General features: G+C 63.9%; 44 protein-coding genes (2 of these 44 cut by a window edge). 11 read left to right on the forward strand and 33 right to left on the reverse strand.

Annotation, left to right across the window (positions count from 1 at the left end; genetic code table 11):
• Positions 1-555, reverse strand: partial view of a nucleoside hydrolase gene (locus HGK27_RS18925; RefSeq protein WP_241127620.1) — the 5' portion only. 477 nt of this gene lie to the left of the window's left edge; 555 of the gene's 1,032 nt are visible here — the first part of the coding sequence; its start codon is at positions 553-555; its stop codon lies off the left edge, out of view.
• A 260-nt stretch (positions 556-815) separates the two neighbouring features.
• Between HGK27_RS18925 and HGK27_RS18930 the strand changes: the two genes are divergently transcribed.
• Both HGK27_RS18930 and HGK27_RS18935 read left to right on the forward strand, forming a co-directional pair.
• Positions 816-2,261, forward strand: a complete 1,446-nt coding sequence (locus HGK27_RS18930; RefSeq protein ID WP_206244410.1) for an O-antigen ligase family protein — start codon at positions 816-818, stop codon at positions 2,259-2,261.
• Positions 2,262-2,264: 3 nt separating this feature from the next.
• Entirely contained in the window at positions 2,265-3,278 is a 1,014-nt protein-coding gene (locus HGK27_RS18935; protein WP_206244411.1) for a glycosyltransferase family 2 protein, read from the forward strand.
• Here the strand turns inward: HGK27_RS18935 and HGK27_RS18940 are convergent.
• The 4 genes from HGK27_RS18940 to HGK27_RS18955 are packed head-to-tail and all read right to left on the reverse strand — an operon-like array spanning position 3,275 to position 16,502.
• Positions 3,275-4,282 carry an alpha/beta hydrolase gene (locus HGK27_RS18940; protein WP_206244412.1) on the reverse strand — a complete coding sequence of 336 codons (1,008 nt, stop codon included), beginning with the start codon at positions 4,280-4,282 and terminating at the stop codon, positions 3,275-3,277. The two genes, HGK27_RS18935 and HGK27_RS18940, sit on opposite strands and share 4 nt — an antisense overlap.
• Before the next feature lies 1 nt (position 4,283).
• Positions 4,284-6,593, reverse strand: coding sequence for a condensation domain-containing protein (locus HGK27_RS18945; protein ID WP_206244413.1), 2,310 nt, complete (start codon positions 6,591-6,593; stop codon positions 4,284-4,286).
• Positions 6,593-14,569, reverse strand: coding sequence for a non-ribosomal peptide synthetase/type I polyketide synthase (locus HGK27_RS18950; RefSeq protein WP_206244414.1), 7,977 nt, complete (start codon positions 14,567-14,569; stop codon positions 6,593-6,595). The genes HGK27_RS18945 and HGK27_RS18950 overlap by 1 nt, the downstream gene beginning before the upstream one ends.
• A 31-nt stretch (positions 14,570-14,600) precedes the next feature.
• The gene (locus HGK27_RS18955) at positions 14,601-16,502 is read right to left on the reverse strand and encodes a non-ribosomal peptide synthetase (protein ID WP_206244415.1); all 1,902 of its coding nucleotides are present in this window, start codon (positions 16,500-16,502) and stop codon (positions 14,601-14,603) included.
• 427 nt (positions 16,503-16,929) lie between these two features.
• Here HGK27_RS18955 and HGK27_RS18960 point away from each other — a divergent pair, with 427 nt between their 5' ends.
• On the forward strand, positions 16,930-17,718 hold the full coding sequence (locus HGK27_RS18960) for a 4'-phosphopantetheinyl transferase family protein (RefSeq protein ID WP_206244416.1): 789 nt from the start codon (positions 16,930-16,932) through the stop codon (positions 17,716-17,718).
• Positions 17,678-19,237, forward strand: a complete 1,560-nt coding sequence (locus HGK27_RS18965) for an oligosaccharide flippase family protein (protein ID WP_206244417.1) — start codon at positions 17,678-17,680, stop codon at positions 19,235-19,237. Before HGK27_RS18960 ends, HGK27_RS18965 begins: the two co-directional genes overlap by 41 nt.
• Here HGK27_RS18965 and HGK27_RS18970 read toward each other — a convergent pair.
• Together HGK27_RS18970 and HGK27_RS18975 are read right to left on the reverse strand one after the other, a co-directional pair.
• Positions 19,234-20,037 (reverse strand): glycoside hydrolase family 16 protein, encoded by an 804-nt coding sequence (locus tag HGK27_RS18970; RefSeq protein WP_407674717.1) that lies wholly within the window; start codon positions 20,035-20,037, stop codon positions 19,234-19,236. The genes HGK27_RS18965 and HGK27_RS18970 overlap by 4 nt on opposite strands.
• 11 nt (positions 20,038-20,048) lie before the next feature.
• Positions 20,049-21,203 carry a glycosyltransferase family 4 protein gene (locus HGK27_RS18975; RefSeq protein WP_206244419.1) on the reverse strand — a complete coding sequence of 385 codons (1,155 nt, stop codon included), beginning with the start codon at positions 21,201-21,203 and terminating at the stop codon, positions 20,049-20,051.
• Between the two features lie 549 nt (positions 21,204-21,752).
• Between HGK27_RS18975 and HGK27_RS18980 the strand changes: the two genes are divergently transcribed.
• From HGK27_RS18980 to HGK27_RS18990, 3 genes are all read left to right on the forward strand, one after another.
• A complete protein-coding gene (locus HGK27_RS18980; RefSeq protein WP_206244420.1) occupies positions 21,753-21,986 on the forward strand; it encodes a hypothetical protein in 234 nt (77 codons plus the stop codon).
• Between the two features lie 137 nt (positions 21,987-22,123).
• Positions 22,124-22,990, forward strand: a complete 867-nt coding sequence (locus tag HGK27_RS18985; RefSeq protein WP_206244421.1) for a glycosyltransferase family 2 protein — start codon at positions 22,124-22,126, stop codon at positions 22,988-22,990.
• Positions 22,991-23,021: 31 nt separating this feature from the next.
• On the forward strand, positions 23,022-24,128 hold the full coding sequence (locus HGK27_RS18990) for a glycosyltransferase family 4 protein (protein ID WP_206244422.1): 1,107 nt from the start codon (positions 23,022-23,024) through the stop codon (positions 24,126-24,128).
• A gap of 279 nt (positions 24,129-24,407) precedes the next feature.
• Here the strand turns inward: HGK27_RS18990 and HGK27_RS18995 are convergent, their stop codons facing one another.
• Genes HGK27_RS18995 through HGK27_RS19010 form a run of 4 tightly spaced genes read right to left on the reverse strand, consistent with a single transcriptional unit; the run spans position 24,408 to position 30,022 of the window.
• Complete coding sequence (locus HGK27_RS18995) at positions 24,408-25,559, reverse strand: glycosyltransferase (RefSeq protein WP_206244423.1); 1,152 nt, start codon at positions 25,557-25,559, stop codon at positions 24,408-24,410.
• Positions 25,556-27,682 carry a GumC family protein gene (locus HGK27_RS19000; RefSeq protein WP_206244424.1) on the reverse strand — a complete coding sequence of 709 codons (2,127 nt, stop codon included), beginning with the start codon at positions 27,680-27,682 and terminating at the stop codon, positions 25,556-25,558. The genes HGK27_RS18995 and HGK27_RS19000 overlap by 4 nt, the downstream gene beginning before the upstream one ends.
• 52 nt (positions 27,683-27,734) lie before the next feature.
• Positions 27,735-29,216 carry an outer membrane beta-barrel protein gene (locus HGK27_RS19005; RefSeq protein WP_241127622.1) on the reverse strand — a complete coding sequence of 494 codons (1,482 nt, stop codon included), beginning with the start codon at positions 29,214-29,216 and terminating at the stop codon, positions 27,735-27,737.
• Positions 29,216-30,022 carry a sugar transferase gene (locus tag HGK27_RS19010; protein ID WP_241127624.1) on the reverse strand — a complete coding sequence of 269 codons (807 nt, stop codon included), beginning with the start codon at positions 30,020-30,022 and terminating at the stop codon, positions 29,216-29,218. Before HGK27_RS19010 ends, HGK27_RS19005 begins: the two co-directional genes overlap by 1 nt.
• 310 nt (positions 30,023-30,332) lie before the next feature.
• Here HGK27_RS19010 and HGK27_RS19015 point away from each other — a divergent pair, with 310 nt between their 5' ends.
• Together HGK27_RS19015 and HGK27_RS19020 are read left to right on the forward strand one after the other, a co-directional pair.
• On the forward strand, positions 30,333-30,944 hold the full coding sequence (locus HGK27_RS19015) for a polysaccharide biosynthesis/export family protein (protein ID WP_206244426.1): 612 nt from the start codon (positions 30,333-30,335) through the stop codon (positions 30,942-30,944).
• 508 nt (positions 30,945-31,452) lie between these two features.
• The gene (locus HGK27_RS19020; protein WP_206244427.1) at positions 31,453-32,166 is read left to right on the forward strand and encodes a LuxR C-terminal-related transcriptional regulator; all 714 of its coding nucleotides are present in this window, start codon (positions 31,453-31,455) and stop codon (positions 32,164-32,166) included.
• A gap of 111 nt (positions 32,167-32,277) precedes the next feature.
• On the opposite strand, the gene HGK27_RS19025 is transcribed toward HGK27_RS19020, so the two are convergent.
• The 3 genes from HGK27_RS19025 to HGK27_RS19035 are packed head-to-tail and all read right to left on the reverse strand — an operon-like array spanning position 32,278 to position 34,900.
• The gene (locus HGK27_RS19025) at positions 32,278-32,508 is read right to left on the reverse strand and encodes a hypothetical protein (RefSeq protein WP_241127626.1); all 231 of its coding nucleotides are present in this window, start codon (positions 32,506-32,508) and stop codon (positions 32,278-32,280) included.
• Positions 32,508-34,091 (reverse strand): phytoene desaturase family protein, encoded by a 1,584-nt coding sequence (locus HGK27_RS19030; RefSeq protein ID WP_206244428.1) that lies wholly within the window; start codon positions 34,089-34,091, stop codon positions 32,508-32,510. The genes HGK27_RS19025 and HGK27_RS19030 overlap by 1 nt, the downstream gene beginning before the upstream one ends.
• Positions 34,088-34,900 (reverse strand): SDR family NAD(P)-dependent oxidoreductase, encoded by an 813-nt coding sequence (locus HGK27_RS19035; protein WP_206244429.1) that lies wholly within the window; start codon positions 34,898-34,900, stop codon positions 34,088-34,090. Before HGK27_RS19035 ends, HGK27_RS19030 begins: the two co-directional genes overlap by 4 nt.
• 122 nt (positions 34,901-35,022) lie before the next feature.
• Here HGK27_RS19035 and HGK27_RS19040 point away from each other — a divergent pair, with 122 nt between their 5' ends.
• Positions 35,023-35,478, forward strand: a complete 456-nt coding sequence (locus HGK27_RS19040; protein WP_206244430.1) for a winged helix-turn-helix transcriptional regulator — start codon at positions 35,023-35,025, stop codon at positions 35,476-35,478.
• Here the strand turns inward: HGK27_RS19040 and HGK27_RS19045 are convergent, their stop codons facing one another.
• From HGK27_RS19045 to HGK27_RS19055, 3 genes are all read right to left on the reverse strand, one after another.
• Positions 35,479-36,483: a LysR family transcriptional regulator gene (locus tag HGK27_RS19045; RefSeq protein ID WP_206244431.1), complete on the reverse strand. Its 1,005-nt coding sequence runs from the start codon at positions 36,481-36,483 to the stop codon at positions 35,479-35,481.
• 13 nt (positions 36,484-36,496) lie between these two features.
• Positions 36,497-37,417: an NAD-dependent epimerase/dehydratase family protein gene (locus tag HGK27_RS19050; RefSeq protein WP_206244432.1), complete on the reverse strand. Its 921-nt coding sequence runs from the start codon at positions 37,415-37,417 to the stop codon at positions 36,497-36,499.
• 74 nt (positions 37,418-37,491) lie between these two features.
• On the reverse strand, positions 37,492-39,882 hold the full coding sequence (locus HGK27_RS19055; RefSeq protein ID WP_206244433.1) for a TonB-dependent receptor: 2,391 nt from the start codon (positions 39,880-39,882) through the stop codon (positions 37,492-37,494).
• Between the two features lie 171 nt (positions 39,883-40,053).
• On the opposite strand from HGK27_RS19055, the gene HGK27_RS19060 reads away from it, so the two are divergent.
• Positions 40,054-41,193, forward strand: a complete 1,140-nt coding sequence (locus tag HGK27_RS19060; RefSeq protein WP_206244434.1) for an FAD-dependent monooxygenase — start codon at positions 40,054-40,056, stop codon at positions 41,191-41,193.
• A 65-nt stretch (positions 41,194-41,258) separates the two neighbouring features.
• Here the strand turns inward: HGK27_RS19060 and HGK27_RS19065 are convergent, their stop codons facing one another.
• The 16 genes from HGK27_RS19065 to tssC all read right to left on the reverse strand — a co-directional run.
• Positions 41,259-41,603, reverse strand: coding sequence for a hypothetical protein (locus HGK27_RS19065; protein WP_206244435.1), 345 nt, complete (start codon positions 41,601-41,603; stop codon positions 41,259-41,261).
• 1 nt (position 41,604) lies between these two features.
• Complete coding sequence (locus HGK27_RS19070; protein ID WP_206244436.1) at positions 41,605-42,030, reverse strand: phage tail tip lysozyme; 426 nt, start codon at positions 42,028-42,030, stop codon at positions 41,605-41,607.
• A gap of 268 nt (positions 42,031-42,298) precedes the next feature.
• Positions 42,299-43,060 (reverse strand): COG3904 family protein, encoded by a 762-nt coding sequence (locus HGK27_RS19075; protein WP_206244437.1) that lies wholly within the window; start codon positions 43,058-43,060, stop codon positions 42,299-42,301.
• Positions 43,057-43,545, reverse strand: a complete 489-nt coding sequence (locus tag HGK27_RS19080; RefSeq protein ID WP_206244438.1) for a glycine zipper 2TM domain-containing protein — start codon at positions 43,543-43,545, stop codon at positions 43,057-43,059. Before HGK27_RS19080 ends, HGK27_RS19075 begins: the two co-directional genes overlap by 4 nt.
• A gap of 178 nt (positions 43,546-43,723) precedes the next feature.
• A complete protein-coding gene (gene tri1 / locus HGK27_RS19085) occupies positions 43,724-44,818 on the reverse strand; it encodes an ADP-ribosylarginine hydrolase Tri1 (RefSeq protein WP_206244439.1) in 1,095 nt (364 codons plus the stop codon).
• Complete coding sequence (locus HGK27_RS19090) at positions 44,815-48,420, reverse strand: RHS repeat-associated core domain-containing protein (protein ID WP_206244440.1); 3,606 nt, start codon at positions 48,418-48,420, stop codon at positions 44,815-44,817. Before HGK27_RS19090 ends, tri1 begins: the two co-directional genes overlap by 4 nt.
• A gap of 8 nt (positions 48,421-48,428) precedes the next feature.
• Positions 48,429-48,761, reverse strand: coding sequence for a PAAR domain-containing protein (locus HGK27_RS19095; protein WP_206244441.1), 333 nt, complete (start codon positions 48,759-48,761; stop codon positions 48,429-48,431).
• 12 nt (positions 48,762-48,773) lie between these two features.
• Positions 48,774-49,622: a hypothetical protein gene (locus HGK27_RS19100; RefSeq protein ID WP_206244442.1), complete on the reverse strand. Its 849-nt coding sequence runs from the start codon at positions 49,620-49,622 to the stop codon at positions 48,774-48,776.
• A complete protein-coding gene (locus HGK27_RS19105) occupies positions 49,622-49,768 on the reverse strand; it encodes a hypothetical protein (RefSeq protein ID WP_206244443.1) in 147 nt (48 codons plus the stop codon). The genes HGK27_RS19100 and HGK27_RS19105 overlap by 1 nt, the downstream gene beginning before the upstream one ends.
• Positions 49,769-49,831: 63 nt before the next feature.
• Positions 49,832-52,528: a type VI secretion system ATPase TssH gene (gene tssH, locus HGK27_RS19110; protein ID WP_206244444.1), complete on the reverse strand. Its 2,697-nt coding sequence runs from the start codon at positions 52,526-52,528 to the stop codon at positions 49,832-49,834.
• Entirely contained in the window at positions 52,529-53,560 is a 1,032-nt protein-coding gene (gene tssG, locus HGK27_RS19115) for a type VI secretion system baseplate subunit TssG (protein ID WP_241127628.1), read from the reverse strand.
• Complete coding sequence (tssF, locus tag HGK27_RS19120) at positions 53,524-55,380, reverse strand: type VI secretion system baseplate subunit TssF (RefSeq protein WP_206244445.1); 1,857 nt, start codon at positions 55,378-55,380, stop codon at positions 53,524-53,526. Before tssF ends, tssG begins: the two co-directional genes overlap by 37 nt.
• A 5-nt stretch (positions 55,381-55,385) precedes the next feature.
• Positions 55,386-55,919: a type VI secretion system baseplate subunit TssE gene (gene tssE / locus HGK27_RS19125; RefSeq protein WP_206244446.1), complete on the reverse strand. Its 534-nt coding sequence runs from the start codon at positions 55,917-55,919 to the stop codon at positions 55,386-55,388.
• Positions 55,920-55,921: 2 nt separating this feature from the next.
• Complete coding sequence (locus HGK27_RS19130) at positions 55,922-56,707, reverse strand: type VI secretion system accessory protein TagJ (protein WP_206244447.1); 786 nt, start codon at positions 56,705-56,707, stop codon at positions 55,922-55,924.
• Between the two features lie 8 nt (positions 56,708-56,715).
• Positions 56,716-57,210 (reverse strand): Hcp family type VI secretion system effector, encoded by a 495-nt coding sequence (locus HGK27_RS19135; RefSeq protein WP_206244448.1) that lies wholly within the window; start codon positions 57,208-57,210, stop codon positions 56,716-56,718.
• Between the two features lie 101 nt (positions 57,211-57,311).
• Positions 57,312-57,671: the 3' portion of a type VI secretion system contractile sheath large subunit gene (tssC, locus tag HGK27_RS19140; protein WP_206244449.1), read on the reverse strand. 1,131 nt of this gene lie beyond the right edge of the window; the window shows 360 of its 1,491 coding nt (coding positions 1,132-1,491); the start codon falls outside the window, past its right edge — the gene reads right to left on this strand; its stop codon occupies positions 57,312-57,314.

Raw genomic sequence — 57,671 nt, forward strand, 5'->3', positions numbered from 1 at the left:
CGCCTTCACGCCGGGATTGCCGAAACCGGGATGCGTGTTGCCCCCGATCCAGATCAGCTTGATCCGTCGCCCGATCCGGGGTTCGCTGAGCCAGGCGAGGGCCAGATCGGTCAGACCCGCGCCCGAGGCATAGATCAGCGGTTCCTTGGCATCATCGCGCATCGCCTCCCGCACGATGGCGGCCGAAGCGGCGCTCGACTTCCATGATGAGCGGGACGGGATCGGTGCCTCCGCCCCCGCGATGGGCTTATGTGTGCGATCAAGCTGCATGATCGCCAGCAGCTCTCGCGCCCGATCAGCGGAATCCCTTGCATCATGGCCGCTGCTGAAGGCTGCGGGCAGATGCGAGCCAATGATCAGCGGAATGCTCACCGAGCGGCAGAGAACATGGTGCGCCAGCTGGAACAGCCCGTCAGGATCGCCCGCGAAATCATTGTCCAGAATGACCCGCGCCAACAGCGGCTGGCTGGCCAGAGCAGCGGTGGCATGCGGCAGGCCGGTCAGGCAGGCGATGGTCGATCCGACAAACAGTCTGCGGTCCAGCGTCAGGGGCACGATGCTCTCTCCTCGTCTTATGCTTTGGAGCGCCTTTTTCGTGAATTGCAGGATCAAGTAAAATATGCGTTTTTGTCCGATCCATAGGCAGTCCCTATGCAAGGGCTTGCGCAACCTCCCTACCCCTTTTGGCCAAGGGCCCAGCTACTTCCAATGCCCGGTTGAGCCGAAAGGCAAACTGCGGAACCTTCGCACCCGGTTGAAGCCCGTCCGAGCGGCAAGAGTCGTCCAGGGCCTGTCAGCCTGCGTGAGGTGCTGCGATGCAATTGACCTTCATCGGTCTCATTCAGCTGGTGTTCGGAGGGGTGATCTTCTTTGGCGGGTCGCTGCGCCATGCCGTCACCTTCATGATCATCTCGGGCCTGTTCGCGGGCAGTGCGGCCATCGTGCTGCCGGGGCTGGGAGGCTCCTCGATCCCGCCGATCCAGTTTGCCTGCCTGATCGTCTACATGCGCATTCTGGCACCGCGCGGCGGCTTTCTGGCCCTGCTGCCCGAGGCGATCCGCGCCAACCGCTGGCTGGCGCTCTACACCTTCTATGGGGTGGCGACCGCCATGATCGCCCCGCGCCTCTTCGCCAATCAGATCGATGTGACGCCGCTGCGCTTCGACGATGCCCGCACCCTGTTCGACACCGTGCCGCTGGCGCCATCCACCCAGAACATCACCACCAGCGTCTATATGCTGGGCACTTTCGCTGTCGCCGTGGCGGCCTATCTGGTGACGCGGCTGCGCGGCGGGGTGGCCACGGTGATCACGGCGGCCATTCTGGTCAGCTGGCTGCATATCGTGCTGGGGCTGCTGACGGCGATGGCGGCGGGCACACCGCTCAACGCCGTGTTCGAGGTGATGCGCAACGGCAGCTATGCCCAGCTCGACCAGTCGGTCGGTGGCTTCGTGCGGATCAGGGGCTTCTTTCCCGAAAGCTCCTCCTACGCCGATTTCGCCTTCGCCTATTTCACGCTCAATGCCGAGCTGTGGTATCGCTCGATCTGGCCTCGCGAGACAGGCATCACCGCGCTGGCGCTGGCCATCCTGCTGGTGATCAGCACCTCCTCCACGGCCTATCTGGCGCTGGCGGCCTATCTGGCCTTCTTTATCCTGCGCATCATCATGATGCCGCATCTGGCGCAACTGGGGCGGATGAAGCAATTGCTGGTGGCCACGCTGGCGGGGCTGCTGGTGATGTCGGTCGCCTTTCTGGCCGCACCGCAACTCCTCTCCAGCGTCTCGGACATGATCCTGCATATGACGGTGGACAAGTCGGATTCCGACTCCGCTCAGCAGCGCCTGTTCTGGGCGATGCAGGGGCTGGAGGCTTTCAAGGCCTCCTATGGGCTGGGCGTCGGGCCGGGCAGCTTCCGTTCCTCAAGTCTGGTGACATCGATGATCGGTTCCACGGGCGTTGCCGGATGCGGCGCCTTCCTGGCCTATGCCTATTCGGTGTTTCAGCCCACGCGGCATTCCAGCTTCGGCGTCAGCGCCGATCTGGCTCTGACCATCGGAGGCGCCTTTGCCACCGCCGCGCTGCTGGCGCTGATCCCCGCCTGCCTGATTGCGCCTAGTGCCGATCTGGGTTCCAATGTCGCGCTGTTCGCGGGGGTTGCCGTGGCGCTGCGGCCTCTGGCCCCGCCCCGTCAGGCGCCTCCTGTGGCAGCGGCGACTGATCCGGGGCCTGCCCTTTTGCCGTCCGCGATGGAGGGTTAAGCCATGGACCCGGTCACCCCTGCCCCGCGTTTCAGCGTGATCATCGCCAATTTCAACTATGTCCGCTTTGTCGCGCGGGCCATCGAGAGCGCGCTCAACCTTGACTGGCCCCATATCGAGGTGATCGTCGTCGATGATGGATCGAGCGACGGATCGCGCGCGGTGATCGAAGGCTTTGGTGAGCGGGTGAAGGCCATCTTCCAGCCCAATGGCGGGCAGAGATCCGCCAACAACACCGGCTTTGCCGCCTCGCAGGGCGACATTGTCGTTTTCCTCGATGCCGATGACATTCTCGATCCCCATTTCGCGCGTGCGGTCGCCGCGGTGTGGAGACCGGGGGTCAGCAAGGTGCAGGTGCAGATGCAGCGCGTCGATGTCGAGGAGCGCTCGCTGGGCTCGGTTCTGCCCGCCATCGCTCAGGCCCCGCGCCCGGAAGACGTGCGGCGCTGGACCGTCGAGATGACCGAATATCCCACGCCGCCCGGTTCGGGCAACGCCTATGCGCGGGATTTTCTGGCGCGTTTCTTCCCCATCGGCCCCGAGCATGACAGCTTCACCGATTCCACCTGTCTGGCGCTGGCGCCGCTGCTGGGGGATGTGATCACCGTGCTGCAACCGCTGGTGCTGTACCGGCAGCATGGGGGGAACGACAGCAACCTCTTCGCCTCCCCCGGGCGCTTCGGGCGCGAGGTGGCGCGGGCCATGTCACGCCAGCGCAGCGCCGAAAGCATCTGCAACGAGCTTGGCGCGCCGCCGCCGAACAAGGCGCGCTTGCGCTCAAGCCGGCATCTGCTGCAACTGCGCGTCGCCTCGCTGCGGATGGACCCTTCGGGCCATCCCCTGCCCGAGGACAGCCGCAGGGTCGCCCTGATCGATGCCATCCATTCGGTGGCCCGTCGCGGTTTCGATCCGCTGTCCAAGCGGCTGGCGGTCGCCCTCTGGTCGATCGCGACTCTGACCGCGCCGCGCCCGCTGGCCGACCGACTGGTGCGGTGGCGTTTCCGGGCGGCTCATTAGCGCATCGGCGTGATATCGCCGGTATAGGTCTGCCCGATGGGCGGAAACGCCGTGGCTTGCCTCTGCAGATAGCGGTCAAAGAAGGCGCGGATGACCTGCGCATGCGCCGATTGTCGCCCGGCCAGCGCCTGCCGATCGTCACGCAGACCCGCAAAAGGATGCCGCCATGACCACCCCGGCCACGCCCCGGAGAGCTCCTCATGCGAGACATGACCGGCACGCAGCCAGACAAAATCCGCGCGTCCCCGATAAGGCTGGTGGATGGCCCGGTCGGCAGCGCAACCCTGCGCCAAAGCCCTTTGCGCCGGGTCAGACGAACGCAACCAGCCGTCAGGCGGGAAATCATCATCGATGTAGAAAAGCAGATAGGGCCGCGCGAGAACCTTATGCGACGCCTCGCCAAACAGCCAACCGTCGAGATTGACCACCGCCTTGATGCGCGGATCGGCGATGGCCTGCTCTACGCCCGTCGCCCCGCCCCAGGAAAAGCCCAGAAAGCCGATCCGCGCCGGATCGATCTGTGCGCCAAACTCGGGCGAGGCCAGCACAGCATCCAGAATGGCACTGCCCTTCTCCGCCGCCTTTTGCACCCTGCGGCCAGCCAGCGCGAAAGAGGCGGCATAGGCCTGCGGTGTCGCCTCATCGAACCGGGCGTGGCGCAGAGCAGCGTCGGTTGGGCTTTCGCCTGAACGGGGCGGATCATGCGACAGATCGTCGAAGGCCACGGCCACATAGCCATGGCTGGCCAGATCGCTTAACTGGCGCGATCCGATCTCGGCACGGTCCCCCCAACCCGGCGCATAAAGGATCAGAGGCCGGGGGCCCGTCACCCCCTCGGGCCGCCAGATCAGGATTCGGTGGGGGCCATCGCGCGTGGCGATAACAGAGCGCGACATTTGCACCCGCCAGGGCCCCGGCGGCATATCCGGCGCGCGGCGCAAGCCGAAGGCCAGCGCCACCGCGCAAACGATCAGCAGCGCCGCGCCTGTCACGATCAGGCGCATCTCAAAAACCCAGCGCCTCCAGCCTCTGGCGGATCGCCGGGCCCATCACGGCAGCGCCTTCGGGGCGGAAGATCGTATCATGGCTGCCGGGCACCTCGATCCTGTCGAACCGTCCTTCGATATGGCCCGTCCAGCCAAAATCGGGAGGGAACAACCGCCCCGGCCGCATCTCCATATTGCGGAAGAACAGCACGTCACCGGGATAGGGTTCCAGATCGAAACGCGCCTGACTGGGCCGCAGTACCTCCTCGGGGAACCAGCGGTTGTTGTCCTGCAGGGGATCATGCACCTCGCCCAGCGAGGTGATGCCCAGCTGCCGCAGCATGGCGCTGATGTGCAGGCGCCGCGCCAGCCGGTAATTGTCGATCCATTGCGCCATCGTCAGCTCGCCCGAGGCCACGCGCTGGCGCAAAGCGTTAAAGCTGCGCCCCCGCACCTGCCATGCCCTGATGTGGCGATCCAGAAAGGACATGTTTTCGCGAAAACCGGGGCGATACGTGTCAACCAGCACCACCAGCGGCACGTCCTCGCCTTCCGAGCGCAGGATGCGCGCCGCCTCCAACGCGATGGCCCCAAAGATGCACAGGCCGAACAGCACATAGGGCCCATGGGGCCGCGCCAGCCGGATCATCTCCACCGCATCGCGGGCATGGTCCGAGAAATGGCGGAGCGGCAGAGCCATCCGCACCGGCGAGGGGCAGAACTGGATGTCATAGAAGGGATGCCCGCCCTCGATGGCCCGCGCCACCGGATAGAGCAGCGAGGCATTGTTGATCGCCATGATCGGCACCCCGTCCCCCTCCGCCCGCAGAGGGATGATACGCTGGCGCAAAGCCTCCAGCCGGGGATTGACCCGCGCGCGCGGGGGCACAGGCTTTGACTTCTGCGGCGCTGTTTCCGGCGCGGGGCTGGCAGGGCGCCGTTCATGGGGCTCAAGCACCGCCAGCTCGGCAAGGAGCGCTTGCGGATGCGCCACCGCCCCTTCCATCACCTTGCGCCAGACGGCCAGCAGCGCGTCAATCGTGGCGCTGTCGTAAAGCGCGCTGGCGCCCTCGCAGGAAATCCGCCAGCCCTCCTCGCGCCCGACCATGAACAGGCTGAGATCCCACAGCGCGCCTGCCGAATGGCCGGGAGCAGAGGCGACGCGGAAAGCACCGAACTGGCGATCGGCGTCGCGCCCTGTCGAGATATAGGTGTGCTGCACCACCAGATTGACCTTGTAGAGGGGCCTACCCTCTGCGGCCCCCGCCAGCCGCGCCACCTCGGCAAAGGGTAGCAGCTGGTTCTGTGTTGCCTCAAGCGTCACGCCGCGCACACGCTCGGCGAAGGTGAGGAAATTATCGGCAGGCATCACCGGCAGACGCAGCACCACCGTGTTGAGCAACTGGCCGACGATATGCTCGGCATCGGGGTCTTCACGCCCGGCGGTCTGCGTGCCCAGCACCACCTCGCCTGCGCCGGACACCAGATGCAGCGCTGCCGCCGCCGCTGCCGTGGTGAGCGAAAAGAGCGTATGGCGGTTGGCATGGGCCAGATGTTCAAAAGCCGTGGTCAGCGATTTGGGCAGCAGCACCGAGCGGATCTGCCCCTCGCAATCGGTACGCGGCCCGGGACGGTCAGGGGTGATCCCGAAATGCGGCAGACCCGCCAGCTGGCCCCGCCAGTAATCGCGCTGCGCGTCCAGCGCGCCACTGGCCAGCACATCATTTTGCCACAGCGCATAATCGCCGAACTGCATCTCGACCGGCGCGAGATCGGCCGGAGCACCGCCATCCGCCGCGGCCGCCAGCCTGCCGAATTCCTGACTCAGCAGATCGACCGACCAGCCGTCGATCACCAGCTGATGGAAGGTGAAATGAACATAGGCCAGATCCGCCGCCAGCCTGACGAGCAGGACCCGAAACAGCGGCGCGATGCCATCGGCCACGGCGAAATGTTTGCGCGCCTCCGTCACGCCCAGCCGGTCCAGCTCCGCGTCACGCTGCGGCGAAGGCAGATGCCGCAGATCGACCACATCGGGCTTGAAGGCCAGCTTGCGCAGCACCTCCTGCTCCAGCCGGCCATCATCCTGCATGCGGAAGCGGGTGCGCAGGATTTCGTGGCGGTCGACCAGCCCTTGCAAGGCTTTCGTCACGGCGCCGTCGGAGATGCTCCCTTCGAGGCGACGGCGGAAACTGGCATTGAGAGCGTCGCGCGCAATCGGATTGTCCATCTGCTGCCAGATGTGGCGCTGATTGGCGGTGGTGGGAAACCGCGCGAGAACCTCAGGCTCGGGCGCGGCACCGTTCAGCGACAGGTCGATGGCGTTCATCAGCGGATCTCCCTGACCATGTTGCGGCGATAGGCCGAAAGCGGAGCGATGGTGGAGGCCTTGCGGGATGGCCCCGCCGTGCCGCTGGCCAGCATGGCCGCCACCTCGCCCAGCGTCGGATTGGCCAGCAGCTGGCGGCTTTCCAGCGGCAGGCCGATGTCTGTCATGCGCGCCACGATGCGGAAGATCTGCAAGGATTCAGCCCCCAGATCGAACAGCGCATCATGGGTCGCCACCGAGTCGAGCCCCAGCACATCGGCCCAGATGGCACCGATCTTCCCCTCGATCTCCAGCAGTTCCACCGCGCGATGCGGGGTGTGCCGGGAGGCAAGTTCGACAGCGTCGGCAGGAGCGTTCTTCACCAGTGACGCCAGCAGGGCACGATCCACCTTGCCATTCGTGGTCTGCGGCAGGTGGTCGATCTGGCGGATGGTCCGGGGATGCATCACTTTGGGCAGCAGGCGTGCCGCCTGCGCTTTCGCCTCCTCGATCAGCCCGGCCCGCGCCGCGCCCGCCTCGGGCACCACAAAGGCGTGGATCTGGCGCGAGCCAAGATCATTCTCCACCACGGTCACCGCCGCATCGGCGATTCCGGCGATCTCACGCAGCACACTTTCGATTTCGCCCTGTTCGACGCGCTGGCCATTGATCTTGACCTGCCCATCGGCACGGCCCAGAAATTCGAGCACGCCATCGCTGCGCCAGCGCGCCAGATCGCCGGTTCGGTAGAGCCTTTCCCCGGCCACGAAAGGATGGGGTACGAAGCGTTGCAATGTCAGCTCCGGCTGGCCCAGATAGCCCAGGGCCAGCCCTTCGCCGCCCACCAGCAACTCACCCACGGCGCCGCGCGGAGCCAGTCGCAGATCGGCATCCATGATGTAGACGCTGCTATGGGCGATTGCGGTGCCGATCGGCACCGACCCTGCGCCCCAGCCTTCAGGAGGCAGGCGATAGCAGGCCGAGAAATTGGCGTTTTCCGTGGGCCCGTAGACATTCACAAGCTGCGCATGAGGCACGGCAGCCTGCAGCTTGCGCAGATGGGCGGGTGACAGCACATCACCTCCCGCCAGGATCTGTCGCAAGGGCGCCAGCACCTGCACACCTTCATCGATCAGCGCATGGAACAGCGCTGCGGTGAACAAGCCCGTGGTCACGCCATGCCCGGCAATCGCCTGCCCGATCCGCGCGAGCGAGGGCTTCACCTCCGGCACCACAGCAAGCGTGCCGCCATGGAGCAGCGCCCCCCAGATCTCCAGCGTGCTGGCATCAAAGACCAGTGGGGCAAGATGGAGAAACACCTGATCGGGGCCGAAAGCGATATAATCCTGATCGCTCACCAAGCGCACCACCGCGCGATGCGGAACAACCACCCCCTTGGGCTTGCCGGTCGATCCGGACGTGTAGAGAACATAGGCAGGGTCATCCGCCATCACCGTCACCTCGGGCGGGGTGGCCGGGTGACTGTCTGCCAGAGTGGCAAGGGCAGCAAAGGACAGGGCCGCAACCTCACTGCCAAGCGCTGGCGCAGCCGCCTCGCCGCCGGGGCCGATCAGCACCAGCGCCGCCTTCGCGTCGCGCAGCATATGCAGCAGGCGCGCCGTCGGAAGTGCAGGATCGAGCGGGACATAGGCTGCACCCGCCTTCAGCACGCCCAGGATCGCCGCGATCGTATCCAGCGAACGATCCGTCAACAATGCGACATGGTCTCCCCTGCCGATCCCGCGTGCGGCCAGCGCCCGCGCCAGCCGGTTGGTGCGTGAATCCAGCTCGGCATAGGTCAGCGCATCCTGCTCACAGACCACGGCCTGACGCGTGCCATGACGCGCCGCTGCGGCTGAAAAGTGCTTCGGCAGGGTGGTGTCATCGGGCAGGCGCGGCATGGTCTCGCCCTGCGCCATCAGGAAGCGACGCTCATCCTCGCCCAGCAGGTCCACTGCGCCAATCGGCGTGGCCGGATCGGCGATCACTGCGCGCAGCACCTGACGCAGATTGTCCACCCAGCGCGCGATGGTCGCCTCATCGAAGAGATCGGTGGCGTAATCGACATCGATCCGCAGACCCTGGCTCGATTCCACCATGTTGAAGAACAGGTCGAAATTGCTGGCGGCTTTGGGGTTTGGCAGCAGGCAGGCCTTGGTGCCCGCGAAATCGATGTCCTCGCCCAGCCGCTCCAGATTGAACTGCACATCACAGAGCGGTGTGCGGTTGGGATCGCGCGGCAGACCCAGCGCGCGCACCAGCGCACCATAGGTATAGTCCTGATGATCTAAGGCCTCCATCAGGATCGCGCTGACCGAGCGCAGATGCTCGCCCAGCGGGGCGGCCACGGAAAAGGGCGCGCGCAGCGGCAGGAAATTGACGCAGTGCCCCGCCAGCACCTTGCCCTCGACCAGCGTCTGACCGGCCACCGGGCAACCGATCACCACATCCTCACGCTCCGCCAACCGGCCCAGCGTAACCTGCAATGCCCCGAGCAGCGTTGCGAAAAGCGTGCAGCCCAGTTTCGCCCCGGCCTTGCGTGCATCGCGCATCAATGCGGCATCGATCGCGGCCGTCATGGTGGCGCCGTTGAAGCTCTTGATCGCCGGGCGAGGCCGGTCGCCGCGCAGGTCGAGCGGCGGGGGAAGCGTGGCATAGGCCTCCTTCCACCAGCGCTCATTCTCGGCATTGGCCCCGCTGTCCCGCGCCTTGGCCAGGGCGTAATCCGCGAAAGGCTGCACCGGATCGAGCACCGCAGCAGCGCCCGTCACGCGGGCACGATAGAAGGCGGCCACCTCTTGCGCGAAGAGATTGGCCGTCCAGCCGTCAAAGACGATATGATGTGCTGTAACGATCAGCGCAGAGCCGCCATCGACCTTCAGAAACAGGCAAGCCCGGATCAGCGGCCCTTCGGCCAGATCGAAGGGCGTTGCGGCTTCTTCAGCCTTGCATGCGGCGATCATCTCTTCGTCAGCGCCCTCGATCACGGGCAGGGTGATGTGCAGGCCCGGCGCGATGGCCAGCAGGGTCTGCCCCGTCGGCACCGTGGCGCGCAGGGCATCATGCCGCGCGATGAAATCATCGATGGCGCCCTTCAGCGTCTCCGGATCGACTGCCCCATCGAAGGCCAGCGTGATCGATTCATTGTAGGCGCAAGAGGCCTGCTCCCCCATCTGCGCCGAGAGCAGGATTTCCAGCTGCGGCTCGGTCAGCGGCACCTCGCGCGGTTCGCCCAGCGGCGGCGGAAGAGGCGTGTAGCCCTCCGACACCAGAATGCCTGCAGCCTGAAGCAGGTCGATGGTCTGGCGTGTGGCCTCGAAAATCTGCTCGATGTCCGCATCGCTGTGTGCGGTGGTGAGGAAGCAGGGATAGCCGTCCAGCACATGCACGCCCAGCAGGCGCATGTTGTAATGGAACAACGCCCCCAGCCTGTCCGCCGCCGACAGATTGAGCATGAACCAGCTGGAATAGGTCTCGACGCGCGAGGGCACGCCCTTGCTTTCAAACAGCGCGTTCATCCGTGCGACCAGAGCGGCGGTGCGGGCGGTCAACCGTTCCTGCAACTGCGGCCCCTCGGCCTCCAGATGATCGAGCACTGCGCGGCAGGCCGCCATCACCAGCGGATGGCGCACGAAGGTGCCCGCAAAGAAGGTGGGCGCCACTTCGGGTGCGCTGTCATCGCCAAAGTTCCAGCCGCCGCCGTCGAGCGCATCCATAAACCGCGACGAACCGGCCAGAATGCCCACCGGCATGCCGCCGCCCACCACCTTGCCATAGGTGGCCATATCAGCGCTGATGCCCAGCACCGCCTGCATGCCGCCGGGATGGGTGCGGAAGCCGGTCACCACCTCGTCGAAGACCAGCGCCGCGCCGCTGTCTGCGGTGACCGCGCGCAGATCGCGCAGGAAATCGAAGGGCAGCAGTTCGGGATGGCGGCTCTGCACCGGCTCGACGATCACCGCCGCCACATCATCGGCATGGGCGCGAATCCAGTCCAGCGCCTCGGGCGTGCCATAGGGCAGCACCACCATATTGCTCAGCGAGCCTTGCGGAATGCCCGGTGCGATGGGGAAGGCCCGCGCCTGCTCGGGCTTGCCGCCCGCCTTCACCAGCACCTCGTCGAACTGGCCGTGATAATCGTTGTTGAAGACCACCACCGTCTCGCGCCCGGTAACGCAGCGAGCAAGGCGCATCGCCGCCATCACCGCCTCGGAGCCGGTGTTGCAGAAGGTCACGCGTTCCATGGCGACCATGCGGGCGAATTGCGCCGCCACCATGCCCGCCAGCGGGGTCTGGGGGCCGATGGCGAAACCTTCCTCCAGCTGACGCGCGACGGCGGCCTGAACGAAATCAGGCGCATGGCCAAAAGCCGTTTGCCCATAGCCGTTCACCAGATCGACATAGACATTGCCATCGACATCCCAGATCTTCGAGCCCTTGGACCGCTCGGCCACCACGGGGAAGACCATATCCTTCCACACCACCCTGAAGCCGGAAACCGAGCGCGGATCGGCGAAATAGGGGCGATGTTTGGCGGCCTGTGCCATCGATCCCGGCATTCGGGCGTGAGTACGCGCGGTCATCTGCGCGATCAGCGCCAGCTGGCTGTCGGTCACCGGCGCGGTGGGGGCCTTGCTGTTGAAGGGGCGGAAGCGGCTGGGCGCATCGCTGACCGTTTGTGTCTGGGCCGGTTCCGGCAAGGAAGCCGCCGTCCGGGGGGGCGGGGATGGAGCGGCCGCGGGCGGGGTCAAGGTCGCGGTGGCAATCACAGGTGCGCCATGCCCCTGCATCAGCGCCAGTTGCTGGGCGATCACACTCTGCATCGCCGACAGTTGCGCCTGAAAGGTCGCTGCCATGCCATGCGCGCCATCGCTGACCGCTGACGGCATCGCCATAACCGGCATCGTGATGGCCGCTGGTGCCGCAACATCAGGCGAGCCAACCATGGCCGGGGCCACGGGCGCGGCTTCTTGCGGATCGGGCGGGCAGTTCTCGTCCAGATAGAGAGCCAGCGCGGAGAGCGTGGTGATATCGGACAGCAGCTGGCGGAACACCAGGCTGACGCCGAACTCCCTCTGCACCCTGGCCGCCACCTGACCGAGGAACAGCGAGTCGAAACCCAGTTCCAGAAAGGGCGTGTCATGATCCGCTTCGCCCAGCGCCTCGCCGGAGAGGTCTTCGAACAGGGCGGTCAGGGCGGTGGTCAGGCGGGCAAGGCGGCCGGTGTTGGCGGCAGGGGCAATGCTGGTCATCTCTTGCTCACTTTCAATCGGTCGCAGAAGGGGCATGCCGGTCCGGGCGGTGGGCGCAGCAACGGCGTCGGGCGCCTCGATCCAGTGCAATTGCCGCCGGAAGGGATAGGAGGGCAGCGCCACGCGGCGCGCCTGATCGCCATACAGGCCGGACAGATCGACCGGCGCGCCCAGCGCCCAGAGCCGCGCCAGCGCTTCATGAAAACTCAGCACATCTCGGTCCGCCGCAACGGCATCGGGCAGCGAGGTGATGGCGGCACGGTAGCCATCGCGCGCCAGACCCTGCGTGGCGAAGGTGGTCAGGGCCCGGCCCGGCCCCACTTCGAGCAGGATGGGCGGCGTATCGCCCGCCACCCTTTGCAGCGCATCGGCGAAGCGCACCGGCTGGCGGCAATGACGCGCCCAATAGGCCGCGTCGGAGGCCTTGGAGACCCATGCGCCTGAAACGCTGGAGACATAGGGGATAGTCGGATCGGCAAAGCTCATCCCCTCGGCAAAGGTCTGGAGGCCCTCCACCACCGGGTCCATCATGCGCGAATGGAAGGCATGCGAGGTATGCAGGCGGCGGCAATCGATGCCCGCCTCCTGCAACCTTGCCTCCAGCGCCGCGATGGCCTCGAAAGGCCCTGCCGCAACGCAGAGTTCGGGGGCATTGGCAGCAGCAAGGTCCAGATCACCGCCCAGCAGGGGCAGCAGCCGTGCCTCCGTTGTGCGGACGGCCAGCATGGCACCCTCAGGCGCATTCTGCATCAGCGCCGCGCGCCGCGCGATCAGGGCCAGACCATCCTCGAAGCGCATCACGCCAGCGAGGCAGGCCGCCACCAGCTCGCCTACGCTATGGCCGATCATCGCATCGGGCCGGACGCCCCTGGCCATAAAGAGTTGCGCCAGCGCATATTGCACAAGGAACAGCGCGGGCTGGGCATAGACCGTCGAGCGGATGGGGTGCGGCGTATCCTCTTCGCCGCTGGCCGTGGCATAGAGCAGATCGCGGATATCGAGCCCCAGCGAGGGTTTCAGCGTCTCCGCGCCCCGGTCGATCCAGAGGCGGAAGACGGCTTCACTCCGGTAGAGGCCTTGCGCCATCTGCGGATATTGCGAGCCCTGCCCCGGGAACATGAAGATGATGGGGGCGGCGTCCTTGGCCTGCCCCTTCAGGCCCTTGGTGGCGAAGGCGGACAAGCGCTCGGCGGCCTCCTGCGCGGATGCGGCAACGACGGCCCCACGCGCCGCGCGCAGGCTGCGCCCCTGATCCAGCGTAAAGGCCACATCGGCCAGCGGCAGATCGGGATGAGCGCACAGATGCTCAGCCAATTCGCCCGCCATGGCCTCCAAAGCCTCGGGGGTCGCGGCAGACAAGGGCAGGACCTGCATCCCGCTTTTCGTCTCGCGGTGAGGCGCGGATGGTGCTTCTTCCAGCACGACATGGACATTGGTGCCCCCCACGCCGAAGGAGCTGACGCCCGCACGGCGTGGGCTCTGCCCCGGTGCCCAGGGGGTCAGTTCACGCTCGATGCGGAAGGGGCTGCCCTCCAGCGCGATATGCGGATTGGGCGCGGTGAAACCGGCCAGTGGCGGGATCTGCGCATGGCGCAGCGCCAGCGCCGCACGGATCAGCCCCGTCACACCGGCAGCAGCGTCAAGATGGCCGGTGTTGGCCTTGGCCGAACCCAGCGCGCAGCCGCCCGGCACGTCTGTCTCGCCAAAGGCGCGCATCAACCCGTCGAATTCGATGGGGTCGCCCAGCGGGGTGGCGGTGCCGTGCAATTCGACATAGCCGATGGTCTCGGGCGCGACATCGGCCTGCGCCAGCGCGGCGGCGATCGCCTTGGCCTGCCCTTCCGCGCTGGGGGCGGTAAAGCCGATCTTGCTGGCGCCATCATTGTTGACGCCGGTGCCCCGGATCACGGCATGGATCTCGTCACGGTCGGCCAGAGCATCCTCCAGCCGCTTGAGCACAACCACCCCCGCGCCAGAGCCAAAGACCGTGCCGCAGGCCGCCGCATCGAAGGGGCGGCAGGTGCCATCGCGCGATCCCATGCCGCCATCTTGCCACAGATAGCCGCGCTTCTGGGGAAAGGTGATCGAAACGCCGCCGGCAAGCGCCGCATCGCACTGATAGGTCAGCAAGCTCTGGCAGGCCTGTGCCACCGCCAGCAGCGAGGTCGAGCAGGCGCTTTGCACCGTCATCGCGGGGCCACGCAGATCGAGCTTATAGGCCACGCGGCTTGCCAGCACCTCGGGCAGCGATCCCACCAGCGTGGGCATGTCGCCCAGCTGATAGGTGCTGGCAAAGCGGTCAACCGCCGCGCGGTCACCCAGCACATGGCGCATCAGATAGGTGGGCATGCTGGCCCCGGCGAAGATGCCGATCAGGCCGGGATAGCGCCTGGGATCGATGCCCGCCTGATCCAGCGCCTCCTGCGCGATTTCGAGGAAAATGCGGTGCTGCGGATCGGTCAGCGCCGCCTCGCGCGGGTGCATGCCGAAAAACGGCGCATCGAACAGGCCGACATCGTCCAGCACAGCGCGGGCTCGGACGAAAGCGGGATCATCGCGCGTGGCGGTATCGAAGGCATCCTCCAGCTCGCCTTCCGCAAAATGCGAGATCGAGATCGTGCCGCGCCGCTGGTTCTCCCAGAATTGGGCAATCGAGCGCGCGCCCGGAAAGCGTCCGCTCATCCCGACGATGGCGATCATGTCGCTGGCGTTCCCCCCGCTCCCCTCCGACAGATCCTCGCTCATATGCTCCATACCTATCCCCTGTTTTGTTCTCCTAGGATGCTCTTGCCCGGCGCAGGGCTGCCCCGCGCTGGCGTCGTGCCCGCTCGCGCGCGGCATCCGACAAACTTTGCGGTGCTGCTTGCGGGGCTCCACCCAGATGCGCGGTCATCGCGCGGATCGTGGGCCGGGCGAAAAGATCGGTGATGGCGATCTTCACGCGTAGCAGATGTTCCAATTCGGCGTGGACCCGCATCCATTGCAGCGAGGTCCCGCCCAGATCAAAAAAGGCCTGATCCAAACCGATCTGAGCCGTGCCCAGAACCTGTTGCCAGATCGCCAGAATGCGCCCTTGCAGATCGTCAGTTCCAATGACGGGCTCCGCGTTTTCCGCAATAAGCCGCAGCAGTGCCGCGCGATCGACCTTGCCATTGGGTGTCAGCGGGAACGCCGCCACAGGCACGATCCGCGCGGGGCACATATGGGCTGGCAGTTGCTGGCGAAGCCGCGCGGCTGCGGCTTCAACCACCGCATCCCCCTGCCCGCAACCCACGGCGATAAAGGCCAGGATGCGCTTGCCATCGATCACCACGCAAGCATCAGCCACCTCTTCGCCAAGACGCAGCGCCGCCTCGATCTCCCCCGGTTCCACGCGTTTGCCGTCGATCTTCACCTGACGGTCAATCCGACCAAGGAAATCAAGGCTGCCATCCGGCAAAGCGCGAACCAGATCCCCCGTCAGATAGAGGCGCTGCGAGATGGGCGCTGGCGCCTCGACAAAGCGTTCGGCCGTCAGGGCCGCCTGCCCCAGATAGCCCAGTGCCAGCCCGTCGCCCGCTGCCGCCAGCTGCCCCTGTTCGCCCGGCACGACAGGCCGTAACGCTTCATCGACGATAAAGACCTGCGTGCCCGCAATCGCCCGCCCGATGGGAACGCGCCCCCCGGACCATGTGGCACGATCGATGGTGGCGCAGCAGGTGAAGGTGGTGTTCTCGGTCGGGCCATAGCCGTTGATCAGGCGGCAGTTCGGCACGGCAGCGAGAAAGCGCGCCACATGGTCGGGCGAAAGCACATCGCCGCCCGCGAGCAGCTGGGTGAGCCCGGCCAGAGCCTCGATCCGGCGGTCGACCATCAGATGGAACAGGCCCGCTGTCAGCCATGCGGTGGTGACCTGCTGGCCTTTGAGGACATCGGCAATGCTGTCGAGCGAAGCCTGTCCCTGTGGGACAATCGCCAGACAGCCGCCATGGAGCAGAGCGCCCCAGATTTCGAAAGTGCTGGCATCGAAGGCCAGCGGGGCGAGATGGAGGATCACCTCCTGCGCCCCCAGATCGCAATAGTCCTGCCCCACCACCAGCCGCGCGACACCGCGATGCGGCACAACCACGCCCTTGGGCTTGCCGGTGGAGCCGGAGGTGTACATCACATAGGCCGCGTCCCCGGGCTGGCAAAGCGTCCGGTCCGGCGCAGGCCCGTTCGCTTCATGGCCAGCTTCATCGAGCAGCCAGAGGGTTGCGCCATGCCCCATCCCGGCCAGTCTCGGCTGCATGGCGGCATCGGCAAGCAGGATGGCCGGAGCAGCATCGGCCAGCATATGGGCCAGTTGCGCATCGGGATAGGCCGGGTCCAGCGGGACATAGGCCGCCCCCGTTCGCACGATGGCCAGAATGGCCACCAGCGCCTGAATGGATCGACCCGCACAAAGCGCGACGAAAGCCCCCCGCCCGATCCCCGCCCCGGCCAATCGCCGGGCCAGGGCCCCTGAGCGATGCTCCAGCTCGCGATAGGTCATGGGGGCAAAGCCGGGCTCGACGGCGGCGATGCGCCCGGCATGGCGGCGGGCGGCGTCCTCGAACAGATCGGCCAGATGGCGATGGTCAGCCACAGGCTGCCCGCAGGCATCCGGCCCGGTTGCGGGCTTGCTGTGAAGCAGATCAGAGACGGTGTCGCTCAACATCTCATGGCCCTTGTCATCCTGTTGCTTTGCCGACGTCTTCCAAGCGCGACCCGGAGTCCTCCCGAAACCCGATGCCAAAGGCGCGCACGACCCGTGATAAGGATCCCTCGTATCGGGCGGCTGGGCGTGCATCTTGGGATGCTTTTGCGCCTTCGCCGCGACACAATGCGCGATGTGCGAGTGATCCCCGCCAGCAACAGTCTATGTCTTCGATGGCGCGACGGCAGGTACTATTAGGGGGAGGAATAAGGATTTGTCGTCATACCCCTATCGGAGCAGGCGCTACGCCTGATGCTCCCTTGCAGCAAAGGCGCAAGGCACGAATTCTAGGAGCTATCAACGGCCTGCTTCCGGGCTGATCGGGTGCAGTATCAATGGCATGATTTCAGGCGAGACAGGCCGCATGGACAGGGCGATGCGTACAAGGATGCACTCACCTATCTTCTCACAGGACGTGCCGGTTCATGCCGCATCCTGGGCGCTTGACGGCGCGGGGATGGACAGCGGCACGGCGGTCCGCTTGAGACGGTTGCACCATCCTGAAACCCCCGGCACGCAATGGCCGTTGAAGGAAGAGCTCTGGCTGTGGCTCGGGGCGGAGGCTACCCCTTTGGCGGAGCTGCCCGCCTGTCTCTCCGGGGCAGAACAGGACCGCGCGGCCCGCTTCCGCTTCGAGCAGGACAGATGGAGCTATATGGCGGCCCATGCCGGCCTGCGCCTGCTGCTGGGGCGCCTGCTGGATGAGGCGCCGCCCAGCATCGCCTTCCACACATTGCCCGGCGGCAAACCGGTGCTATGCCCCTCGCGCTACGGCGCGCACCGTGCCGCCGCGCTGCACTTCAGCATCAGCCATAGCCGGGGATTGGTCGCCGTCGCCCTTTCGGGGAGCCCGGTAGGGGTGGATGTCGAACGAGTCCGTCTGCTGGAGGATATGGCGCAGCTGGTCGCGCGTTTTATGGCGCCCGAAGCGCTGGCCGCCTTCACGGCTACAACAAACCCGCAGGACAGGATGGCGCTGTTCTACCGCAACTGGACGCTGGGCGAAGCGCTGGTGAAGGCGCATGGCGAAGGGATCGGCGAGGGGTTTGGCAGCTTTGCCTTCACCCAGTCCGGCCCGCCGCGTCTGACCAGAACGCCGCCCGGCTGGGGCCCCTCGGACCGCTGGCGTCTCGGCCATGACGTGGCCGGGGCTGAACACCGGGCGCGGGCGGCCTGAGCATGTCATGACCAACCAGACCAACACCCCCGGCCTGCATGACAAGGTGGCCAAAGGCAGCCTGTTCCTGTTGTTCAACCGGCTCGCCATCAAATCGATGGATGTCGTGATCCTGATGGTGTTGACGCGCCTGCTGATGCCTGCCGATTTCGGGCGGGTCGCCATCGCGCTGTCGACCATCCAGATCATCGAGACCGTGCTGGACCTTCAGACCGGCATCGCCCTGCTGCAGATCAATCCCATCACCCGCGCGCATCTCGATACGGCCTTCACCATTGCCCTGCTGCGGGGGCTGGCGATCATGGTGCTGATGGTGCTGGCCTCGGTGCCGCTGGCGCGGTTTTATCGCGACGATCACCTTGTCGCGCTGATCTGCGCGCTCTCGGTCGTGCCTTTGCTGCGCAGCGCGCGCAGCCCGAGGATGTTCCACTTTTTCAAGACGCTCAGGTTTGGCCCCGAAGCCACCGCCGATCTTGTCGGCAAGATCGCGGCGCTGGTGCTGTCGGTCAGCATCGGGGTGATCACCCACAGCTATTGGGCGATTGCGGCGGGCGCCATCGCCGCACCGCTGTTCACCTCGCTGTTTTCCTATGCGCTCTGCCCCTATTGGCCGGGCTTCACGCTGCAGCATCGCCCGCTGTTCTACCGCTATATGGGCTGGGGACTGGCCGGGCAGCTGTGCAGCGCGCTCAACTGGCAGACCGACCGTTTCGTGCTGGGCAAGATGGTCACGGATGAGGCGCTGGGCCTGTTTACCACCGCGCGCGACTTTGCCGGAACCGCCTTCAAGATCGTGATGGACACGCTGATGCGCCCGGTGCTGGCCGGGCTGTCAGCCACCAACGGCGAGCCCGAACGCATGATCCGCGCCTATGGCAAGGTGCTTTCCGCCACGATGGCAATCGCACTGCCTGTCGGGCTTGGGCAGGCGCTGCTGGCACCGGAAATCGTGGCGGTGCTGCTGGGGCCGCGCTGGGGGGCGGCAGCACCGATCTTCGCACTGGTGTCGCTGGCCATGATCCTTGCTTTCTTCTCCAGCGTGACGAGCAATCTGTTCTACGCCATGGGGCGGCCCGATCTGGTGTTCCAGCGCAATTTCCTCGATCTGCTGTTCAGATTTCCCGCCACGATCCTGGGCATCGCCATGATGGGGCTGCAAGGCGCGGTCTATGCGCTGATCGCGGCGGAGGTGCTGCTGGCGGTCATCTGCCAGCTCTCGGTCAGGCGGCTGCTGGGGCTGTCACTGCCATGGGTGATCGCGCGGATCTGGCGCAGTCTGGTGAGCGGTGCGGCCATGGCGCTGGTGCTGTGGCTGGCGCTTCCGCTGTTTCCTCATGCGCCGGGTGTGCTGCCCGCGCTGCTGACCATGCTGGCGCTGGTGCCGCTGGGCGCGGCCACCTATGGTGGCGTGCATCTCATCGCCTGGGCGCTGAACGGCAATCCCGAGGGCATTGAGGGGCAGGCCATCACCTTCGTGACGCAGCGCCTTACGCGAAGCCGGACACCCGCCTCGATCTAGTCAGGTTTGCGCTGATAGACATGGATATAATCGACCCAGAGATAGGACGGTTCAGGCGTATCCTTGATCGGCCAGCCCGAACCAAGCGCCAGATCGACCAGCGGATAGAAGCAGCTGCTGTAACTGGGCGGCGCAGGCGCATGCCAGCTTTCCCGGCGATCGAGGTAGAAATGCACCTCGCTGGGTGTCACCTCCACGCCATAGGTGTGGAACTGCGCCGAAAGGCTGCCGGGCGGCACGCTGATCACGGATCGCTCGCCCTCATTGGGCTGGCCGAACTGGGATTTCCAGACATGCCAGGTCGAGACGATATGACTGTCATCGCGGCCGTAATATTCCATCACGTCGATTTCGGCTGAGCCCTTCGACTTGTCCCGTCCGATCAGCCAGAAGGACGGCCAGACCCCCGGCCCGGGCGGCAGCTTCATCCGCGCCTCGAAATAGCCGTATTGCTGGCAAAAGCCGCGATCCTTTGGATCGACCGCAGACAACAGGCCCGAAAACCATGTGCCCTTGGCATTCTTGCGCGCCTCGATCCGCAGCACGCCATCCTTGACCGTGAAGGGAAAGCCCGGCTCGGGATCGGCAAAGGCCGCATCGCCGAAATCGCCCGCCCAGGGCGTATGCGCGATCCAGCGGCTATGACCATCGCCCCATGCGCTGACGCTCAGATCGTTGAAATCTTCCGCAAAGGTCAGCGTGTAATGCGAGAGATCGATGGGAGCCGCCGGGGCGGTCATCGCCTTGCTTCCGGACAGCAGGAAAGGCGCCATCGCCAGCAAGGCGACGGCCCGCTTCAACCCCAACCGTGTCATTGCGGCAGAGCTCCTTCCGGCACCTGCACCCTTTCCGCCCGCCGCTCCAGACCGCGTGCCTCGCGATAGACATCCACGGTTTCGCGCGCCATCCGCTCAACCGTCCAATGCGCCCTGCCGTCCTGCGCGGCCTGCCGCAACCGGGCCAGCTCCGCGCTGTCACCGATCACCGCCTGCAAGGCCTCGGCCAGTTGCGCGCTGTTGCCCGCCGTGAAAAGGCGCCCGCTCTTGCCGAAATCCAGGATCTCCGGATTGCCGCCGACATCGCTGGCGATGCAGGCGCACCCCATCTGCCGGGCCTCGATCAGCGCCAGAGCACAAGGCTCGGCCAGCGAAGCCAGCACAAAGACATCGGCCCCGGCCAGCACGCTCAGGGGATCGGTCATATAGCCCATGAAATGGATGTCCCCCGCATGCCCGCTCGCCGCCGCCTGTTCCTCAAGCGCCTCACGCGCAGGGCCCGCGCCCACGATGTAGAGATGCGCTTGCGTGCCCCGCCCGCGCAGGGCGGCAAAGGCGTCGATCAGCGTGTCGATGCCCTTGCGCGGATGCAACCCGGCGACGGTGACGATGGCCGGGCGCTCGAGCGTGGCGGCCTCGAAAGGGGTCGGTGCCCGGCGCGCGCCATTCACCGTGCCATTGTGCACCACGCGCAGCTTGGGGCCGGGGATGCCTTTCTCGATCATCTCGCGCCGCACGGCATCGCTGACCGCGATGACCAGATCGCCAAACCCCATCAGTCGGCTCTGGCGGTCGAAGGAGTTGTGCAGCGTGGTGATCAGGCGGTAACCGCCCAGCGGCTTGAGCAGCCATGCCAGCATTGCGCTGGACACCATATGTGCATGCACGATATCGGGCCGTGTGCGCCGCAGCACAATCGCCAGATCGCGCAGCATGGACATGACCTGCATCACGCCGCCCTCAGGCACTTCGATAAAGGTCACTCCATGCCGGGCCAGAACCGGTGCGAAGTGACCCGCTCCCGCCACGAAAAGCACCTCATGCCCCAGCCGCGCCTGTTCGCAGGCCAGATCGACCGCCACCTCGACATGGCCGTTGGCTTTCCGTGAATGTTTGAGGAGATGGACGATCCGCACGATGCGCTGGTCTCCGAATATAAGCGGGCGCGCGATGCCTCGCGCGGGCGCCATCTGGTTGCAGGCAGCTATATCCCTGTAAAAGCAGCGGGGCATGTGCGCAAAGGGATGATGTCCGTCTGCCATCTGCCCGGGACTACTCCTTAGGCTTTACCCCCTGATCTTTGCTGCACGACAAGCAGGCTAATCATTCGAGATTAGTGCTAACTCGGCTTTCCTCAAACGCGCCATCGCATTACACTGGTGCCCGCTCACCCACGATTGAACACCTCATCCCATGGAACCGGCAACTCATCCGGCACACTGTAAAATCGCGGTTGGCACGCGAGATAAAACGGGCAAAGTTTCGCCATCTCTGCGGCGAAGGATGCCCGGATCTGCATGAGCAAACGCTCGGGAAGGCGCATGGAAATGCTGCACCCGTCGCCATGCTCACGCACTGGAATTGAGAGGAATGATTGACTGGAAGACGTGCGAAGAAACAAGAATTACATCGATCTCCAGTAGCTTACCAGAATCACAGCTGCACGACAGCATCATCCAAGGTCCCGGGACAAAGTCCTTGACCAAGAATGGGTCGGCCCAAAGAGGAAGGAAAGAAACTTGCCGCCAACCGATCAGCGCCCGATTGATTTTTCGGAATTTGCCGAAGTCGCGCAGGTCTTCACGGACAGCTATACGCGGCTGATCCGCAATGGCTCCCCCGCCTCCGAAATCGCCTGGGCCATGCTGGGCGCCACGCTGAACGTCTATGAGATGTTCGGCCTGCGGGGTGAATTGCCCGGCCTGTTTCGCAACCTTGCCGATGAAATCGAAATGGACACGAAGATCAACTGAAGGCACCGGCTGAGCGATTCTCCCACACGCTCACCCTTTCGGCTATATCCTTAAGGTTTCTTCCTGAGGGAAGTCCTTGCCGGTAAGCTCCACAAAGACCGCGATATAGCGATCGCCGATGGAGCGAGCACCCCATCATGCGCATTCACGTAATCTTTGCGACAACCGGCAGGGCCGAGGTTCTTGGCAAGGTTGTCAGCCGTTTGAAGGACCAGACCCGGGCTCCTGATGGTGTTATCGTCGTGGGAACCTGCCCCGCCGATGTTGCGGGTGTGGAGGGGACGTTCCCCCGTCTCCAGGTCATCATCACCGCCAAAGGCTTGTGCAACCAGCGCAATGCCGGGCTTGCCGCCCTTGGCGATCAGGGCGATGTCGTGGTCTTCTTCGATGACGACTTCGTGCCAGCCCATGACTTTCTGGAACAGGTCGAAACGCTGATGTCTGCCGACGAAAGCATCGTCGGCCTGACTGGCCAGCTCGTTCGGGACGGCGCGCAGACCGGATCGCTGATCTTCGAGGAGGCGGTGCACCAGCTCGATGTGCTGCATGAGCGCCCCTCTATGGGCGAAGCGCGCACGGCCTGGCTCTATGGCTGCAACATGGTGATCCGCCTGAGCGCGACCCCCCAGTTGCGCTTCGATGAAGCCCTGCCGCTCTATGGCTGGCAGGAGGACGTGGATTTCAGCAGCAGGCTGGCCCGGCATGGCAGGCTCTACCGCACGGCAGCGCTGACCGGCATCCATCTGGGCGTGCGCGGCGGGCGGACATCCGGGCTACGGCTTGGCTATTCGCAGATCGCCAATGTCATCTATCTGCGGCGCAAAGGGACCATCCGCTTCCTGCATGGCTGGCGCATTCTGACCTGCAATGTCGCGGCCAACATGCTGGGCAGCCTCACCACCAACTCCCCGGTGGACCGGCGCGGCCGGCTGAAAGGCAACTGGCTGGCGATGCGCGATCTGACCAGCGGCAGGATCGATCCGCGCCGGGTTCTCGCACTGTGATCGGGCTCCGCATAAGGCGCGCGCTGCAGCGATGACCGCCTTCCTGATCAATGGCCGCTTCCTGAGCAGGCCCACGACCGGCGTCGACCGCGTGGCGATCGAACTGGTCCGTGCGCTGCAAAAGCGCCGCAACGCGGGTGCGCCCATCGAGCTGTCGATCGCCGTTCCCGCCGACGCGCCGGGCGATGGGGCGATCCGCGCCTCCCTCAACCTCGATGCGGACTGCCCGATCCTGCGCTCTCGCCACCGCGGCTATGGCTGGGAGCAGATCGCGCTGCCCATGCTCCAGCCCGACGCCATGTTGCTCAGCCTCTGCAACATGGGGCCAGTGCTACGGCGCCGACAGCTGGTGCTGATGCATGATGCCCAGATTTACGATGCTCCGGGCAGCTACAGCCCCGCATTCCGCTGTGCCTATCGCCTGCTGCAGCCCCTGCTGGCACGCCGGGCGCAGCATATTGCCACGGTTTCGGACCATTCTGCGCAGCGCCTGAGGCACCATCGGGTTGGCGGCCTCCGCGATTTTCACGTTCTGCCCAATGGCATCGATCATCTCGATGCGATCATACCGGACGACACGATCCTGAGCCGTCTCGGATTGCAACCGGGCAGTTATCTTCTGGCGATCGGCGCCAAAGCCTTTCACAAGAACATTCCCATGCTGCTGGCGGCCCATGCCGCTCTGCCTGCGCCGCGCCTGCCTTTGGTGCTGGTCGGCGGTGGCGAGGCAGGCGAAGACGTGATCTCGACGGGACGGGTCAGCGATGGCGAGCTTAAAGCGCTCTATAGCCACGCCAGACTGTTCCTTCTGCCCTCTCTGACCGAGGGTTTCGGCCTGCCCGCACTTGAGGCCATGGCCTGCGGCTGCCCGGTGCTGACCTCGGACGGCGGCGCCCTGCGCGAAACCTGCGGCGAGGCGGCGGCCTATTGCCCTCCCATGGACAGGCCCAGCTGGACGGCCCGCATCGGCGCTTTCTCCACCTCTGAGCGGAAGCTGGAGGCGATGCGCCGGGCCGGACTGGCCCATGCGGCGCGGTTCCGCTGGGACAGTGCCGCCGGACGCTTGCTTCAAATGGTGGAAAGCGCGAAGCAGCCCGTGGAGCGCCATGATCCGCAAGCGGTTGTCGCGCGCGGCTAAGGCGGCCTGCCCCAGCAAGGAAGACATATAAAAATAGAATGCGAGGGGGTTACCCCCTCGCGCTCCCATGACTGTCTACCTCGCGCATAACCGACCTGTTTGGCACGAACTCATGGCTCCGCAGGCAGGGACGATATGTTGCGCAAACCCATGTGATCGCCTGCGGCGCTGCAAACTTAGCCCAAGGCCGAACCCATAGCGCTACGCAGACATTAAAGGGAGCGCGAGGGTTATGACCCTCGCATTTTCCTTCTTACCCCCTTCCTGATCAATCATCGCCTAATTGATCTGCGTAAACCGTCGGATTTTCCGGTCGAAATGGGCAACCGAAAACCGCTCCGCCTGCTCGACAGCATGGCGCGGATCGAAATCGCGCAGGAAATCCTCCATGCGGCCGACTGCTTCGATCAGATCCTCGACCTCCTGGCGCGCAAACAGCACCCCGGTACGCTCCGGCACGACACTGTCGAGCAGGCCACCGCGCCCCAGTCCCACCACAGGCCTGCCCGAGGCCATGGCTTCCACCGGGGTCAGGCCGAAATCCTCTTCCGCCGTCATCACCAGCGCACGCGCACGCGCATAGGTCTGGCGCAGCTGTGTGAAATCGAGATGGCTGACAAAGCGGATGTTCGGTTTGGCCCGCGCCTTCAGCGCCTTGGCCATTCCCCCGCTACCAACCATCACCAATGGCAGGCCATTCTCGTTGAAGGCATCCACGGCCAGATCGGGGCGCTTGTAGGGCACCATCTGGCCGACCCAGAGGTAAAAATCGTCGATCTCGCCGGAAGGGCTGAACAGGCTGGTCTCGACCGGGGGGTGGATCACCTCGGCCTCGCGGCGCCAGAACTTGCGGATGCGCTGCTGGATAAAGCTGGAATTGGCCGCGAAATGATCGACCCTTGCGCTGGAACTCACATCCCATTCGCGCAGCCGGTGATACATGGTGGGCATCGCCATCCTGGCCAGCAGGTTCGCCTCTTTGCGATATTGGTGATAATGGTCCCAGATGTAGCGCATGGGCGAGTGACAATAGCAGAAATGCTGCGCATTGGGCGCGGTGATCACACCTTTGGCCGGCCCTGCCTCGCTGCTGATTACCAGATCGTAATCCGACAGGTCCAGCTCTTCCAGCGCCATCGGCATCAGCGGCAGATAATATTGATAAAACTTCCGCGCATAGGGCAGCTGGTTGATAAAGCTGGTGCGGACATTGGCCGCCCTGATCCGCGCGGACATCGCCGAGGGATCGTAGACATGGGTGAGGATATCGGCGTCGGGATAGAGATTGAGCAGGCGTTCAAGCACCCGCTCCCCGCCGCGCATCGCCACCAGCCAGTAGTGGACCAGCGCCACCTTTGGCCTTGACCGTCCGTGGGAGAGGATCGCTGGACTTCGAGCGGCGGCAGCAAAGCCGGGGGCGAGCAGGTTCATGTGTAATACTCGCTATACTTGTTGTAGTAAAAGGCGGGGTCCTCGCGGGTGAAATAGGCGCGCTTGGTCAGATCGACCTGATTGAGCGCCACACCCACAACATTGACGAGGTTCTTGGGCAGGCGCCCGCGCGCCGTGCGAATGGCAAAGGACGAGGTGTCACGCCATTTGGCCACCAGCACCACCGCATCGGCCCGCGTGGCCAGCGTGCGTGTCGCCGCGATCGGCAGGATCGGCGGCAGATCGAGGATGATCCGGTCGAATTTGCCGCGCATCGCCTCCAGCAATTGCGGGAAGAGCGGCCCGGTCAGCAATCTTTCGGAATCCGCCGAATTGGCACCCAGCGGGATCACGCAAAGCATGCGGTCCTGGACCAGATGGTCGATGTTGAGCGGCACGGAGCCATCCAGAATCTCGATCAGCCCCGGGTGATCCGGGCCGACATTGAACTGGCGGCTGATCCCGCGGCGGCGCATGTCACAGTCGATCAGCAGGGTGCGCGCCCCGCCTTCGGCCAGCACATGGGCCAGACAGCAGGAGGTCATCGTCTTGCCCTCGCCCGGCAGCGCCGAGGTCAGCGCGATCACCTGTGCCCGGCCCGTGGTGGACTGGTCTATCGCGGTGCCCAGCACCCGGAAGGCCTCGGTGAAGGCCGAACGGGGGCTGTCCTGAACCGCCGAGAGCGCGGGCGGCCTTTCAGCATGCACCGAAGAAAGCAGGGGGATCGAGGCCAGATAGTTTTCGGCCAGATTGTGCTCGACATCATGCGCCGTCGTCACGCCGAGGAACAGCGCATCGGTGATATAGGCCCCCACCACACCGACGCCCAAACCGATCACCGCCGCCAGCGCGATCACCAGCGGAATGTTGGGCGAAAGCGGCTTTTTCGGTTCTGAAGCCAGCGAGAGGATGCGCGCCATGGGGCGCTCACTGCCTTCTGCTGCCAGCAGTTGCTTATAGCTGCTCAGATAGGTGTCATAGATGCCCTGCGAGGCGTTGGCCGCGCGTTCAAGCCCGCTGAGCCCCACCATCGCGGCATTGTTGTCCGCCAGCTTCACCCGCGCGCCCTCAAGGCTAGCGTCAAGCGAGGACAGCCGCTCCTGCGACACATTGCGCTTGGCCTGCAGATTGGACATCACGCGGCCAATTTCCGCCTGAATGCGGCTGCGCACCTCCTGCAGCTGGTTCTGGCTCTGGATCAGCGCGGGGTGATTGGGGCCATAGCGCGATTGCAGATTGGCAACCTGCCCCGCCAGCTGCCCTTCCTGCGTGCGCAGATTGGCGATCACCGGCGAATCGAGCGCCTCACCAACGTCATCGCCCGAAGACCCCTTGCGCAGCTGCTCGATCGCCGTGTCGAGCCGCGCCCGATCCTCGACCGCCGAAGCGCGCGCCTTGCTGACCTCCAGATTGTAGGCAGAAATCTCCTGCTCGGCCAGCGAGGCGCCCGAGGTGCTGAGCAGATTATGCGCGATGCGATATTGCTGCAGCGCCTCGGTGTCCGACTGCGCCTGAGCCCGCAGCTTTTCCAGGCGCCCTTCCACCTGCTTGCGCAGGCGCAGGTTGCGGTCCTGCTCGGCGGTGACCTGCCACTGCGCATATTGGCGGGCATATTCATTCACCACCATCTGCGCTTCACGCGCTGAGGGCGCATCATAGCTGATGGTCAGCGCATAGGTCTGGCTGTTCCGCTTGGCCGAAACATGATGCATCAGAATGTCGTAAACGGCTTGCGACGGCATGACGATGCCGGCGGGCAGCGCCTGCGTCACCTTCGCGGCCATGTCCTGCGATTCGATGATTGCCGTCTGCGTGTCGACCAGCTGCGTTTCGGGCACGGCTGCGGTCGTCTCATCAGGGCTGCTGCCGGGCGCCTGTTTGGCGTTGTCCAGCACCATCACCGTCGCCTCGGCACGCCAGGTCTTGTGCGAAAAGAAGCTGAAGGCCGCGCCGACCAGCAGGCCGAGGACAGCGCATCCCACGATGATCCCCAGCCGTCGGCGCAGGAAGCTGACCGTGCCGATCAGATCGAGCCGGTCTGAAACGGCGATCGCCTGATCGCCCAAATTCGCAATCGCGGGTGTTTCCGCGTGTTTGGCCACAAGTTCACGCGAGCCGCTCATGGTTTCCCTCCATCGCTCGGTTCCATGGTGTTAAGGGGCTGGTACTTTTGCGTCACAACACAACCCTCACACCCACGGAGCCGGAAAAGCCGCTGTAGGAGCGCCCGGAAGCGCCCCCCCATTGCTGGCGCCAGCCTGCCTGTGCCAGCAGGCCGACATTGCGCGTCAGCCGGTAATGCCCGCCAGCCCCCGCCTCGACACGGCGGTCAGAGCGCGGCAGGCCGCGATAATCTTCCTGCGTGTAGGCGGCATGGGCATCGACCAGCACCCGGTCGCCCAGAGCGCGCTGGCCCTTCAGATCAAAGGTGCTGCGCACGATGGCCGGCGAGTTCGTCAAGGGGCTGGCATCGACGTCGCGCCGCCCGGTGGCCGTCAGGCGCCACATCGGCGTCGGCGTCCAGTTGCCGGCCAATTTATAGCTGATGCCGCTGACCGGCGGGGAGGACGCCAACTGGAATGTCTGCCGCATATAGCCGACCGCCGCCTCGGCATCGATGACCGAACTCACCGCGACATGCACCCCCGCCAACGCCGCATAGCCGCTGGAATTGCGGGGATAGCCAAGGTTCTGCGCATAGGTGACCTGATTGACGCTCAGCTCCGTATAGAGCCGCAGCGCGGGAGACAGGCGGTATTGCGTTTCCAGCATGCCCTGGCGGACTGTGGCGTTGCGATAGGACAGGTCGACGGGCACGCCCTGGATCGCGGCCTTGAGATAGTCCTGCGTGCGCAGCGATCCATCAAAGGCCACTTCCAGAATGCCGCCGCTGCGCGCCAGCCTCACATGGAGCTGCTTTCTGTTGTAAAGAACCGGATGATCGGTGGTGAACTGATCGCCGGCGGTGCCACGCATCTCATAGTCACGCGCCAGCTCTCCATCGGCGTTCACGGTGATCCGGTGGCCCAGATCCAGCCTGGTGCGCGCTGAGCCATGATAGGTCGAGGTGTCCTCGGCACCGATCTTGGCATAGCGCTGCAGCATGCCCCCCGCCGACAGCTCCGCCCAATGGCGAGCGGAGGTGGTGGCCAGATGCAGGTCGGACTGCAGAATGCCGATGGTGTCGGCCCTGCTGCCGGTGTCGACATTGTAGATGTTGGAATTGCCCTGCGCCTGAAGCGTGGTTTCATTGCGCAGCACCAGCGCATCGCCCAGCGGTACGCCCGGGCTGTTCTCAGGATCGAACATCTCGGTGGGCGTGAGTACGCGCGCCGTCTGCGCGCTGGCGACGCGCGGCAGGGCCAGCATGGCCAGCAGCAGCGTGGCGCGCGTGACCAGCGTCGGCGCCCGGCGCTTGGCCTTGCCGGACATCACATAGATGACGCGGTTTGCGGCGATCTCCCGCCGCTCCTCCCCCGCTGTCAGCATGACCACCAGCAGGCGGGCCAGTTGCCAGGCCTCGGCAAGATGCCCCGACGGGGACGGGCTGGACGAGGCGCTCCGTATGGCCGGGGCGTTCTTTACGCTTTGATCAGGCAGTCGGATGACCGCCTGCCGCGAGGTGCCGCTCTTTCCTAAGGTCCTGCGCGCCGCCATCAGCATGCCCCCTTGCGTGTAAGCACAGCGGGCAAGGTGGCCAACAGCAGCTTCCCGTCGAACACGAAGGAGCGACGGCGCAGATAGAGCCGGTCGGCGGCAACCCTGCGGCGATAGGAGGTATCGCTGCGCCCGCTCACCTGCCACACCCCGGTCAGCCCGGGCTTGCATTGCAGATAGCAGCTGGCATGAGCGCCATAGCGCGCCAGCTCCTCCTGCACGATCGGGCGTGGGCCGACCAGCGTCATCGTGCCATTGAGAACGTTGTACAGCTGGGGCAGCTCATCGAGGCTGCTCTTGCGCAGAAAGTCCCCGAACCAGGTCACGCGAGGGTCTTTGGACAGCTTGCGGTTATGCGCCCATTCGCTGCGGAAGGCGGGGTTGCTTTTCAGCAACTCGTTCAACCGACTCTCCGCATTGCGATGCATCGAGCGCAATTTGTAGCATTGGAACGCCTTGCCATCGCGGCCGATGCGGCTGTGCGCGAAGAAGGGCGGTCCACGATCCGTCAGCCAGATGATCAGCGCCAGCATCAGGATCAGCGGCATACACAGCACCAGCAGACACAGCGCACCGGCAACATCGCGCGATCGCGCCAGCCATTCCGAGGCCTGCCCCGACACAGCGCGGCCCGCATCCGGTTGATACCTGCCCTGCACCACCCGGCTCCATGGCTCGGTGGCGGCTTTGGCGATCACCGGATAGCGATCCCGGTTCCAGTCCACCGCGGGCCGCTCCTCATCGAGGATGATCAGCTTCTCGACCGGCGAGGGCGGCGACCAGAGCAACAGAATCGGAGACGCCACGATCACCGCCTGGCCGCCGTCTTGCACATCTGTTCGTGAGGTCAGCATGGGATGTCACATCACCAATCGAATGGAGAAAGACAGGTTTGACAGCGCCCGAGTGGCACCATCACGCCTATGACGATTTCCCAATTTCCCATGCCGCACAACCGAGCATCCGGTGTAGGGATGCCTACTCAAAGTGGTTAAGGAAACATTGCCTTCTGCGCCGGGCCTCTCACTCAGAATAGCGATTTCGGGTGATCGCGGGCTTGGCTATGCTGCGTGAAATAACTGTAACCAGCCATTCCCTGGCGCGAGGAGACGGCGCATGAAGACCATCGCCAGACTGTTGCGTTCCCATTCGCGGCAAGCCCTCACGGCGGCTTGCCTGGGCCTGGTGGGGATCACCGCCCTGTCTGCCCCGCTCGGCGCCAGTGTGGTGCGAACCACCGTGGCGCAGCTCAACCAGGACTTGCGCGCGGGCTATCAGATCGGCGCGGGTGACCATCTGCGCATCACCGTCTTCGACGAACCCACACTGACGAATGATTATATCGTCAACGAGAGCGGCGCTGTCGCCTTCCCGCTGATCGATGAGGTCCCAGCCGATCAACTGACCACATCGCAATTCGCCGGCAAGCTCGCCGAGAAGCTCAAGGCCGGCGGTTATGTGCTGACCCCGAAGGTGGCGGTCGAGATCGTCAAACATCGCCCTTTCTATATTCTGGGCGAGGTCAGCAAGCCGGGCGAGTATCCCTATACCGGCGATCTCACGCTGGCCCAGGCCGTGGCGACCGCCGGTGGTTACACCGCGCGGGCTGACACGCGCACCATCAAGATCCAGCGCCGGTCAGGCGAGCAGCCCATTCAGGTCAAGCTGGATGCTCCGCTGCGGATTGCGCCCGGTGATACAATCATCATCAAAGAGGCATTTTTCTGATAATTTCAGGAAATAAAAATACGATCCTGGCATCGAAAATGAATAGTTAAAAAGTACTGATGCTAAAATACCAGACACAAGATCGTAATCATCAGCCGATTCCCGACAGACTGATGTCAAAAGGCGCGAATCATAGCCATACCTCCTTGAGGCATGGAAGTTTCCCGCATCTCCTCGACTTTACAGATTATACCTGTCGGGCGGCATCACCGTGATGCCGCCCGTATTCGTACAGTGGTGTCTTATTTTGGGATGCCTCACCCCCTCGAAATGGGTTATCCCAAAGGGGTAGAATCATGGGTTAAGTCACTGTTTTAAGTATTAATTCGTGACTTAAAACTAGTTAACAATGCGTAACCACAAGTTGGTTGATTTCAATTAGCTCATGCAGCATCCTCAAAAAAAATGAGGGTGTTCGGAGTCGCACCGAACAGGCATGCCACTCTTGATGGCATGGAAAAAATTCCATGATTGCGTCTGGTGGAGATAAGAAATCGGGGAAAGAAAAATGCGAACAGATGTTTGTATTGTCAGCGAATATGAAATATCTCGCGAAGGATTAAAAAATATCCTCAAAACAGAGGGTTTCAGAGTCGTAGACTTGTTCGCAACTGTTGCCGAGGCCGTTAACTCCAGCCTTCCTCAAGATGCATTTATTGTTCTTGATGGCTTTCCCGTTGCTGAACAAGCCGGCCTGGTCAAAGATATTATGGACCACTGCCAGACCTCTCTGGTGGCGGTGCTGTCCGAGCGCTTCGATGTCAACGCGATGATCGCCTGTTTTCAGAACGGCGCCAAAGGTTACATCGTCCGTTCAATGAAAGCACTGCCCATGACCACCTCGCTGCGGCTCGCCGCGATGGGGGAAAGGGTTATTCCGTCCGATCTGGTCGATCTGTTCAACCGGCAGCCGCTTGGCGAATTGCAAAATGCCGAGCCGAAAGGCAACACCTTCCCGGGCAGCGAGGCCGCCCATAACGGCCACGACCTATCCGGCTCCGCCATGGATCAGACGGCCCTGTCTCCCCGTGAGCGCGATGTGCTGCGCTGCCTGATGGCTGGCTATTCGAACAAGCTGATCGCCCGGCGCCTGGTGGTGTGCGAAGCGACCGTCAAGGTTCATGTAAAGGCGATCCTGCGCAAGCTCAACGTCAACAACCGGACACAGGCCGCCATCTGGGCCAGTTCGCGCGGGATTTCCGAGGCTCGCCTCGCGCCATGACAAGACGCCTGCTCCTTTGGAAGGAGCAGGCGCATGCCACCCAATGAAATAGGCAGAAATCCCGGGATGTCTGGTCATTCCGACCCGGTCCGGATTTCGGATTGCTGAACGCTATGTGCGAAACAGCATCGTCACCAGAAACAGAATGGTCTTGAAATCCAGCAGCTTGAGCGCGGCACGGGCTTCCTGCGGCGTCAGTTTGGCGACCATCGGCATGGCACCGAAGATCTTGCCGCGGATCACCAGCGCATCACCGTCGCGCTCAATCTTGCGGACGGTCATCAGTTCCTTGTCATTGGCATCGAGCACGCGCATCTGCGGCGGCTTTTTGGTGGTGTTCATCAGATGGCTCCCCCGCAGACCTTGTCGAAATCGATGCCCATATCATCCATCATCTGGATTGCCGTGGCGCGGCCCGCACCGAAGACCCCGCCGCCCGGGTGCATGAACGGCCCGACCAGATAGAGCCCCTCGATCTGCGGCACGCGAAAATGGCCGAGGTCCGGCGTGGGGCGGTGGCCGACCGACTGATACATGAAGGGCGCGCAGCCATGGATGTCGCCCTTGATAAAGCTGGCCGGGCTATCGCGCTCATGATCGATGGGGGAGCGGATCAGGCGGCCCGTGATGTTGTCATCGGTGAGGTTGCTGTAGAATTTGCGATATTGGGCAAGGGCAGCGTCGGCCACCTCTTCCTTCTTTTCATCCCACGCCGCATGGCCGCCATCGAACAGTTCATAGGGCGCGAAGTTCACACCATAGAACACCCCTGCCCCTTCCGGCGCGCGTGAGGGATCGAAAATGGTGTTATCGCCGCCCGCGATCAGGCGCGGCGCAGTGAGGCCCCGGCGCAGCTTGTCATACTCCAGCAGCATGTCGCGCATGGTGTAAAAGTCCATGAGCTCGGTCATCATGGCGTTGGTTTCATTGCCGACCTTCAGCTTCAAACGCTCCTTCAGCGTCAGATGCATCAGGTTGATCGAGAAGGTGGAGGGCGTGACACGCTCGGCACGTTCCAGCACCGGTTCGGGCGTTTCGGCGACAAACTTGCGCAGCACATGCGGGTGGATCGCACCGATCACGCCGTCCTTCGCCATAAAGGTCTCGCCTGTCGTCAGTTCCAGCCCGACGGCCTTGCCGGAAGAGACGATCACACGCCTGACCTCGGCGCTGCAACGCACCTCACCGCCCCAATGCTCGATGGCACGGACCAGCGCCTTGCTGAGCTGCCCCGAACCGCCCTTGGGCATCGAGCAGCCATAGGTATGGATGATCCCCGGCATCAGGAAAGCACCCATGCCGGTGCCCAGCTCATCGGGCATCTGCAGGTTTTCGGTGACCATGCGCAGGATATGGAGGCGCAGCAGATCGCTCTCGAAATACTGGTTCACCACATCCAGAGCGCTGCGGCTCATCACATCGAGCAGGAAGCGCCCCTCGTCGGACTGGTCCATCATCGCCACAAAGGCGCCCATCGGGAAGGGCGGTGAATAAAGCCCGCTCATAAACATCGGCAGAGCGGCCATGCTGGCCTTGGCGAATTTGCGATAGGCCTCGGCATCGCGCGGGCTGAAACCGGCGATTTCCTCGCAGGTGCGGTCCAGATCCTTCCAGGAGCGCACGATGGTGCCATCCTCCCAGATCGAGGCATGGGGCAGTTCGGGGTAGATATATTCGAGACCGAAGCGGCCCAGCAGGCCCAGCTCGTCCTGCCGCAGCATGGGGTTGCCCTGGATCATGATATGCACGTTGGAATGCTCATCATGCCAGAAGCCGGGCCTGATCAGTTCACGGGTGGAGACGCCGCCGCCGAAATGGGGTTTACGTTCCAGCACCAGCACCTTCTTGCCGGCCTTGGCCATATAGGCGGCGGCGGTCAGGCCATTGTGGCCCGCGCCCATCACCACGATATCGTAATTGCTCATGCATGCTCTCCGGAAAAGAAGGCGCGGAAGGCGGCGAGGCCCGGCACATGGCTGGCGCATCCACCATCAGCGACCAGCACCTGACCCGTGATGTTCCGCGCAGCATCGCTGGCGAGGAAAGCCACCGCCTCGGCGATGTCTTCCGCAACGCCCAATTGGGTGCGCAGGGTTTCGCCCTCCACGGCGGCGCGCAGTTGGGGTGGGAAGGCTTCGCGCAGCGCGGGCGTCATGGTCATGCCGGGGGCGACGGCGTTGCAGCGCACGCCATGGATGCCATGGCTGGCGGCAATGGCACGCGTCATCTGGATGATCGCGGCCTTGGACGAGGAATAGGCCGCCTGAATGATATGCCCCTGAAGCGCCAGATTGCTGACTGTGTTGACGATATTCCCATGCGTCTCCCGCAGATGCGGCAGCGCCGCCCGGCAGCCGATCATTGTGCCGCGCACATTCACCGCATAGGTCCGGTCCCAGAGGGCCGTCGCCATATGTTCGATATCGCCATCCTGCTGAGCGATCTCGGGCCCGAGCAGTGCGGCATTGTTGTGCAGCACATCCAGCCGCCCGAAATGCGCGACGGTTCGGGCGACCATCGCTTCGATGCTGTCGGCCTGCTCCAGATCCAGCTCAATTGCCAGAGAGCCGGGCAGGCTCGCCGCCAGCTCCTTGGCCCGCTCGAAAGCAATGTCGGCGATCGCCACCTGCGCGCCACGCTGCGCCATCAGTTGCGCCGTGGCCCAGCCGATCCCCCCGGCCCCGCCGGTGATCAGGGCCACCTTGCCATCCATCCGGATTGCATCCTGCGTCATTCGCTTGCTCTCCCGTTTGCGCGCTGACGCGCGGCCTCCCTTTCCGCGCTTGTCCGCGCGGCTGATCGATGCTCTTAATCGCCGGACACCCCAGCGGAAGACGGCACTTTTTTGTGCCCTGCATGAAGACAAAGATTGTGATCGATCCGGACGATTTTCCTCAGGACCTGCGCCAGGGTCTGGCCGTACTCGCTGCCGATATGGCCACCCATGGCACGCGCCGCATCGATCCCCCGCGCGAGGTGATGGCGATGATGGGGGACCGCTGGACCTCGCTGATCCTGCAGGTGCTGATGATCGGCACATGGCGCCACGCCGATCTGAAACGCGCGCTGGCGGCGCTTTCGGAAGAGCAGGCCATTTCGCAGCGCGTGCTGACACTGAAGCTGCGCGCGCTGGAGCGCGACGGCTTCGTCGCGCGCCATGCCACGGCGGATGTGCCGCCGCGCGTCTCCTATCGCCTCACCCCGCTGGGTACGGAGCTGGCGCAGGAGGGGCGCCGGATGATCGACTGGGTCAATGAGCGCAGCGCGGCCATCCTTCAGGCCCGCACCACCTTCGACCAGCGCGACGACTGATTACGTGTTGCGCTGGCCGGGATAATTCTGCTGGAACTGCACCGCGATCTCGTCCCGCCGCGCATCGGCGATCGGCACCACATTGCTCTCCACCAGCGGCGTGGTTTCCTGCGCATGGGCCGCCAGACGCTCCACCACCCAGCGCAGCGCCCGGTCATTGTTGTTCGAGATATGCCACTGGATCGCCTCGCGGATCGGCGGGATGTCAAAGGGCACCTCGCGCATGATCAGCCCCATGGTGGGAACGATCTGATTGGCCAGACGGCGATGCATCGTGGCGATCCGCCGCGTGCCGATCACCAGCCCCGCCTGTGAGAGAAAGGTGGGTGCCACCACCTCGATCCGGCGCTGGGTCTTCTGGCGACGCACGAACCAGTCATCGAAAGCAGGGGTGCGGCTCTTGCCGAAACGGGCGGTGACATGGCCCAGCGCGAAATAGCGCTCGCGGGTCATATCGCCCTGCAGATCGGGGTTGGCGGCATCGCCCACCACCACATAATCATCATCGAACAGCACCTGACTGGGATGATCGGCACTGATCGCGAAATCGATGGTCAGCAGCAGGTCGATCAGGCCGCGTTCCAGCGTCTCGATAGGATTGTCACCCATCGGCTGGATCTCGAAGCGCATATGCGGCGCCTCCCGCTCCAGCGTGGCCAGAGCGCCCGCCAGCAGCACCTGCGTCGAATAGTCCGAGGCCATGATGCGCACCTGCCGGTCCGCCGTGGCCGGATCGAACTCGGGCGCGATGGCCACGGTGGTGCGGATCTGCTCCAGCACGGCGCGCACCGGCTCGATCAGCTCCTCGGCGCGGGCGGTCAGCACCATGCCGCGGCCCTTCATCACCAGCAGATCGTCACCGAAATAGTCACGCAAACGGCCCAGCGCGCTGCTGGTCGCCGATTGCGACAGGCACAGACGATCGGCGGCGAGGCTGACGCTTTTTTCCGAAAGCAGGGCGTCAAGCGCCACCAGCAGGTTGAGGTCCAGTCTCTGGAACCGCATGCCCATCCTCTCTTTATGCCAGCGTCTTGAGTGCGCTGGACACAAGATTAGCAAGATTTCCGTCATGCGCAAAGCCCGCTCGGTCAGCTGCTGCCGTGGTGATGGGAGGCTGGGCGGCAAAAGCGGCCTCCAGCGCGGCATCGGGTTCATAGGTGACCAGATCGGGCGACACCCCGCATTGGCGTGCAATCTCCGCCGCCAGATCGCCCATTGTGACGCGCAGGGCAGGCAGGGTCATGGCGCGTGCCGGAGGCAGAAGCGCGGTGTCCACATCCAGCGCGTGAATGAAATTGTCCGCAACCTGCGTCACCGACTCGGCCCAGATCGTGCCCTGCGCCGAGACCGGGCAGGTAAACGCCTCCCCCGCTTTCAGCGCATGAAACAGGTTGCTCATAAAGGCGCTCTTCATGCCTGAGGGGCCTTTCGGGCGGGCCAGAATGCCGGGCAGGCGCAGGCTGATCCCCTCGATAGCCCCACGCGCGGTGAACATGGCGACGGCATGCTCCATCATCGCCTTATGGCCGCCATAGATCATCTTGGGCACCAGCGGCGTGGCATCATCGACCTGCGCCGGAAAGGGATCGCCGAACACCGCAATCGAACTGGCATAGGCAAAGCGCGGCACAGCGCCCGCAGCCGCCGCTTCCAGCAGCAGATCATACATGGCATCAACATTGATCCGGCGCGAGGCGGCAGGATCAGCCTCTGCCGCGCCGCCCGGGACGGTGGCCAGATGGATCACCGCGTCACAGCCTTCAGACAAGGCATCGGCGCGCACCGCCGCATCGCCCAGATCGCCCGCCACCACGCGCGCGCCCTGAGGAATGCCGCCCGCCACCGTATCCACAGCCACCACATCGCGCCCTTGCGCGATCAGGCGGCTGACGATCTGGCGGCCGACAAAACCTCCGGCTCCGGTCACGATGATGGGCATGGATACGTCCTTAGATAAAAAAGAGGAGGCGGCGTGAAGCCCCCTCCCCAAGGCAGGTTCTGGTCAGGCGGGGCTCAGAAATTGACCGAGAGGCGCCCGCCGAAATAGCGATGTGAATCCCGCGCCGGCTGGCCGATGACATAATTGGCCGAGGTGGCGCTGGCGAAGAAGTCCTCCAGATTGGTGTAATACATGTGGTTCGTCAGATTGTTGACGAAGAAGGTCAGGCTGGCTGTCTGCGCCTTGTTCTGGAAGCCCAGCGACAGATCGACCAGTGCGAAGCCGGGCTGGCGCGTATAGGGATTCTGATCGGCCTGCATGTTGGTGCCGGTGCGATAGGAAACATTGGTGCCCAGCAGGATGTTGAACTTGTCCGTCGGCACGGTCTGCTGCAGGCTGCCGGTCAGCTTGAACTTGGGCGAGGAAGGCAGCGGCTTGCCGGTCAGGTCTTGCGTGTTGGCCGAGACATTGCAGCCCTGTGCCGCCGTCTGGCTGGGATAGCACACCGCGCCCGGGAAACTGATGAACTTGGCATCCGTATAGGCGCCCGACAGGTTGAAGCGCGTGTTGCCGCGCACATAGGTCAGGTCGCCTTCGACGCCTTCGGTCCGCGCATCGGCATTGGCCAGCACCAGCACCGCGATGACCTGAGAATTGTCGAAGAGCTGGGCCTGATAATTGGTGTATTTGGTGTAATAGGCCGCCAGATTGAAGGTCAGATGCCGGTCGAGCAGGCTGGATTTCAGGCCCAGCTCGAAGCTGTCGATCGTCTCGCGCTTGGTCGCCTGAGTGAAGGGCAGATCCGCCGCGCCGGGCGCGGCCTGGGTGGTGGCGAAATCATGCACGGTGTTGAAGGCGCGCGGCTTGTAACCACGGGTGTAAGAACCATAGACCATCACATCGCGGCTCGGCTTGAACTGGATGGCGGCATCGCCGACCAGCGCCGAGGAACTGTCCTTCAGGTTCCACGTATAGCCGCCCTGTCCATAACCGCCGTCGCCATAGATACCGTTGGCCGGGTCGAAGAACTGGGTGATGTTCCAGCCGATCTTGTCCCAGTTGTAGCGCAGGCCGCCCACCACGATGAACTTGTCGCCAAGCTTTGCCGTGGCGCGGCCATAGATGGCATAGTTGGTGGTGGAGGAGATGTTGTCCTTGGCCAGCGGGTTGAGCGTCCAGTTGCGGAACTCGTTCTGGTTCACCGTCATGTCGGAATAGAAAAAGCCGGCGATATAGCTGACAGGCCGCGCGGCGTCCGAAGCCAGCTTCACCTCCTCGGTGGTCTGGTGGACATAGCCATAGGCGGTCTGGAGGTTGTCGAAGGGCTGGTTGAGCGCCGCCGGGATCGCACCCACATTGTACAGGAAGTTCTGGAACACGGTCGCCGCGCTGACATTGCCCTCGAACACATCCTGCGTCTGCCACTGGTTCTCGCGGAACAGCGAGGTGGTCGAGGTCAGCACCGAGCCGTTGCCGAGGTGGTAGTTGATGACCAGCGAGCCATCCTTATCCTCATAGCGCGACCCCATGACGGTGTGCGAGGCATAGGTGGTGTTGCCGTACTGGATGTTATAGCCCGGAAACATCACCGACTGGGTCAGCCCGGCGGGCGCGGCGAAGAAATAGGCGCCCGGCGTGAAATAGACCGGCACGAAATTCTCGCCACTGCTGGTCGAGAGCGCGTAATGGGCCATCACGCCGATATCCAGCGCATCGGTGGCCTGCCATTTCAGCTTGATGCGCCCGCCCTTGCTGTCGGCGTTGGAATGCTCCTTCAGCGTGGCGTTGTAGACCGGATAGGGCGTGTGCTGGTAATAGGCGCTGATGCTGCCGGTCAGGCCGGGCAGGATCTGGCCCGAGCCATGGACATCCATATGATGCTCGCCATCATTGGTGAGCATGGCGTTGAAACCGAATTTGTTGACTTCGCTGGGCGCATAGGTCACGAAGTTGATCACGCCCGCCGAGGCGGTGCGCCCGCCCAGCGTGGCTTGCGGACCTTTGAGCACTTCAAGCTGCTGCACATCGGTGACGGTGTTGGCGGCAAAGCTGTCGGCAGGCACAGGCACGCCATCCACCTGAATGGAAACACCCGAGGTGAGGCCGATCGCGCCTTCATTGGCGTTGGTCGAAATGCCGCGAATGCCATAGGGCACACGCCCGTTGAAGGTGCCCTTGATCTCCACCGAGGGCACGATGCGGTTGATGTCCGACAGATCCGAGACATGGTTCTGGGCAATCGAACCGCTGCTCAGCACGGCGGCGGCGACGGGAATATCCTGCAGGCGCTCGGTGCGCTTCTGCGCGGTCACCACGATTTCCGCGGTATCGTCGGGCTTGGCGGCAGGCGTGCCATCGGCGGGCACGCTCTGGGCCAGAGCATTGCCTCCAAAGGCCAGCGGCGCGGCCAGCAGCGCCAGTGCGGAAACCGACAGTTTCGCTCGCTGCCGAAGTAAGCTGCTCATTTCCATATCTCCCCAGTCCCGGCCGACATCTGTGATGCCCGGCTTCCCATTTTTTCGTCTTGAACACCGGATTAGCGCGAAGCAGGCCCGCCGTCGCACCGATTGTATGGATGAGCGCCTATCCATGCTTCGAATTTGCCTGCGCCGCGTTTCCGATTACCTCTTGAGACCATGACACGGGAGAGCATCAACAGCGTCGCAAAGACGCTTATCGTAGGCGGCGGGATCGGCGGCATGGCTGCGGCGATTTCGCTGGCGGAACGCGGCGTGGCGGTGGAGATCGTCGATCTCGATCCGCAATGGCGGGTTTATGGCGCGGGCATCACCATCACTGGGCCAACCTTGCGGGCCTATCGGCGCCTCGGGCTGCTCGATGCCATCAAGACACAGGGGGCGATCACCACCAAGACGCGGCTGTTCAAATTCGACGGCACCCATATCAAGGATCTGGACGAACCCGTCATTGAAGAAGGCCTGCCCGCCACGGGTGGCATCATGCGCCCGGTGCTGCACCGGATCATGCAGGCGCGGGTGAAAGAACTGAGCATCCCGGTGCGTCTGGGCCTCACTGTTTCCGCATTGGAGAACCGTGCGGATGGCGTGGATGTGACGTTTTCGGACGGTTCGAGCGGGCAGTACGATCTGGTCGTCGGTTCGGACAGCGTGGGGTCAACGGTGCGCAGTCTGGCCTTTCCGCATATGGCACCGGCCCAGCCGACGGGCCAGGGCTGCTGGCGCCTCTCGATCCGTCGTCCGCCCAGCCTGACCGAGGGCGAATTCTATCTCGGCCATGACAATCCCGCAGGCATCACCGTCTGCGCGCCCGACAGCGTCTATCTCTGGATGCTGACGCCGCATGTGGAGCGCGAGAACTTCCTCACCGATGAGGAGCTCTTCGATGAATTGCGCGGCTTGCTGAAGGATTTCGGCGGCCATATCGGCTGGATTCGCGACAATATGACGCGCGAGGACTGGATCAACTATCGCCCGCTGACCGCCGCTCTGCAACCCAGGCCTTGGTTCAACGGGCGGATCGTGCTGCTAGGCGATGCGGTGCATGCCACCACGCCGCATCTGGCCTCGGGGGCGGGGATGGCGGTGGAAAGCGGTTTGGTGCTGGCCGAGGAGCTGGCGCGGCACGATGATGTGGCGCAAGGCCTGCTGGCCTATCAGGAACGCCGCTTCCCACGCTGCAAGGATGTGATCGACAGCTCGATTGCGGTGGGGCGGCTGCAGCTCAACCATGGCGCACCGCATGAGCATGCCGCCATTCTGGAAGGCGCGCTCAGCCGGTTGAACGAGCCTTTCTAGGGAGATCACGCAAGGGCTTCAGGCGCTTTGCCCGAAGCCCTTACATGCAATCGACCCGAAGGCGATCAAAGTTTGTAAGCGCAGACCTTGGCCGTGGCATTGGCCCAGCAGGCACCCTCACGCTTCAGCAGGCCCAGCTCGCTATGGGCATGGGTCGAGCCGGGATCCTCGTTCCAATAGCCATGCGCTCCATCATCGTCGATGTTGACATAGGCAAAGTATTTGGAACGGTGCTTGTCCGAAGCGCCAATCGAGAAGGAACCCTGCTTGTCATTGATGGTGACTTCGCACGGGCCGTTCAAATAGCTCTTGTGCTTGACTTCCAGAACGCATCGCCCGGTCTTGGCCTGCGCCACACCCGGCACCAGCGCAACACCCAGAGCCAGCAGAAACAGTGGCATCATCTTCATCTTAATGGCTCCCGGCGGGGTTGAGACGGCTGTATTCAGCCAGGGCAATGCGGGCATGATTCTGCCGGTCGGCCTCATTGGGGATGCCCGGGCCTTCGAAGGAAATCATAAAGGCATGCGTCGCCTTGGTCAGATCGCTCTGCTTTTTCAGCGCGATGATCGAACGGCGATAGGAGGTGTTCAGCTCATGCTCCAGATAACCCAGGCTGGCCGCCTCACTGTCACGCTGCAGATGATGGGCATCGGCCCAGGCGAAGAAGGTCTTGCGACGCGGGCCCGTCCATTGCGCCCAACCGTAGCCGCCCTTGTTTTCCGCCTGACCACGCTCATGATAGGCGGTGAAATTGGCGCTCTCGGTGCCCAGATTGCCGACGATGGCCGCAGCCTGAACCGGCGTCAGTTCGAAGGCAATGATCAGATCACCCATGATTGCGGGAGCAAGGCGAATAAAATGCGGCATGGTCGAGGGGACATGATGCCGGGGCCGCCGCTTGTGTCTGATATGCCGTTTCGCTGTCGTCATCGCTTCCGTCCATCCATCTTATGGCGCTGATTCTCTTCGATCATAGATACAATGCCAAAACAATCTTGGCGGCGAACGTTTCCGCCGAAGACTTCTTTTGCTGCGATGAAATCATACGCGGCATTTCGCCTCATGTGGCGAAAACGCCATTCCCCCTCAATCAGGGGAAACGTCAATTGGCATTGGCCACATTATAACGCTTGAGGCCGGCCTGGCTGAGATAGCAGACCTTGTCGGAATCGGTGTTGAAAGCGTCTGTCATGAAATCGAGCGACAGCGACATTTCCACCAGATAGCGCGCCCGCGTCGCCGCGAGTTTCGCCGATTCCTTCTCCCATGTCCGCAATTCGTGCGCGACATATTCGGCCACGGCAGCATCCACATTCTTTTGCGGATTGCCCTTGCGGATCAGTTCGCCACGCTTGGTGTTCACACCCTGAAAGCGGTTGAAAAGGTTCAGCATCTCCTGCGGATCGCCGGTGCCGCTGAACATATGCACGCCATAATAGGCGCCGGGTTCGACAGTGCGGATCACCCCGCCCAGAAAGGCATAGGAACAGGCGCTGATGCAGGCGTATTCCTTGCGCAGCCGCACGGCCAGATTCTTGGCACGAATGACCCGCCCCATATAGGGGCCTTCCATGGCGGCGCCGCCGGGCGAGTTGAACCAGATTTCCTCGATCGCGCCAGCCTTGGCGATTTCCGCCTGCAGCCGCTGCGCCTCGCCGGACATGATCTGTCCCTCGGCGATCAGCACCTTGCCATTGGGCGTGTTCTGCACGCGATAGGTCATCGGCGCGGCGAAAGCATCCGTCTGATAGGACTGCGGCAGATCATAGGAGGCGCAGTAAGTCTGCTCGGCCTTCTGCGCCAGTGCCCCTTGGGGCACCAGCGCAGTCAGACAAAACAGCGGCGCCAAACGCCGCAAGGTCAAGCGACCTTCCAGTCGGTGGCGGGAGGCGTGCGGCACAGACGCGGCGTCTCACGCACTTCCTGGCCCGAGATATAGGCAACGTTGGTGACGGTGCGGCACTGACGGCCATCAGCCAGCTTCTCGGGCGCAGCGGCGGTCACGGTGCCATGCACGTCCGAGCGGGTGTCGCTGGTCCAGTTCTGGGTCTGGCCGACAGGAGCATTGGCGGCGTTGACGTTGGCTTCAGCCATCTTCTGCTTTTCGCATTCGTCGAGCTTCTTGGCGATCACCGAACCAACGATCGCACCGCCCAGCGCACCCAGCACAGTGCCGGCCAGCTTGTTCTTGCCGCTCAGGCTATGCCCCAGCAGACCGCCGACCGCGCCGCCAACGACAGCCCCCTTGGTGCCCGAACCGCCGCAACCGCCTTCACCAGCCACGGCAGCCGTGTTCATGCTGGTAACAGCAAAGATCATGGCGGCAATCAGAAGAACTATCTTTTTCATAAACACTCCACCCTAACGAAGTTAACGGATCATTATACAATTGGGTTCGAAAAAGTTCCCATGCAGGATGATTTTTCTCATATGCTTGAAGATCATTCCCGTCACTGAAATTTTTTCCTGAACAAACCTTCCCGGTGATTGCAAGCTGGCACGCGTTGCAAAAAACATCCTTGCATCTTCATTCACCACTCAACTGAAGATCGAAAAGCGTGTCGGCCCGATTCCGAATATCATCCGACCATGCAAGGCGCGCACGCCACGCCTGCGGCATCCCGCTTTCGCCATAGAGCGCCCCAGCCAACTGCCCCGCAACGGCGGCAACACTGTCGGCATCGTCACCCAGATTGGCAGCCAGCAGCACAGCGTCGCGAAAATTGTCGGTGTTCCACACGGCCCATAAAGCGGCCTCAAGCGTATCCACCACATAGCCCGAAGAGCGGATCTGATCGCGCGTCTTGCTCTTGTACTCACCGGCATTGATGATCTGCAGACGCGGCGGCAAAGGCGCGATCTTCGGCGCGAAAGCCTCGTCGCGCCCCGCGCCCTGAAGTAGATGGCACAGGATGATGCCCAGCAGACGCGCGCCATGGATCGCCTCCAAAGCGCCATGCGTCACCACACTGGCCGGCTGCGCCAAGCGCCAGATCGCCTCCAGCGAGGAGCGATAGGCAATCGCCAGCGGCGCCAGCCGGATGATCGAGCCATTCCCCGCCGTCGCAGGATCGGTGTTGCCCCGCCAGCGCATACCCAGCGCCTCGCGCCCCTCGATGGCCGTGCGGGTGGCCATGCCGATGTCGAAACAGCGCCCGTTCATGCTGTTATAGCCCTCGCGATACCAGCGGCTCAGCAGCCTGGCGAAGGTCTCGGGGTTGAAATCGCGATCGGCGATCAGCGCATCGGCAAGGCAGAGCGCCATGCTGGTGTCATCGGTCCATTCGCCCGGCTGCAGATTGAAGGGCCCGCCACCGACCATATCCTCCACCCGCGCGCTGTCCCGAGGCGTGAATTCGATGGTGGTGCCCACCGCATCACCCACGGCCAGCCCCAGCAAGGCGCCACGCGCTCGGTTGCGCGCCTCGGCCTCGGCAATGCCGTAAGCGGGAGTTTCCAGCCAGCGCAGCGCCGCCGCTTCATCCTGCGCCTCATCAGCCAGCGGCTGGTCCCAATCCTGCATTCTGCGGCGCATATCCGGATTGGGCGCCGGCGAAAGGTGGCCATAATGCTGCTGCACATGGCGCCCCAGCGTCACATCATCTTGGTGCAGATCGATCATGGCACTTCTCTGATCACGGTGTTCACATTGCCGTTGGGCAAGTCGGTTCGCTCAAGCACCTCGAATTTGGTGTTGCTGGGATAGAGCACCTCTGTTTCAGGATAGCGCGACAGCGGCGAGACATCCTTGCCGCTTTGCCCGATCACAACCTCCTGCAAACGCCCCGAATAGGCCTGCCCCGCATCAGCAGCCGTGCTTTTGGGGGCGCCGTCGCTCACGACATTGCCGGGGCGATACTGGTCCATCACGCTGGCAGACGGCGTGCCGCCACGATAGCTGGTGCCCTCGAAAGAAGGCAGTTTGCTGAGCCCGCTGTCGAGATGGTCCGAAAAGGCCTGCAGTTGCGGTGTCATCGGTGTATCGCCGCGCAAGGCCGCGTTGAGCTGGCGGTAGCCCGCGCGCGTATAGCCATGCAGCGCCGTAACCTCATCATCGCTCAGCCCCGAGATATCGAACTTGTTGCGTGCCGCCGCCGCCCGCCCGCCATTGAGCCATTCCTCCGCCCAATCCTTGCCGACAGCATCGGCCATGGACATGGTGGGCTTGCCCGGCCCGGCTTCGGGAGGCGTGGGCGTTTTGGGCGCCTCGCCACCTTCCGCCGGAGCCTTGCCTGCAAAACGTGAGGCCAGGAATTTGCCCGCCGGCCCCGCCACCAGCCCCAGTCCCGTCGCGAGGCCTGCTTCCTTCCAGCTCCAGGGGTGATCCTTGCCCGCCAGATTGTCGATGCCCCAATCAGCAACATAGCTGACAAAGCCGCTGACCGCGCCCACCCCGGCATAGATCGCATAACCTGCAGCAGCAGGCACAAAAAGGAACGGCACCGCTGCCAGAGCACCGACCAGCGCCCCCTTGCCCGCCGCCAGCAGAATGCAGGAAAGGCAGAAGCTTTTCTGGGTCAGCGCCTCATTCAGACCAAAGCCGATCATCCCGGCGATCGCCCCCGCCGTCAGCAGCACGACCACAGGCGCGGCAATCGGGGCCAAAATCGCGCCAATCACCACCCCTGCGGCAATGGCCGCTACAGCAGAGGCCACCTGCTGCCACAGCAACCCGAGCGGATCAGCACGGTTGAGCGGATCATTGCCGACATAGGCATAGAGGTTGAAACCACCCGCCGCCCCCATCGGATCACGGCTGAGATAGCGCCCTATCGCAGGATCGTAATAGCGCAGACGGTTGTAATGCAGGCCGGTTTCGGCATCGTGATACTGGCCTGGCAGGCGCAACGGCTGATATTTTCCACCCGCGAGAAGCTGCAAGGCCCCGAAGGCGGTGCGCTCTGCTTCCCAGACGATCGCCCCGTGCGCATCCGTCAGGCGAACCGGCATGCCGATGGGATCGACGTGATAGTGACAGATCCCCGAAGCATCGCGCTGGAACAGCGGCGTGTAACTCTCGGGCCAATAGGCATAGTCGCGGATGTGCCGCGTGCCGTGATCTTGCCAGCCATCGGCGGTGATGGTTTCGATCTCGCGGATCATCTGCTCGCCCGCCCAGATCATGCGGGTGACGCGCAAGGTTCCGCCGCTCCGCACCTCTTTGCGGATGCGGCGACCAAGCGGATCATAGGCGAAGCGAACCACCAGCCCATGGTCATCCTCCGCGCGGATCAGCCGCTCGAAACCGTCCCATGCATAGCGCCAATGGCTGGCACTGCTGCGCTCCACCAGATTGCCGCGCTGGTCATAGGAGAAGGTCTCGCCCCCCTGCACCAGCATCTGGTTAAGCGCGTTGAAACGCGCCGCCCCCGCCGCACTTGCAATGCGGTTGCCCGCCCCGTCATAAGCGAACTGTTCGCTCGCGCCATCCGCGCGTTGCAGGGCCAACACCTGCCCCTCCGCATCATAATCCACCCGCAGCGCGCCAAGCCGACTGTCTTCCCGCGCGACCAGCCGGTCCTCGGCGTCATAGGCATAGCTTTGCTGGAAGGCTGTGCCATCGGGCGTCTCCAGTCGGCGCCCGGTGGGCAGACCGGCCTGATCCTGCCATGTCGTGGCCACCAGCCCGCCGGGGGACAGCATCCGCCATCCGGCCTCTTCAGGCGCATAGTCGAGGGTATGGCGCGCGCCACTCCAATCGGTGACCGCGCAGAGGCGCTGATCGGCATCGCGCGTGTAGCGCATCGCGCTGCCATCAGGCCAGACCAGACCGATTTGCACGCCCGCAGCGTCATACTCATAACGGACGCTCTGATCGCCCTGCCGCTCCTCGATCAGGCGGCCTTGCGCATCATAGCGCCACGCCAGATCGATCTCTTCATTCCGCGCCGACAGCAGCAGCCCGCGCGCGTCATAGTCGAAACTGGCCACCCCATCGCCAGCCGCCATCCGCGTCACCTGCCCCGCAGCATTTCGGCTGAGATCGATGCGCAAACCATCGGCGCGGATCAGTTGCTGAAGTGTGCCGGCAGGATCGAAGCTGTAGCTCTCCCGCGCGCCATCAGGATGGATCTGCGCTTCCGGCTGAGACCCCACGCCATAGAGAAAGCGCGTGCTGTTGCCATTGCCGTCGCTGACCGCCGCCAGCGCATCGCCCTGATAATCGAAGCGCTCGATCCGCCCCAGCCTGTCGCGGCGGGCCGTGATAAAGCGCCCTTGAGGATCGCGCGCAGCCAGACGGCCCTCATCACGATAGGCCACGGCATGGAAGGTGCCGTCGGCGAAGTCCATGCGCTCCAGCCGGTTGACGGCATCATGCCGGGCGCGAAACCGCTCACGCCCGCCACGCGAGACAGCAGCGATGTTGCCACGCCGGTCATAGGCCAGATCCAGCGCCAGCCCGGAGGGCATGCGCAACGCCGTCAGCTTGCCCTGGTCGCCATGCGCCATATGCCACTGACGGCCCAACGGGCTGGTGACACGCTCAACCTGTCCATCGCCGCCAAAACTCAGGCGCGTGGCGCCGCCACCGGGGCTGTCGATCAGCAGATCATCGGAGGCCGGATCATGGCGGGGAGCATGCGGCAATCCGGCAAAGCTGCCTGCCAACCGATCGCTGCCCGCCCGCCGCCGAAACGCCGCAACATGAGCCCGGCTTATCCGGGCACGCGCGCCCACGGGTTGGCGGGGCGGCATGCGCACAATCTCCGGCGCGCGATAGGCCATATGGCCATGGCCATCGCCATCGACGGTCAGAAAAGCCTGCAACGGTCCGAAAAAGGCGTTCAGTTCCTCCACGGTTGAACTGCGCAGATAGGCGGGCAGCAGACGCGGATCGTGAAAGCGGAAAATCCACCCTTCTCCCTCGGGAGAGGAAACCTTGATAAAGCGCCGCAACTGGCGATGCACCGCTTTGAAACCGGCACTCGACAGCAGGAAATAGCCCCAGGGCCGGCCATCGAAGCGGCGCGCGATCTCTTGCGCCATCCCCGCATCGACGCGCAGCAGATAGGGCGCCTTGTCACGATAGCTGACCGCTGCCCAACCCTGATAAAGGCAAGCCCCCTGCTGAGATGCTGCCAGTTCCGGCACATCGGGCGAAACGCAGCCATCGATCATCGCATAGAGCTGCCCCGCCGAGGCCCAACCGGCAACCGCCCGCGCGTCGACAGGCGCGAAAAGCACCGGCAATCCGGTCTCGGCAAAAGGCGGTGTCTCGGCCATCAGCGCGCCTATGCCTGCACAAAGGGCGCGCCGCTGGCATAGGCGCGGTCGAGCGTTGTGCGGCGCGGCGGCGCGCCATCGCCAATCAGCACGGTGACCGCGCCGCTCTTTAGCGTGCCCCCATGGCAGGAGGTATCGCCGATGCGCGCGGCCTCATTGTTGCCGATCTTGACCGTCGGGCAGCCCGCCTCGATCTGCGCCTTGCTGCCGCAATCGAGCTGATCGCCCTTGCGCGCGGCAGGCTGGCCCATGATCAGCACCGTGGCCTCGCCCGAGACGATGGTGGCATGGCTGGCATGCGGGCAGCTTTCCTGATCGGTTATGCGCGCGGCGGGCGGCATGGCTGCTCCTTCTCAGTGGCCATCGCTGGACCAGTGCGGCGGATCGGTGGCCAGCTTGCGCACCCCATAGGTGGCGCCGACCCGGTGCAGATCGCCATTGCTGTTGCCCGAGCGCGGCTGATCGATCCACACGCTCTTGCCCGCGGCATCGGTGACCGTGATCGCCTGATCCCAACTGATCGTCATATCGATGGCCGTCCCGTCGATATGGTTTGAGGTCAGCGAGGGCTTGAAGCGAATATGGAACAGATTGACCATGGCCTGCGCCGCCTTGCGCGAGGCGCGGGCATCGCCATGATCCCAATGGATATCGACCTCCTTGTTCTCAGGCACGGCATCGGGCTTGATCTGGCCATGGGCGACCTCCCAGGCGTAATGCATCAGCCACGCCCGGTTGCGGTTGCGCCGCGTGGAACTGACCCGCACCGAGGCCGAGGCGCGCTTGAGCATGGCCACGAAACTGTCGACCTGAACGGAGAAACCGGGCGCCAGATCGCTGATCTTGTCGCTGTTGGGAAAGCGGGCCTGATTGGCGCGAAACCATGCCGCGCCGCTCAGATTGCGCTGCACCGCCTGAGCCGCCAACCTTTCGCGCATCAGCGTGGAGGGCGAATTGTCCGACAGGCGGCTGACCATCGCGCTGCCCGGATCGATCCGCCCGCCCGAGGCTGTGCCCATCACGAAGGACTGATAACGACCGATGGCGGTCATGGTTGGTTCGTCCATCACGCCATCGCTGCGCAGCGCGCCAAGGCCAAGATCGCCCACGCGCGTGTTGAGGCCCTGCTGGATGGCGGCCACGTCCTCACGCGCATTCACACCGCCGCGCCCGACTGAGGAAGAGAGTGTGATGCCGGGCATCACTCCACCTCCTCATCATGGCGGGTAAGCACATCCATCACCCTGGCCTGCCCGCCATAGGCAGACATGGCCCCGCGCAGAGGGTCTGACGCAGACGCACCAGCGCCATCCGCAATGCAAGCCAGCAGCGCGGGGGAGAACAGCATGCTCCCTCCGAGCTGACGGAGCGAGCCGCTTGAACTTGCCATCCAACTTGCAGGCACGCTGCCTTACTCCACCAGATTCTCAAGCTGGCTCGGCGCCTCAACCGGCGCCGGCTGCACCTGCCTGTCGGTGAAGGCGTAATGGAAGCCGTCCGGCCCCGCCGAAACCTCGATCCCGGCGACTTCCTCCCCGCGCATCTGGCGCTCCAGCAGCTGGATCGACATTTCGGGCAGCAGCGTGTTGGTCAGGATCGCATCGATCATGCGCCCGCCCGAAGCCACCTCATTGCAGCGCGAAACGATCAGATCGACAACCGATGGGGCAAAGGTCAGCGCGATCTTGTGGTTTTCCGCGATGCGCTTCTCGATACGCTTCAACTGCAGGCGCACGATGCCCGAGAGCATATCAGGGCTCAGCGGATAATAGGGCAACACCAGCAGACGGCCCAGCAGCGCAGGCGGGAAGGTCTTGAGCAGATCGGGCCGCAGGGCGCCTGCCAGAGCTTCCGGCTCGGGTTTCATCTCCTCGTCCTCCGACAAGGTCATCACCAGATCGGTTCCAACATTGGAGGTCAGCAGGATGATGGTGTTCTTGAAATCGATAAAGCGGCCTTCACTGTCATTCATGAAGCCCTTGTCGAAGACCTGGAAGAACATCTCATGGACGTCCGGGTGGGCCTTCTCCACCTCATCGAGCAGCACCACCGAATAGGGGCGGCGGCGTACCGCTTCGGTGAGCACCCCACCCTGCCCGTAACCGACATAACCGGCAGGCGCGCCCTTCAGCGTCGAGACGGTATGCGCCTCCTGAAACTCGCTCATGTTGATGACGATCAGCGAGTCATCGCCGGAGAACAGCAGTTCGGCCAGTGCATGCGCCGTCTCGGTCTTGCCCACGCCCGAGGGTCCGCAGAGCATGAAGACACCCACCGGCTTATTGGGATTGTCCAGCTTGGCCCGGCTGGTCTGGATGCGCTTGGCAATGGCGTCCATGGCATGATCCTGCCCGACCACCCGCGCCTTGAGCTGATCGGCGATGGTCAGCACGCTCTGGATCTCATCCTTGACCATGCGGCCCACCGGAATGCCCGTCCAGTCGCCGACCACCGCCGCAATGGCATCCTGATCGACCACGCCAAAGACCATCGGCGTATCGGCCTGCACCTCGCGCATCGTCACCAAAGCGGTTTCCAGTGCGGCCTTCAGCGGGACTTCGTCCTGAACCTCCTCCTGCCGTGCCGAGCGCAAAGCATCGCGGGCAGCGGCCACACCAGCCAGCGCATCCTTTTCCTGCTCCCACTTGGCGGTGACAGTCTCCAGAGCCTCACGGGCGGCGGTGATCTCTTCCTCGATGCGGTCGAGGCGGTCGTCATTTCGGTAGTGATCCGAAGCCTCGCGCGAGACGACCTCGCGCTCGATCTCCAGCAGTTCGAGGCGGCGGCGGCGGTCCTCCACCGTGGCGGGTGTGGCATGCTGCGAGACCGCAACACGCGCACAGGCCGTATCGAGCAGGCTCACCGCCTTATCCGGCAACTGCCGCGCGGGAACATAGCGCTGCGACAGCAGCACCGCCGCCGCAACCGCCTCATCCAGCACAGTAACGCCATGATGCTTCTCCATCATCGGCGCGACCGAACGGATCATGTCGATCGCCTTGCCGGTTTCGGGCTCGCCCACATCGACGGTCTGGAAGCGGCGGGTGAGCGCCGGGTCTTTCTCGAAATACTGGCGATATTCGGCATAGGTCGTGGCCGCGATGGTGCGCAGCCGTCCACGCGCCAGAGCCGGCTTGAGCAGATTGGCCGCATCGCCCGTGCCCGCCTGACCGCCCGCGCCGATCAACGTATGCGCCTCATCGATAAACAGAATGATCGGCACCGGCGAGCTTTCCACCTCATCGATCACCTGACGCAGGCGCTTCTCGAATTCGCCCTTCACGCCGGCCCCGGCCTGCATCAGCCCGATGTCGAGCGAGCGCACCGTCACGCCCTCCAGCGCGGGGGGCACATCGCCATCGGCGACCCGGCGGGCAAAGCCCTCGGCCACCGCCGTCTTGCCCACGCCCGCCTCGCCGACGAGGATCGGGTTGTTCTGGCGGCGGCGCAGCAGAATATCGACCACCTGGCGGATTTCGGCATCGCGCCCGATGATACGGTCGATCTCTCCGGCGCGCGCCTTAGCGGTCAGATCGACGGAATATTTCGCCAGAGCCTCGCCACGTCCGGCGGCCACGGCGCCCGGCTCGCCCTCACCCGCCACGGGGGCCGCAGCGCTGCGCTCACTGGTTTCAGCCGAAGCGGCGATCACCTCGTCAAAGCTGTTGCCCAGCTTGTCGGCGCTGACTTTCCGCCACTCGCCGCTCAGCGCATAGAGAGCGTTGCGCAAGGTCGGCGTCTTGAGCATGCCGTAGAACAAATGGCCCGAACGCACGCGGCTCACCCCGAATTGCAGCGAGGCATAGAGCCAGCCCTTCTCGATGGCTTCCTCGATCTGCGGCGCGAAATCGGAAATGGCGCTGGCGCCGCGCGGCAGAGCGTCGAGCGCCGCCACCACATCCTGCGTCAGCCGCGCATCATCCAGCCCAAAGCTGCTGCGGATCGCGGCGAGATCGTTGCGCGGGTCCTGCAGCAGAATATGCAGCCAGTGGACCAGCTCGACATAGGGATTGCCGCGCATCTTGCAGAAGCTGGTCGCGGTCTCGATGGCCTTGAGCGGCACCGGGCCGAGGCGCTCAAACAAAGCGGTGCGACTGATCTCGGACATTTACAGTTCCCCCAAGGATGCGTGAGCCGGTTTCATGCGGCGCAGATGCGCGTCGGACCGGATGGTGTCGGATGGTTTCGGGCTGAGCCAACCGGTCCAGCCCAACCGAGTGCGGCCATCGAGGCGCGCAGGCGGGACTTCGCTTTGTGGAATATCGATGCGGATGTCCCATTCCAGATGGCTGGGCGCAAAGGCATCGAGCGCTTCGGACGCTATGGTGAAGCGCGGCTGGCCGGGCAGCAGTTTCTCGAACTCGCCAAAGTTGCGCGCGCCGATCACCACGCTGAAACTGTCCGACGCGGTGCGGATACGGCCGCCCAGCACCACATCCTGCCCCAAAGTGGCGAAGCCCTTGCCGAGGCGGCTGCGGTCTTCCTTCTCGATCTCGCGCCAACGCGGCTGATATTCGATCACCCGCACCGGCTGGCCGAGCAGATGCCCGAGCGAGTCCTCGATGCCAATCGCGCTGCGCCGCGAGGCGAAGAGCGAGGCATAATGCACCCGCGCCCGCGCCGGAAAGGCCGCATGATCCGAAACACCTTCCGTCGCGCCCGACAGGAACGCCAGATAGGCACCAAAGCGGTCATCGGCGGGGCGATCGGCTTGCACCGCAGGCTGGGAATCCGCCCAAGCGCGGTAGAAAAGCTGAAGCATGCGGTTCGCCAGCACATCCAGCCAGCGACCAAAAGGCCGCTGCTTGGCATAGCGATGCTCGAAGGCCGCAAATTCGGTGAGATGGACCGGCAGCGGCCCCATCGGCCCGGTCAGCCCCAGCCAATAGCCGTTGATCTGCGCGCGCTGATGGCGAAACTCCACCGAATGCAGCGTGGGCGCTGGGAAATGCATCGCCGGGATCTGCGCCAGATCGACGATGCTCTGATCGGGGCGACGCGCCTCACCCAGACGCGGCAGATCGGGCGCGCGCGCCTCCGCGCCGCGCACCGCCGGGAACATCCCGAAGAGGCGCGCCTTCTCCCTGATCCTTGCGAGGAAGGTCAGATGGTGTGGCGGCGACCCATGCGCGGCGGCCATTGCGCGACATCCCCCTCGTTCGGACTGTGGAAATGGCATTCGGTGAACGCGTTGATGCTGGCGAATTCGGCCAGAAAGCGCTCCAGAACGGCGGTGAAGAGGAACATGCCGCTCTTGTCGAAAGCGGCGTCGTCCAGCTTGATGCGGATGCGGTGGCCGCGCGCCAGCGCCATGCGGTCGAGCCCCGGCACGCGGCGCATCACCTTGGTGGAACGGATCGCCAGCACGCCGTCGATCTGGCGGCGCAAGGCGGCCTCATCCTGCTGACCATAAAGCGCCAGATGGTCGCGCAGAGCCGAAGGATCGTCATGATCCTCGGCGGCCAGCGTGGCATAATTGGGAGTAAGGTGGGCGATCACCCGCCATGCCGCATCGCCCAACCCCAGCGGCGGGCGCGGGCGCGTGGGCGCGCGCAGCACGGTGACCGCGCGCGCAGGAACGCCCGAAACGGTGAAATGCTGATCGCCGCGAAACGACAGCAACTCAGGCAATTCGCGGTTGGTGACCAGCGCGCGCACCGCCAGCTCATGCACATCATCCAGCCGCGTGGCGTCACCTGGCGAGGTCAGGCTGAGCCACGTATCCGTGCCGACATATTCGCTGCGGCGGCGCAAACGCCTTTCGCGCGTCGACAGGCGGCGGGGGCGCAGCTGCGTGGAATAGAACAAGGCCTCGCGCCAGTCATAGAGCAGCGCACCGAAAGCATAGAGCGGCGCCACCGTCTTGGGATCGAGATTGTCCCGCGCATAGGCCTTCACGTCGAGCAGGCGGAAGACCTCGAAATCATTGCGCTTGGTGCGATCCGGGATGACATGGAATTCATGCTCATGCGGGCGGACCTGCACGCGGTCGAGCTGCTTTTCGAAGAGGTTGATCGCGGGGGTGGCGAAAAGCTTGAAGTTGGTCTTGTCCACCGCGCGGGCCAGCGTGGGCGAGGCGCGCGAAAACAGCAGCACCACATCGCACATCTGCGGCGATGCTTTAAAGGCGCGATCCAGCCCCTTCAGTCGCGCGAACAAAAACCGCTCCGGGCAGGCGAAATATTCCGACAGCAGGCGATAACCACGGAAGGAGCGTTGCTCTGCAGGAAGCAGAGCCTCGTCGTCCTCAAAGCCGACCTGCTCTGGCAGCGGCAGCGCCATCCAGGGCGCATTGGCCGGGGCATCGGCAGAACGGGCCAGCACACCCAAAGTCTCGCCAATGATCTGGCGATAGAGTTCGTTGGGCACGGCCTCTGCGCCATGCAGGTGAAGCGGCAGATCCTTCACCTTGATCTGCGGCAGATCGGCGCCCGGCGTGGCGGCAAAGCGCAGACGCAGGCCCGCCTCGGCGCGGATTTCGCCCGAACCGGCATAGGAGGCGACCGCCGCGCGGGTGGAGAGATATTCCGCCTCGACAATCGCCAGCGGCCACATGGTGACATCATGGCCGGTGCGGAAGATCACCGGGGCATTGTCCTGCGTGTTGGCCACCAGCTGGGTGCCACGCGGCACATGATGGCCCGCCAGCAGGTTTTGTTCGCCCTGCTTGGGTTCGAAACCGGCGATGCAGATCGAGGGCATCGGCGCCAGATAATGCGGCTGGATCGCATGCAGCAGATGCGAGGTGAACTCGGGATATTGATCCGCCATCTTGAGCTGCACGCGCGCGCCCAGAAAGGCCACGCCCTCCAGCAGCCGCTCGACATAGGGGTCGGGATCGGTCGGCGTCTTGAGGCCAAGGCGGCCCGCGACGGTCTCATGCTCCTCGCCGAATTCGCGCGCGGCTTCGCGCAGATAGGCGAGTTCATCGTTGTAATGGCGCAGCAGGCGCGGGTCCATGGCGCCTACTCCCGCACGTCGACGGCGACGGTTTCCGGGTCCACCTCGGTCCGAAATTTGACCGGCATGGCTTGCGCGGCAGCCGTGATATCCGCGCGGATCACAAAAGTGACGGTGTTGGGCTTGTCATGGCTTTCGGCAGGCTCGACGCTGAGCGAATCCTCGCCCAGACGCGGCTCATACTGACGGATCGCCTTGCGGATTTCGCGCGCGCGATTGAGGACCGCTCGCCGTGTCAGCGGCTTGCCCGCCAGATCGCTGAGGCCGTAATTCAGCACCGAACTTTGCACATGCGGATAGGGCTCCAGATCATGGAGCGCCTCCAGATTGGTGGTGTTGAGCAGCCATGCCAGCTCGCGCCGGATCGTGCTGCGCAGCGCGGCCTCATTGAAGCGATCAAGCCGGGGCACAGTGTAATGCCGGAATTTCTCGCGCGAGACATCAGGCGTATCCGAATGGATGTCCTTCAGGCCGGAAATATCGATGTCCGCCACCAGCTTGTCGAAAAGCGTGGGCGTGAGACGGTGACTGACGGCCATGATCAATCGAAGTGCAGAGCGCGCAGGCTCAACAGCCCGCGATCGTCGCCATCCGACAGCGTCCAGAGCCGCTGGCCGGAGGCAAGATCGCCAAAGTCATGGACCCGCCACCGGGTTTCGCGGGCAAGACGCTCGCCATTGTCCTGCGCGGCTTCGCTGCCCGGATAGCGCGCAGGCAGGAAGCCCGCCACCGATTGCCCGGATTTGAAAGCGATCTGCACCGGATACCAAACAAGGTCACGCAAATCGCGCGGGCCTTCGCTGGTAATGCTGGCAACCTGATCGAAAGGCTGCAAACCATAGCGCCCACCAATGATGGCTTCGAAAGCGGGGCCGAAACGCGCATCGGCGTCAGCGATCCACTCGAAAGCCTCATCATTGAAGCGGCCCGGCGTATCTGGCGCGGCATCGAAGGCCGCATCGCGCGCGGCAATCGCCCCATCCGTGCGGCCGTTGGTCAGGTGATGCAGCGCATCGACCACACCTTCGCACCAGTCGGATGCCACATGCTGGCGCGCCCTTTGGCGCCCGGCAAACACCTCGCCGCGTTCCAGCTCGGCATCGATCGCCTGACCATAGGCCGTGGCCAGCATCTGCGCCTCACCCGAAAGCTGGGCGAGAGCCTGCAATTGCTTGCGAGCCTTGTCCCACTCGCCAGCCACGGCGAGCAGCTGGAACAGGAACATGCGCGCCGCCTGATCGGCGGGCTGCGCCCGGACGGTACCGACCAATGCGGCACGCGCACCTTCGATATCGCCCGAACGCAGCAGAGTATCGGCATCCGCCATGGTTCGGATCAGCTGGCGACGTTCTGACGAATGTCGTAGCTGGCGGTGATGATGCCGCCATCCTTGCCGCCCGTGCGGTTCTGCGGCTGATAATCGAAGGTCACCTTGGCAGTGTTGAACACGATCGATTCCATGATGGCATCGCCGTGGGCAGCACCCTGATTGTCCACCGAAGACACGATGACGTCTTCCAGCGTGATCTTGTAATAGACCAGCGGATTGGTGCCGTCGCCAGCCTTCTGCGAGTAGATGATGATCTGCGGAATATGACGACCCGAGGCACAAGCACTGAACAGTTTGGGCGAAGACTTGTCGACTTCCTTGGTGATCGAGATATCGCGGATTTCGGCCTTGCCCGAACCACCGCCGGCACCGCCAGTGTGGAAGGAACCATGCTGGGCCGCACCGAAGTTGAAGGAAATGATATCGATTTCCTTCTCGTGGCCCTTCTTCTGACTTTCACCGTCGATCCCGTCAATCTTCAGGAACAGATCAACTGCCATTAGAAATCCCCTACAAGTAATGAGTAACAACCGCGAACCTAAATTCGGATTGTTGCAATAGACTGAAATCTTATAACTGAAAAATCAGCTCATCCCGAAAATCACGCAGTTCGCGGCAATCTCGAAACCATGCTGAGAGCAATATCCATGCCTTCCAGCTGGTAATGCGGAACAAACATGAACTTGCCCTTATAGTAACCGGGATTTTCATCATCCGGCACGATTTCGATACGGGCATCCTTGAGCGGCAGGCGCGCCTTGGTTTCTTCGCTCGACAGCGCCGGAGAGCCGTCGACATATTGCAGAACCCAATTGTGCAGATCGCGCTGCAGCTGGTCAGCTTCGCGGTTGCCGCCGACCCAATCGCGCACCATGCACTTCAGATAATGCGCGAAACGGCAGCTGGCGAAAATATAAGGCAGACGCGCCGAAAGGTTCGCATTGGCCGTGGCGTCGGCATT

The sequence above is a fragment of the Novosphingobium terrae genome (genome assembly GCF_017163935.1).
GTDB lineage: Bacteria > Pseudomonadota > Alphaproteobacteria > Sphingomonadales > Sphingomonadaceae > Novosphingobium > Novosphingobium terrae.

What these genes read in the sequence shown, in the direction of transcription:
- HGK27_RS18930 (WP_206244410.1), top strand. Translation starts at nt 816, where the DNA reads ATGCAATTGACCTTCATCGGTCTCATTCAGCTGGTGTTCGGAGGGGTG.
- HGK27_RS18935 (WP_206244411.1), top strand. Translation starts at nt 2,265, where the DNA reads ATGGACCCGGTCACCCCTGCCCCGCGTTTCAGCGTGATCATCGCCAAT.
- HGK27_RS18940 (WP_206244412.1), bottom strand. Translation starts at nt 4,282, where the DNA reads ATGCGCCTGATCGTGACAGGCGCGGCGCTGCTGATCGTTTGCGCGGTG.
- HGK27_RS18945 (WP_206244413.1), bottom strand. Translation starts at nt 6,593, where the DNA reads ATGAACGCCATCGACCTGTCGCTGAACGGTGCCGCGCCCGAGCCTGAG.
- HGK27_RS18950 (WP_206244414.1), bottom strand. Translation starts at nt 14,569, where the DNA reads ATGAGCGAGGATCTGTCGGAGGGGAGCGGGGGGAACGCCAGCGACATG.
- HGK27_RS18955 (WP_206244415.1), bottom strand. Translation starts at nt 16,502, where the DNA reads ATGTTGAGCGACACCGTCTCTGATCTGCTTCACAGCAAGCCCGCAACC.
- HGK27_RS18960 (WP_206244416.1), top strand. Translation starts at nt 16,930, where the DNA reads ATGCACTCACCTATCTTCTCACAGGACGTGCCGGTTCATGCCGCATCC.
- HGK27_RS18965 (WP_206244417.1), top strand. Translation starts at nt 17,678, where the DNA reads ATGACGTGGCCGGGGCTGAACACCGGGCGCGGGCGGCCTGAGCATGTC.
- HGK27_RS18975 (WP_206244419.1), bottom strand. Translation starts at nt 21,203, where the DNA reads ATGGCGCCCGCGCGAGGCATCGCGCGCCCGCTTATATTCGGAGACCAG.
- HGK27_RS18985 (WP_206244421.1), top strand. Translation starts at nt 22,124, where the DNA reads ATGCGCATTCACGTAATCTTTGCGACAACCGGCAGGGCCGAGGTTCTT.
- HGK27_RS18990 (WP_206244422.1), top strand. Translation starts at nt 23,022, where the DNA reads ATGACCGCCTTCCTGATCAATGGCCGCTTCCTGAGCAGGCCCACGACC.
- HGK27_RS18995 (WP_206244423.1), bottom strand. Translation starts at nt 25,559, where the DNA reads ATGAACCTGCTCGCCCCCGGCTTTGCTGCCGCCGCTCGAAGTCCAGCG.
- HGK27_RS19000 (WP_206244424.1), bottom strand. Translation starts at nt 27,682, where the DNA reads ATGAGCGGCTCGCGTGAACTTGTGGCCAAACACGCGGAAACACCCGCG.
- HGK27_RS19005 (WP_241127622.1), bottom strand. Translation starts at nt 29,216, where the DNA reads ATGGCGGCGCGCAGGACCTTAGGAAAGAGCGGCACCTCGCGGCAGGCG.
- HGK27_RS19015 (WP_206244426.1), top strand. Translation starts at nt 30,333, where the DNA reads ATGAAGACCATCGCCAGACTGTTGCGTTCCCATTCGCGGCAAGCCCTC.
- HGK27_RS19020 (WP_206244427.1), top strand. Translation starts at nt 31,453, where the DNA reads ATGCGAACAGATGTTTGTATTGTCAGCGAATATGAAATATCTCGCGAA.
- HGK27_RS19025 (WP_241127626.1), bottom strand. Translation starts at nt 32,508, where the DNA reads ATGAACACCACCAAAAAGCCGCCGCAGATGCGCGTGCTCGATGCCAAT.
- HGK27_RS19030 (WP_206244428.1), bottom strand. Translation starts at nt 34,091, where the DNA reads ATGAGCAATTACGATATCGTGGTGATGGGCGCGGGCCACAATGGCCTG.
- HGK27_RS19035 (WP_206244429.1), bottom strand. Translation starts at nt 34,900, where the DNA reads ATGACGCAGGATGCAATCCGGATGGATGGCAAGGTGGCCCTGATCACC.
- HGK27_RS19040 (WP_206244430.1), top strand. Translation starts at nt 35,023, where the DNA reads ATGAAGACAAAGATTGTGATCGATCCGGACGATTTTCCTCAGGACCTG.
- HGK27_RS19045 (WP_206244431.1), bottom strand. Translation starts at nt 36,483, where the DNA reads ATGCGGTTCCAGAGACTGGACCTCAACCTGCTGGTGGCGCTTGACGCC.
- HGK27_RS19050 (WP_206244432.1), bottom strand. Translation starts at nt 37,417, where the DNA reads ATGCCCATCATCGTGACCGGAGCCGGAGGTTTTGTCGGCCGCCAGATC.
- HGK27_RS19055 (WP_206244433.1), bottom strand. Translation starts at nt 39,882, where the DNA reads ATGAGCAGCTTACTTCGGCAGCGAGCGAAACTGTCGGTTTCCGCACTG.
- HGK27_RS19060 (WP_206244434.1), top strand. Translation starts at nt 40,054, where the DNA reads ATGACACGGGAGAGCATCAACAGCGTCGCAAAGACGCTTATCGTAGGC.
- HGK27_RS19065 (WP_206244435.1), bottom strand. Translation starts at nt 41,603, where the DNA reads ATGAAGATGATGCCACTGTTTCTGCTGGCTCTGGGTGTTGCGCTGGTG.
- HGK27_RS19070 (WP_206244436.1), bottom strand. Translation starts at nt 42,030, where the DNA reads ATGGGTGATCTGATCATTGCCTTCGAACTGACGCCGGTTCAGGCTGCG.
- HGK27_RS19080 (WP_206244438.1), bottom strand. Translation starts at nt 43,545, where the DNA reads ATGAAAAAGATAGTTCTTCTGATTGCCGCCATGATCTTTGCTGTTACC.
- tri1 (WP_206244439.1), bottom strand. Translation starts at nt 44,818, where the DNA reads ATGATCGATCTGCACCAAGATGATGTGACGCTGGGGCGCCATGTGCAG.
- HGK27_RS19090 (WP_206244440.1), bottom strand. Translation starts at nt 48,420, where the DNA reads ATGGCCGAGACACCGCCTTTTGCCGAGACCGGATTGCCGGTGCTTTTC.
- HGK27_RS19095 (WP_206244441.1), bottom strand. Translation starts at nt 48,761, where the DNA reads ATGCCGCCCGCCGCGCGCATAACCGATCAGGAAAGCTGCCCGCATGCC.
- HGK27_RS19100 (WP_206244442.1), bottom strand. Translation starts at nt 49,622, where the DNA reads ATGCCCGGCATCACACTCTCTTCCTCAGTCGGGCGCGGCGGTGTGAAT.
- HGK27_RS19105 (WP_206244443.1), bottom strand. Translation starts at nt 49,768, where the DNA reads ATGCTGTTCTCCCCCGCGCTGCTGGCTTGCATTGCGGATGGCGCTGGT.
- tssH (WP_206244444.1), bottom strand. Translation starts at nt 52,528, where the DNA reads ATGTCCGAGATCAGTCGCACCGCTTTGTTTGAGCGCCTCGGCCCGGTG.
- tssG (WP_241127628.1), bottom strand. Translation starts at nt 53,560, where the DNA reads ATGGCCGCCGCGCATGGGTCGCCGCCACACCATCTGACCTTCCTCGCA.
- tssF (WP_206244445.1), bottom strand. Translation starts at nt 55,380, where the DNA reads ATGGACCCGCGCCTGCTGCGCCATTACAACGATGAACTCGCCTATCTG.
- tssE (WP_206244446.1), bottom strand. Translation starts at nt 55,919, where the DNA reads ATGGCCGTCAGTCACCGTCTCACGCCCACGCTTTTCGACAAGCTGGTG.
- HGK27_RS19130 (WP_206244447.1), bottom strand. Translation starts at nt 56,707, where the DNA reads ATGGCGGATGCCGATACTCTGCTGCGTTCGGGCGATATCGAAGGTGCG.
- HGK27_RS19135 (WP_206244448.1), bottom strand. Translation starts at nt 57,210, where the DNA reads ATGGCAGTTGATCTGTTCCTGAAGATTGACGGGATCGACGGTGAAAGT.